This is a genomic window from Diaphorobacter oryzae DSM 22780, assembly GCF_059568935.1.
Genome location: NZ_JCANUL010000009.1, coordinates 1 through 54,726 on the forward strand (window position 1 = coordinate 1; position 54,726 = coordinate 54,726).

57 protein-coding genes and 1 tRNA gene (1 of these 58 only partly in view) are annotated in these 54,726 nt (G+C 70.0%); 23 read left to right on the plus strand and 35 right to left on the minus strand.

The genetic code is table 11. The features are described from left to right. Positions 1–753: RIFT barrel domain-containing protein (locus BP68_RS13915; protein WP_496372759.1), on the minus strand; the 753-nt coding region annotated here is incomplete at its 3' end. A gap of 576 nt (positions 754–1,329) precedes the next feature. Here BP68_RS13915 and cutA point away from each other — a divergent pair. Next, entirely contained in the window at positions 1,330–1,665 is a 336-nt protein-coding gene (gene cutA / locus BP68_RS13920; RefSeq protein WP_496372761.1) for a divalent-cation tolerance protein CutA, read from the plus strand. Between the two features lie 7 nt (positions 1,666–1,672). Here the strand turns inward: cutA and ftsY are convergent, their stop codons facing one another. Further along, positions 1,673–2,827 (minus strand): signal recognition particle-docking protein FtsY, encoded by a 1,155-nt coding sequence (ftsY, locus tag BP68_RS13925; RefSeq protein ID WP_496372763.1) that lies wholly within the window; start codon positions 2,825–2,827, stop codon positions 1,673–1,675. 29 nt (positions 2,828–2,856) lie between these two features. Between ftsY and BP68_RS13930 the strand changes: the two genes are divergently transcribed. From BP68_RS13930 to coaD, 4 genes are all read left to right on the plus strand, one after another. Further along, the gene (locus BP68_RS13930; RefSeq protein ID WP_496372765.1) at positions 2,857–4,311 is read left to right on the plus strand and encodes a M16 family metallopeptidase; all 1,455 of its coding nucleotides are present in this window, start codon (positions 2,857–2,859) and stop codon (positions 4,309–4,311) included. Positions 4,312–4,336: 25 nt separating this feature from the next. Then, positions 4,337–5,719, plus strand: coding sequence for a M16 family metallopeptidase (locus tag BP68_RS13935; RefSeq protein ID WP_496372767.1), 1,383 nt, complete (start codon positions 4,337–4,339; stop codon positions 5,717–5,719). After that, complete coding sequence (gene rsmD / locus BP68_RS13940; RefSeq protein WP_496372769.1) at positions 5,716–6,336, plus strand: 16S rRNA (guanine(966)-N(2))-methyltransferase RsmD; 621 nt, start codon at positions 5,716–5,718, stop codon at positions 6,334–6,336. Before BP68_RS13935 ends, rsmD begins: the two co-directional genes overlap by 4 nt. A gap of 150 nt (positions 6,337–6,486) precedes the next feature. Further along, the gene (coaD, locus tag BP68_RS13945) at positions 6,487–6,978 is read left to right on the plus strand and encodes a pantetheine-phosphate adenylyltransferase (RefSeq protein WP_496372771.1); all 492 of its coding nucleotides are present in this window, start codon (positions 6,487–6,489) and stop codon (positions 6,976–6,978) included. 7 nt (positions 6,979–6,985) lie between these two features. Here the strand turns inward: coaD and BP68_RS13950 are convergent, their stop codons facing one another. The 4 genes from BP68_RS13950 to BP68_RS13965 all read right to left on the minus strand — a co-directional run bounded on the left by BP68_RS13950 (position 6,986) and on the right by BP68_RS13965 (position 10,583). Next, entirely contained in the window at positions 6,986–8,113 is a 1,128-nt protein-coding gene (locus BP68_RS13950; RefSeq protein ID WP_496372773.1) for a zinc-binding metallopeptidase family protein, read from the minus strand. 79 nt (positions 8,114–8,192) lie between these two features. Continuing rightward, a complete protein-coding gene (locus BP68_RS13955) occupies positions 8,193–8,507 on the minus strand; it encodes a BON domain-containing protein (RefSeq protein ID WP_496372775.1) in 315 nt (104 codons plus the stop codon). Positions 8,508–8,637: 130 nt separating this feature from the next. Continuing rightward, positions 8,638–9,030 carry a hypothetical protein gene (locus BP68_RS13960; protein WP_496372777.1) on the minus strand — a complete coding sequence of 131 codons (393 nt, stop codon included), beginning with the start codon at positions 9,028–9,030 and terminating at the stop codon, positions 8,638–8,640. A 209-nt stretch (positions 9,031–9,239) separates the two neighbouring features. Further along, positions 9,240–10,583: a sensor histidine kinase gene (locus tag BP68_RS13965; protein WP_496372779.1), complete on the minus strand. Its 1,344-nt coding sequence runs from the start codon at positions 10,581–10,583 to the stop codon at positions 9,240–9,242. A gap of 153 nt (positions 10,584–10,736) precedes the next feature. Between BP68_RS13965 and BP68_RS13970 the strand changes: the two genes are divergently transcribed. Beyond that, the gene (locus tag BP68_RS13970; protein ID WP_496372781.1) at positions 10,737–11,369 is read left to right on the plus strand and encodes a response regulator; all 633 of its coding nucleotides are present in this window, start codon (positions 10,737–10,739) and stop codon (positions 11,367–11,369) included. Between the two features lie 44 nt (positions 11,370–11,413). Here BP68_RS13970 and BP68_RS13975 read toward each other — a convergent pair whose 3' ends face one another. The 4 genes from BP68_RS13975 to gpmA all read right to left on the minus strand — a co-directional run bounded on the left by BP68_RS13975 (position 11,414) and on the right by gpmA (position 15,050). Then, positions 11,414–11,815, minus strand: coding sequence for a response regulator (locus BP68_RS13975; RefSeq protein ID WP_496372783.1), 402 nt, complete (start codon positions 11,813–11,815; stop codon positions 11,414–11,416). 110 nt (positions 11,816–11,925) lie between these two features. Beyond that, complete coding sequence (locus BP68_RS13980; protein WP_496372785.1) at positions 11,926–12,690, minus strand: HesA/MoeB/ThiF family protein; 765 nt, start codon at positions 12,688–12,690, stop codon at positions 11,926–11,928. 70 nt (positions 12,691–12,760) lie between these two features. Then, positions 12,761–14,197, minus strand: coding sequence for a S41 family peptidase (locus tag BP68_RS13985; RefSeq protein ID WP_496372787.1), 1,437 nt, complete (start codon positions 14,195–14,197; stop codon positions 12,761–12,763). A 109-nt stretch (positions 14,198–14,306) separates the two neighbouring features. Continuing rightward, positions 14,307–15,050 (minus strand): 2,3-diphosphoglycerate-dependent phosphoglycerate mutase, encoded by a 744-nt coding sequence (gene gpmA / locus BP68_RS13990; protein WP_496372789.1) that lies wholly within the window; start codon positions 15,048–15,050, stop codon positions 14,307–14,309. A 73-nt stretch (positions 15,051–15,123) separates the two neighbouring features. Between gpmA and BP68_RS13995 the strand changes: the two genes are divergently transcribed. The 5 genes from BP68_RS13995 to BP68_RS14015 all read left to right on the plus strand — a co-directional run bounded on the left by BP68_RS13995 (position 15,124) and on the right by BP68_RS14015 (position 18,302). Next, positions 15,124–15,531 carry a rhodanese-like domain-containing protein gene (locus BP68_RS13995; protein WP_496372791.1) on the plus strand — a complete coding sequence of 136 codons (408 nt, stop codon included), beginning with the start codon at positions 15,124–15,126 and terminating at the stop codon, positions 15,529–15,531. A 54-nt stretch (positions 15,532–15,585) separates the two neighbouring features. Continuing rightward, the gene (gene grxC, locus BP68_RS14000; RefSeq protein WP_496372793.1) at positions 15,586–15,843 is read left to right on the plus strand and encodes a glutaredoxin 3; all 258 of its coding nucleotides are present in this window, start codon (positions 15,586–15,588) and stop codon (positions 15,841–15,843) included. Between the two features lie 107 nt (positions 15,844–15,950). After that, on the plus strand, positions 15,951–16,406 hold the full coding sequence (gene secB, locus BP68_RS14005) for a protein-export chaperone SecB (RefSeq protein ID WP_496372795.1): 456 nt from the start codon (positions 15,951–15,953) through the stop codon (positions 16,404–16,406). 63 nt (positions 16,407–16,469) lie between these two features. After that, positions 16,470–17,462: an NAD(P)H-dependent glycerol-3-phosphate dehydrogenase gene (locus tag BP68_RS14010; RefSeq protein WP_496372797.1), complete on the plus strand. Its 993-nt coding sequence runs from the start codon at positions 16,470–16,472 to the stop codon at positions 17,460–17,462. Between the two features lie 123 nt (positions 17,463–17,585). Continuing rightward, positions 17,586–18,302: a hypothetical protein gene (locus BP68_RS14015; protein ID WP_496372799.1), complete on the plus strand. Its 717-nt coding sequence runs from the start codon at positions 17,586–17,588 to the stop codon at positions 18,300–18,302. A 13-nt stretch (positions 18,303–18,315) separates the two neighbouring features. Here the strand turns inward: BP68_RS14015 and panC are convergent, their stop codons facing one another. Together panC and panB are read right to left on the minus strand one after the other, a co-directional pair. Beyond that, complete coding sequence (gene panC, locus BP68_RS14020) at positions 18,316–19,164, minus strand: pantoate--beta-alanine ligase (RefSeq protein ID WP_496372801.1); 849 nt, start codon at positions 19,162–19,164, stop codon at positions 18,316–18,318. A 13-nt stretch (positions 19,165–19,177) separates the two neighbouring features. Further along, entirely contained in the window at positions 19,178–20,062 is an 885-nt protein-coding gene (gene panB / locus BP68_RS14025; RefSeq protein ID WP_496372803.1) for a 3-methyl-2-oxobutanoate hydroxymethyltransferase, read from the minus strand. Positions 20,063–20,126: 64 nt separating this feature from the next. Here panB and nadC point away from each other — a divergent pair, with 64 nt between their 5' ends. The 5 genes from nadC to BP68_RS14050 all read left to right on the plus strand — a co-directional run bounded on the left by nadC (position 20,127) and on the right by BP68_RS14050 (position 25,420). After that, positions 20,127–20,993, plus strand: coding sequence for a carboxylating nicotinate-nucleotide diphosphorylase (gene nadC, locus BP68_RS14030; protein WP_496372805.1), 867 nt, complete (start codon positions 20,127–20,129; stop codon positions 20,991–20,993). An 11-nt stretch (positions 20,994–21,004) separates the two neighbouring features. Further along, entirely contained in the window at positions 21,005–22,129 is a 1,125-nt protein-coding gene (gene nadA, locus BP68_RS14035; RefSeq protein WP_496372807.1) for a quinolinate synthase NadA, read from the plus strand. A gap of 73 nt (positions 22,130–22,202) precedes the next feature. Then, a complete protein-coding gene (locus tag BP68_RS14040) occupies positions 22,203–22,358 on the plus strand; it encodes a hypothetical protein (RefSeq protein WP_496372809.1) in 156 nt (51 codons plus the stop codon). Next, positions 22,355–24,166, plus strand: a complete 1,812-nt coding sequence (gene pabB, locus BP68_RS14045) for an aminodeoxychorismate synthase component I (protein ID WP_496372811.1) — start codon at positions 22,355–22,357, stop codon at positions 24,164–24,166. Before BP68_RS14040 ends, pabB begins: the two co-directional genes overlap by 4 nt. 201 nt (positions 24,167–24,367) lie before the next feature. Beyond that, a complete protein-coding gene (locus BP68_RS14050; RefSeq protein ID WP_496372813.1) occupies positions 24,368–25,420 on the plus strand; it encodes a porin in 1,053 nt (350 codons plus the stop codon). Between the two features lie 190 nt (positions 25,421–25,610). Here the strand turns inward: BP68_RS14050 and BP68_RS14055 are convergent, their stop codons facing one another. The 8 genes from BP68_RS14055 to BP68_RS14090 all read right to left on the minus strand — a co-directional run bounded on the left by BP68_RS14055 (position 25,611) and on the right by BP68_RS14090 (position 31,354). Next, positions 25,611–26,495 (minus strand): amino acid ABC transporter substrate-binding protein, encoded by an 885-nt coding sequence (locus BP68_RS14055; protein WP_496372815.1) that lies wholly within the window; start codon positions 26,493–26,495, stop codon positions 25,611–25,613. 174 nt (positions 26,496–26,669) lie between these two features. Further along, positions 26,670–27,029, minus strand: a complete 360-nt coding sequence (locus tag BP68_RS14060; protein ID WP_496372817.1) for a 5-carboxymethyl-2-hydroxymuconate Delta-isomerase — start codon at positions 27,027–27,029, stop codon at positions 26,670–26,672. A 29-nt stretch (positions 27,030–27,058) separates the two neighbouring features. Continuing rightward, positions 27,059–27,445 (minus strand): 6-pyruvoyl trahydropterin synthase family protein, encoded by a 387-nt coding sequence (locus BP68_RS14065; protein WP_496372819.1) that lies wholly within the window; start codon positions 27,443–27,445, stop codon positions 27,059–27,061. Between the two features lie 2 nt (positions 27,446–27,447). Then, entirely contained in the window at positions 27,448–28,086 is a 639-nt protein-coding gene (gene queE, locus BP68_RS14070; RefSeq protein WP_496372821.1) for a 7-carboxy-7-deazaguanine synthase, read from the minus strand. 52 nt (positions 28,087–28,138) lie between these two features. Then, positions 28,139–28,519 carry an aspartate 1-decarboxylase gene (gene panD / locus BP68_RS14075; RefSeq protein ID WP_496372823.1) on the minus strand — a complete coding sequence of 127 codons (381 nt, stop codon included), beginning with the start codon at positions 28,517–28,519 and terminating at the stop codon, positions 28,139–28,141. Between the two features lie 46 nt (positions 28,520–28,565). Further along, the gene (gene nadB, locus BP68_RS14080) at positions 28,566–30,155 is read right to left on the minus strand and encodes an L-aspartate oxidase (RefSeq protein WP_496372825.1); all 1,590 of its coding nucleotides are present in this window, start codon (positions 30,153–30,155) and stop codon (positions 28,566–28,568) included. 54 nt (positions 30,156–30,209) lie between these two features. After that, positions 30,210–31,070 carry a segregation and condensation protein A gene (locus tag BP68_RS14085; RefSeq protein ID WP_496372827.1) on the minus strand — a complete coding sequence of 287 codons (861 nt, stop codon included), beginning with the start codon at positions 31,068–31,070 and terminating at the stop codon, positions 30,210–30,212. A gap of 80 nt (positions 31,071–31,150) precedes the next feature. Continuing rightward, the gene (locus BP68_RS14090; protein ID WP_496372829.1) at positions 31,151–31,354 is read right to left on the minus strand and encodes a DUF3460 family protein; all 204 of its coding nucleotides are present in this window, start codon (positions 31,352–31,354) and stop codon (positions 31,151–31,153) included. Positions 31,355–31,473: 119 nt separating this feature from the next. Here BP68_RS14090 and bamE point away from each other — a divergent pair, with 119 nt between their 5' ends. Beyond that, positions 31,474–31,974, plus strand: a complete 501-nt coding sequence (bamE, locus tag BP68_RS14095) for an outer membrane protein assembly factor BamE domain-containing protein (RefSeq protein ID WP_496372831.1) — start codon at positions 31,474–31,476, stop codon at positions 31,972–31,974. Between the two features lie 104 nt (positions 31,975–32,078). Next, positions 32,079–32,768 (plus strand): YitT family protein, encoded by a 690-nt coding sequence (locus BP68_RS14100; RefSeq protein ID WP_496372833.1) that lies wholly within the window; start codon positions 32,079–32,081, stop codon positions 32,766–32,768. 107 nt (positions 32,769–32,875) lie between these two features. Here BP68_RS14100 and soxZ read toward each other — a convergent pair whose 3' ends face one another. The 10 genes from soxZ to mnmH form a co-directional block, all read right to left on the minus strand. Then, the gene (gene soxZ, locus BP68_RS14105; RefSeq protein ID WP_496372835.1) at positions 32,876–33,205 is read right to left on the minus strand and encodes a thiosulfate oxidation carrier complex protein SoxZ; all 330 of its coding nucleotides are present in this window, start codon (positions 33,203–33,205) and stop codon (positions 32,876–32,878) included. 19 nt (positions 33,206–33,224) lie between these two features. Then, a complete protein-coding gene (locus tag BP68_RS14110) occupies positions 33,225–33,731 on the minus strand; it encodes a thiosulfate oxidation carrier protein SoxY (RefSeq protein ID WP_496372836.1) in 507 nt (168 codons plus the stop codon). Positions 33,732–33,734: 3 nt separating this feature from the next. Beyond that, on the minus strand, positions 33,735–35,075 hold the full coding sequence (locus BP68_RS14115; RefSeq protein ID WP_496373010.1) for an FAD-dependent oxidoreductase: 1,341 nt from the start codon (positions 35,073–35,075) through the stop codon (positions 33,735–33,737). 442 nt (positions 35,076–35,517) lie between these two features. After that, entirely contained in the window at positions 35,518–36,564 is a 1,047-nt protein-coding gene (locus tag BP68_RS14120; RefSeq protein ID WP_496372837.1) for a YeeE/YedE family protein, read from the minus strand. Between the two features lie 3 nt (positions 36,565–36,567). After that, on the minus strand, positions 36,568–37,845 hold the full coding sequence (locus tag BP68_RS14125; protein WP_496372838.1) for an FCSD flavin-binding domain-containing protein: 1,278 nt from the start codon (positions 37,843–37,845) through the stop codon (positions 36,568–36,570). Beyond that, the gene (locus tag BP68_RS14130; protein WP_496372840.1) at positions 37,845–38,186 is read right to left on the minus strand and encodes a c-type cytochrome; all 342 of its coding nucleotides are present in this window, start codon (positions 38,184–38,186) and stop codon (positions 37,845–37,847) included. Before BP68_RS14130 ends, BP68_RS14125 begins: the two co-directional genes overlap by 1 nt. 444 nt (positions 38,187–38,630) lie before the next feature. Beyond that, positions 38,631–40,706: a methionine--tRNA ligase gene (gene metG, locus BP68_RS14135; protein WP_496372842.1), complete on the minus strand. Its 2,076-nt coding sequence runs from the start codon at positions 40,704–40,706 to the stop codon at positions 38,631–38,633. Between the two features lie 59 nt (positions 40,707–40,765). Beyond that, entirely contained in the window at positions 40,766–42,004 is a 1,239-nt protein-coding gene (locus BP68_RS14140) for a patatin-like phospholipase family protein (RefSeq protein ID WP_496372844.1), read from the minus strand. A 42-nt stretch (positions 42,005–42,046) separates the two neighbouring features. Then, positions 42,047–42,622, minus strand: a complete 576-nt coding sequence (locus BP68_RS14145) for a restriction endonuclease (protein WP_496373012.1) — start codon at positions 42,620–42,622, stop codon at positions 42,047–42,049. Positions 42,623–42,801: 179 nt separating this feature from the next. After that, positions 42,802–43,851: a tRNA 2-selenouridine(34) synthase MnmH gene (gene mnmH / locus BP68_RS14150; protein WP_496372846.1), complete on the minus strand. Its 1,050-nt coding sequence runs from the start codon at positions 43,849–43,851 to the stop codon at positions 42,802–42,804. Between the two features lie 115 nt (positions 43,852–43,966). Here mnmH and selD point away from each other — a divergent pair, with 115 nt between their 5' ends. From selD to BP68_RS14175, 5 genes are all read left to right on the plus strand, one after another. Further along, the gene (gene selD, locus BP68_RS14155; protein WP_496372848.1) at positions 43,967–45,040 is read left to right on the plus strand and encodes a selenide, water dikinase SelD; all 1,074 of its coding nucleotides are present in this window, start codon (positions 43,967–43,969) and stop codon (positions 45,038–45,040) included. Between the two features lie 133 nt (positions 45,041–45,173). Continuing rightward, entirely contained in the window at positions 45,174–46,265 is a 1,092-nt protein-coding gene (gene apbC / locus BP68_RS14160; protein WP_496372850.1) for an iron-sulfur cluster carrier protein ApbC, read from the plus strand. Positions 46,266–46,287: 22 nt separating this feature from the next. Further along, on the plus strand, positions 46,288–48,579 hold the full coding sequence (locus BP68_RS14165; RefSeq protein WP_496372852.1) for an FdhF/YdeP family oxidoreductase: 2,292 nt from the start codon (positions 46,288–46,290) through the stop codon (positions 48,577–48,579). Continuing rightward, positions 48,576–48,875, plus strand: a complete 300-nt coding sequence (locus BP68_RS14170; protein WP_496372854.1) for a hypothetical protein — start codon at positions 48,576–48,578, stop codon at positions 48,873–48,875. Before BP68_RS14165 ends, BP68_RS14170 begins: the two co-directional genes overlap by 4 nt. A 41-nt stretch (positions 48,876–48,916) precedes the next feature. Continuing rightward, positions 48,917–49,870 carry a DMT family transporter gene (locus BP68_RS14175; protein ID WP_496372856.1) on the plus strand — a complete coding sequence of 318 codons (954 nt, stop codon included), beginning with the start codon at positions 48,917–48,919 and terminating at the stop codon, positions 49,868–49,870. A 23-nt stretch (positions 49,871–49,893) separates the two neighbouring features. Here the strand turns inward: BP68_RS14175 and BP68_RS14180 are convergent. From BP68_RS14180 to BP68_RS14200, 5 genes are all read right to left on the minus strand, one after another. Further along, positions 49,894–49,985 (minus strand) — tRNA-Sec (locus BP68_RS14180). A gap of 7 nt (positions 49,986–49,992) precedes the next feature. Then, complete coding sequence (selB, locus tag BP68_RS14185; RefSeq protein WP_496372858.1) at positions 49,993–51,915, minus strand: selenocysteine-specific translation elongation factor; 1,923 nt, start codon at positions 51,913–51,915, stop codon at positions 49,993–49,995. A 67-nt stretch (positions 51,916–51,982) separates the two neighbouring features. Next, positions 51,983–53,413 (minus strand): L-seryl-tRNA(Sec) selenium transferase, encoded by a 1,431-nt coding sequence (gene selA, locus BP68_RS14190; RefSeq protein WP_496372860.1) that lies wholly within the window; start codon positions 53,411–53,413, stop codon positions 51,983–51,985. Continuing rightward, positions 53,410–54,372 (minus strand): formate dehydrogenase accessory protein FdhE, encoded by a 963-nt coding sequence (gene fdhE / locus BP68_RS14195; protein ID WP_496372862.1) that lies wholly within the window; start codon positions 54,370–54,372, stop codon positions 53,410–53,412. Before fdhE ends, selA begins: the two co-directional genes overlap by 4 nt. Before the next feature lie 74 nt (positions 54,373–54,446). After that, positions 54,447–54,726, minus strand: the end of a protein-coding gene (locus tag BP68_RS14200; protein WP_496372864.1) for a formate dehydrogenase subunit gamma. It continues 347 nt past the right edge of the window; 280 of the gene's 627 nt are visible here — the last part of the coding sequence; the start codon falls outside the window, past its right edge; it ends in the stop codon at positions 54,447–54,449.

Below are 54,726 nucleotides of genomic sequence, written 5' to 3' on the forward strand. Positions count from 1 at the left end.
GCTGGAAGACTTGGAGCCGGGGTAGAGATTGATGATGCGCGTCTCGCCGGGCTGGACATTGCTCAGCTGGGCGCTGAGCACGGCAAAGCGGGCGGAGCCGTCGCGGTGGGAGGAGACCTCATCGGTCTGCAGCGGGATGGAAGAGCCGGCGACCTTGGCCACGAGGCCCTGGGTGGAGGGCTGCCAGTCGCCGGACTTGAAGGGCTGGCCGAAGGTGACGGGCAGGCTGGCCTGGGTCTGGGAGCTGGTGGAGACGACCTCGACGCAGGTGAGGGCGTCGCTGGCGCAGCTGAAGGGCGAAGGTGCGGGTGCGGGTGCGGGTGCGGGTGCGGGTGCAGGTGCAGGTGCAGGTGCAGGTGCAGGTGCAGGTGCAGGTGCAGGTGCAGGTGCAGGTGCAGGTGCAGGTGCGGGTGCAGGTGCGGGTGCGGGTGCAGGTGCGGGTGCAGGTGCAGGTGCAGGTGCGGGTGCAGGTGCGGGTGCAGGTGCAGGTGCGGGTGCGGGTGCGGGTGCAGGTGCGGGGCGGTTCCACCCCGGCCGCCAGGGCCTGCGCTGCAGCTCTATCGTGGACTGTTCCGTGGAGCCCGTTCCGCTGGCCGTGGCGTCTGTGGACGAGTTGTCCAAGGCCGCGCTATCGAGAGAGGCGCTGTCGCTGCCGCCGCCGCAAGCCGACAGGGTGGCCAGGAGTAGCAGGGCCGAAATTCGATTGCGGCAGTCTTTTCCTGACAGCTGTTTTTTCATCAATGTAGTGCTCATGCAGATCTATCTTTTTTCAACGAGATTGAAAGAGTCAGATGGGATTGGCATAGGTCATATGCCGTTGCGGGGCGTGCCCCGGAATCAGGCCAGCAGCGTGGAGGGGGAGTGACAAGAACTGCGCAGCAAGCGGGCGCTTGGTGGCATTGGCACCGGATCGAGAAGGCAGTGCCGACCTCAGACCGAGAAATTATCTTGGGGGGAAAAACCCTATGCGCAACCGCTTGTTAGTGCTGACTTACGTCGAATGGGCTGCGTGGCAAGACACCCATGTGCGCCTTGTGGGCATCCGGCGAAGTTCCTTTGGCAAGCGGTGCAAAGGGCAAAGCGTGTAGCACGACATTCAATGGTGAACACGCTTGGCGAGAGGGGCCGCCATGCCAAGGGGCATCGCAAGGGGGCTGGCAGCAGGCATGCGTTGAGGCGCCCATTCGGATGGATTAGTGCCTGCGCGGGGGGGCGTTTCCTTGAAACACCTGCGAACATTTTTGGTGGGGCATGTGCCATGTGAGTGCACTGCCGTCGGGTGCCAGCGGCCTGCCTTGTGTGCCCATGCAGGTGTGCCAGACTTCGTACATGACCAAGCTTGCTGTGGCCCCGTCCATGATCGCCGTCGTGACCACTACCGTAGCCGATCCCGCAGACGCGCGCCGCCTGGCCACGGGTGCCGTGCAGGCGCGGCTGGCGGCCTGCGTGCAGGTGGAGGCCATCACTTCGCACTATGTGTGGCAGGGCGCACGGCATGAAGACGCCGAATGGCGACTGGTGTGCAAGACGCTGCCGCAGGCTGCGCCCGCGCTGCGCGAATGGCTGCGCGCGCAGCATCCCTATGCCGTGCCGCAACTGCTCACCCAGGCGGCAGAGGCCGAGGCCGACTACGCGCGCTGGGTGGCGCAGCAGGTGGATGCGTGAGCCGCCCTCAGGCCAGCAGGGCCTGCGCGAATTCGCGGGCGCTGAAGGTCTCCAGGTCTTCCACCTTTTCGCCCACGCCGATGAAGTAGACGGGAATCGGCCGCTCCTGCGCGATGGCGGCCAGCACGCCGCCCTTGGCCGTGCCGTCGAGCTTGGTGACGATCAGGCCGGTGAGCTGCAGTGCGTCGTCGAACGCGCGCACCTGGGCCAGCGCGTTCTGGCCGGTGTTGCCGTCGATCACCAGCAGCACCTCGTGCGGGGCGCTGGCGTCGGCCTTGGTGACCACGCGCCTGATCTTCTTGAGCTCTTCCATCAGGTGCAGCTGCGTGGGCAGGCGCCCGGCCGTGTCCACCAGCACCACATCCTTGCCGCGTGCGCGGCCGGCGCTCACAGCGTCGAAGCTCACGGCGGCCGGGTCGCCGCCTTCCTGGCTGACGATCTCCACCGTGTTGCGCGTCGCCCAGACGCCGAGCTGCTCGCGCGCGGCGGCGCGGAAGGTGTCGGCCGCGGCCAGCAGCACGCTCTCGCCGTGGTCGGCCAGGTGCTTGGTGAGCTTGCCGATGGAGGTGGTCTTGCCCGCGCCGTTCACGCCGGCCACCATGATCACGGTGGGCTGGTGCTCGCCGATCACCAGGGGCTTTTCCAGCGGCGCCAGCAGGTCGGCCAGCGCGTCGGCCAGCAGCGCCTTGACGGCGGCGGGCTCGGTGGTCTTGGTTTCCTTGACGCGGCGCTTGAGATCCTGAAGCAGGTGCTGCGTGGCCTTCACGCCGGTGTCGGCCATGAGCAGGGCCTCCTCCAGCTCTTCGTACAGCGCGTCGTTGATCTGCGTGCCGGTGAAGACGGTGGCGATGCTGCTGCCGGTCTTGCGCAGGCCCAGTTTCAGCCGGTCCATCCAGCCCTGGCGCGCGCCTTCGGGCTTGGGCGTGGGCTCGGGCACCGCGGGTGGCGCCGTCAGGGGGGCGGGGGCTTGGGCGGCAGGCGGTGCGGCGGGCTCGTCTGCACCGTCACCGGCAGAGGGGCCGAAGGACTTGCGCAGCCAGCCGAATGCGCCGCCGCTGGCGGGAGTGTCGGCAGAAGGAGCGGGGGCCGGGCCGGCGTCCTGCGCGGGTGGTGCGGGCGGCTCGGCGGGGGTAGGGGACTTTTTCTTGAAAAAACTGAACATTGGCGGGTTCTTAGAATCGCAGCCATTCTATGAAACGCGCTATCACCCTCCTGGGCCTGCTGGCCTGTCTGCATGCCGGGGCGCAGACCCCGCCGCATGATGTTCCACCCGCTCATGCGCCGGCGGCGGCGCCAGCCCAGGCCGCCACGGCCACGGGAGCGCAGCAGTTCACCTTGAAGAACGGCATGCAGCTCATCGTGCAGCCCGACCGGCGCGCGCCCACGGCCGTGCACATGGTGTGGCTGCGCGTGGGCGCCATGGACGAGGTCGACGGCACCTCGGGCGTGGCCCATGTGCTGGAGCACATGATGTTCAAGGGCTCCAAGACGCTGCCGCCGGGCGAGTTCTCGCGCCGCGTGGCGGCGCTGGGCGGGCAGGAAAACGCCTTCACCAGCCGCGACTACACGGGCTACTACCAGCAGATCCCGGCCAGCCGGCTGGAGGACGTGATGAAGCTCGAATCCGACCGCTTCGCCCACAACCAGTGGCCCGATGCGGAGTTCACGAAGGAGATCGAGGTGGTCAAGGAGGAGCGCCGCATGCGCACCGAGGACCAGCCGCGCGCGGCCCTCATCGAGCAGCTGTTCGCCTCCACCTTCATCGCCTCGCCTTATCGCCGCCCCGTGGTGGGCTGGATGAGCGACCTGGACTCCATGACGCCCGACGACGTGCGCCGCTTCCACCACCGGTGGTATGTGCCGCACAACGCGGCCGTGGTGGTGGCGGGCGACGTGGACCCGGCCCAGGTGCTGGCGCTGGCCGAAAAGACCTACGGCGCCATTCCCGCACGCGCCGTGCCGGAGCGCAAGCCCCGCATCGAGCCGGAGCAGCAGGGCCTGCGCCGCATCGCCTTCAAGGCCCCTGCCGAGCAGGCTTACGTGGCGCTGGCCTTCCGCGTGCCGGGCATTGCGCGGCTGGACGACCTGACCGACGCTGACCGCGACGGCCTGGCGCTGCTGGTGCTGTCGGCCGTGCTCAGCGGCTACGACGGCGCGCGCCTGGAGCGTGCGCTGACGCAGGGCGCCGACCGCGTGGCCGACGGCGCCGACAGCCATGCCTCCATCCTGGGGCGGGGCCCGGCGCTGTTCCTCATGACCGGCGTGCCCGCCGCGGGCAAGACGGCCAGCCAGGTCGAGGACGCGCTGCGTGCCGAGATCGCCCGCGTGGCACGCGAGGGCGTGAGCGAGGCCGAGCTGTCGCGCGTGAAGACGCAGTGGGCGGCCTCCACCATCTACGCGCGCGATTCGCTGCAGAGTCAGGCCAGTGACCTGGGCAGCAACTGGGTGCAGGGCCTGCCGCTGGATGCGGACGAGCGCCTGCTCAAGCTGCTGCGCGCCGTGACGCCGGCGCAGGTGCAGGCCGTGGCCGCGCGCTACTTCGGTGACGACCAGCTCACCGTGGCCACGCTGCTGCCCCAGCCCGTGGCGCCGGGCGCCAAGCGCGCGGCCCCTGCGGCCGACGCCGCCGGCGGGCGCATGCATTGAGCGGCTACAGGAACGATCGACCGGTATGACGAATATGATGAAAAAGATAGCTGCTCGCGCTTTACTGGTAAGCGCTGGAGCCGTTTTTTATGCTCAAAGTGCCTGGGCCCTGCTGCCCATCCAGCACTGGACGGAGCCCAGCGGCGCGCGCGTCTGGCTGGTAGAGAGCCCGGCCATTCCCATGGTGGACGTGCAGGTGGACTTCGATGCCGGATCGCGCCGCGACCCGGCCGATCAGGCGGGCCTGGCCAGCGCGGTGGCGCTGATGAGTTCCAAGGGTGTGACGGCGGGTGGCGCCAACGAGCCCGCGCTGGACGAGAACGACCTGGGCGAGGCCTGGGCCGACCTGGGCGCGAGCTTCGAGGCCGGCGCCGAGCGCGACGGGCTGGTGTTCTCGCTGCGCTCGCTGACCGAGCCCGACCTGCTGGAGCGCGCCGCGGGACTGGCGGCGCGCCAGCTGGGCCAGTCCAGCTTTCCGCAGCCCGTGTGGCAGCGCGAGCGGGCGCGCTGGGAGGCCTCGATCAAGGAAGCGGACACGCGCCCCGGCACCGTGGCGGGCAAGGCCTTCAACGCCGCCGTGTTCGGCACGCACCCCTATGGCCAGCGCGCCACGGCGCAGACGCTGGCGCGGATCGAGGCGGCGGATCTGCAGGCCTTTCACGCGCGCCATGTGCAGGGCTGCCGTGCGCGCGTGAGCATCGTGGGCGCGCTCACCCGGGCCCAGGCGCAGACATTGGTGCGCACGCTGCTGTCGCGCCTGCCGGCCCCGCAAGCGGCGGCATGCCAGCCGCTGCCCGCCGTGCCCGAGGTGCAGGCGCTGGCCCAGGCGCAGGAGGTGGACATTCCGTTCGCCTCCGCCCAGGCCCATGTGCTGATCGGCCAGCCGGGCTTCGTGCGGCGCGACCCGGACTTCCTGGCGCTGCTGGTGGGCAACCACATCCTGGGCGGCGGGGGCTTCACCTCGCGCCTGACCCACGAGGTGCGCGAAAAGCGCGGCCTGTCCTACAGCGTGGGCAGCGGCTTCTCGCCGGGCCTGAACGCCGGCGCCTTCGTCGTGGGCCTGCAGACCCGCCCCGACCAGGCCGCGCAGGCCGTGCAGGTCACGCGCGAGGTGCTGGAGCGCTTCGTGGCCGAGGGCCCCACCGAGGCCGAGCTGCGCGCCGCCAAGGACAACCTCATCGGCGGCTTCGCGCTGCGCATCGACAGCAACCGCAAGCTGCTGGGCAACGTGGCCAACATCGCCTGCAACGACCTGCCGCTGGACTACCTGGAGCACTGGACGGACCGCGTGGAGGCGCTCACCGTGGCCGACATCCGCGCCGCCATGCAGCGCAAGCTGCAGCCGCAGCGCATGGTGACCGTGGTGGTGGGCGGCCAGCCGGCCGCCGCAGCCGGGGCCAAGCCATGAACCGGCGCGCCGCCGCACCCGCAGCGCGCAGCGCGCCGGCCCGGGCGCCATCCAAGGGCGCGGGCGGCGCCGGCGAGGTGCGCATCATCGGCGGCCAGTGGAAGCGCACCCGCCTGCCCGTGTTGGACAAGCCCGGCCTGCGCCCCACGCCCGACCGCGTGCGCGAGACGCTGTTCAACTGGCTGGGCCAGGACCTGACGGGCTGGCGCTGCCTGGACGCCTTTGCCGGCACGGGCGCGCTGGGCTTCGAGGCCGCATCGCGCGGTGCGGCCAGCGTGCAGCTGGTGGAGGGCGACGCGGGCCTGGCCGCCCAGTTGGAGGCCCTGCGCCAGCGCCTGCAGGCCGACGCCGTGCGCGTGCAGCGCGGCGACGGCGTGGCCGCGCTGCGCCAGTGCGCGCCGGCCAGCATGCACCTGCTGCTCATCGACCCGCCGTTCGGCGGCGAGCTGTTCGCCCCCGCCCTGCAGGCCGCGGCCCAGGCCGTGGCGCCGGACGGCTTCATCTACCTGGAGGCGCCGGCCGCGTGGACGCCGGAGCAGCTGGCGCCCCTGGGCCTGGCGCTGCACCGGCACCTGAAGGCCGGCGCCGTGCATGCGCACCTGCTGCGCAGGCAGTAGTTTGCTATGAATATGTGAGCTTGTGGCGCTTGCTGTGTAAGCGCTGGAGGCCTATTTTGTCTAAAAGCACCGCACCCGGTGCCGCACTGCAATAATCCGCCCCATGGGGGCCCGCGCCGGGCGCCACCCGCTACAAGGAGACTCCACGCCATGGCGCATGTGCTCGCCGTCTATCCCGGAACCTTCGACCCCATCACGCTGGGCCATGAGGACGTGGTGCGCCGCGCCGCACAGCTGTTCGACGAGGTCATCGTGGCCGTGGCCGCGGGCCACCACAAGAAGACGCTGTTCAGCCTGGAGGAGCGCATCGCCATGGTGACCGAGGCCATGCAGCCCTATCCGCAGGTGCGGGTGGAGAGCTTCTCGGGCCTGATGCGCGACTTCATCGTCTCGCGCGGCGCCAAGGCCATGGTGCGCGGCCTGCGCGCCGTGACCGACTTCGACTACGAGTTCCAGCTCGCCGGCATGAACCGCCACCTGATGCCCGAGGTGGAGACCGTGTTCCTCACGCCGGGCGACAAGTACCAGTTCATCAGCAGCACCTTCGTGCGCGAGATCGCCTCGCTGGGCGGCGAGGTGGACAAGTTCGTCTCGCCCGCCGTGCAGCGGCGGCTGCTGGCCAAGCTGGGCCACGCCTCCTGAGCAGCGCCTAGGCGGGCGGCGGCAGTTGCCCGCGCACCAGGTCGTGCACGAAGCGCAGCTTGCGCTGCGCGCCCGAGCTGGGCGCGAACGGGTAGGCGTCGCTCTGGCCCAGGCTGCGGTTCAGGCTGTTGAGCAACAGCGTGAGCGGCATCCAGGCGGCCAGCATGTCGTCGAAGCTGGGTGCGGGCCAGGCAAACGGGTTGACCATGACGTACTGCGGCGCCTCAAGTGGGCCGGGCACGCTCATGCGGGTGCGAAAGGCCTCGGCCGTCTCCAGCATGTCCACCAGGTGCAGGTAATGCGCCCAGGTCTCGGCCCAGTCCTCCCAGGGGTGGGCCGCGGCGTAGGCGCTCACGTGCTGGTTTTGCCAGTCCTGCGCGTGCAGCGGTGCACGCGCGTAGTGCTCGCGCAGCGCCTCGGCATAGTCGCGGCGCTCGTCGCCGAACAGTGCGCGAAAGGCCTCCACATGGCCGCCGTGCAGCACCAGAGCGTCCCAGAAATAGTGGCCCGATTCGTGGCGCAGGTGGCCCAGCAGCGTGCGGTAGGGCTCGTGCAGCGCCAGGCGCCGGCGGGTGCGCTCGTCGTCGTCGGCCTCGGCCACGTTGAGCGTGATCACGCCCTGCGCATGCCCCGTCACCACGGGAGGGGCGCCGGGCAGGTCGGCCAGGAACTCGTACACCGGGCCGGCCGGGCCGTTCAGGCCCAGGCGGGCCAGCGTGTAGAACAGGTGCCGCTTGGCTGCCTCGATCTGCGACCAGCGCCGCAGGTTGTCGGGCGCGGACAGGTCGGGTAGCAGCCGGGTCTGGCGGCACGCCGCGCACAGTGGCGTGGGGCCGGTGGCCTCGTCGTCGGGCAGGGAGAAATTGCAGGCGCCATGGGGTGTGCGGTGGCTGCACAGCCGGTAGCGTCGCGGCGGGGCGTCAGCCCCGCCTTGCGCCGCAGCCAGGGCGGGCGAGCGCGCCGGCCTGCGCTGCCAGCTCGGCGCCGCACCGGCGGCTGGGGGAGCATCGGCGGGCATGAGTGCCACCATCGCCATGTCTTCGGGAGAGAAAGCCAGGGTGCTGCCGCAATGCACGCACTCAAAGCTCTCGAAGAACACGACAAAGCCGCAATGGCTGCAGTGAAAGAGTTGCATGCCTACCGATTCTGCCGCAGCGGTTGGTGGCGCCTGCGGCCCCCGGCACGCGGTGCCGGGGGAAGGAGGGGTGTGACCCTCAGGGGCGCACGACGATGCTGTTGCGCACCTCGCGCACATGCTTGGTGGTGCGGGCGATGGACTCGGCCCGGTCCTTTTCCGCCTGCGACTTGGCAAAGCCCGACAGCTGGACGGTGCCGTTGAGCGTCTCCACGCTGATGGAGGTGGCCGATACGGTCTGGTCCTCGGCCATCTTGGCCTTGACGGCCGTGGTGATGCCGGCGTCGTCCACATAGGAGCCCACGGTCTGCTGGTTGCGGGCCACGGAGCAGCCGGTGGAGACGATGGTGACGCCCGCCAGCATGGCGAAGGCGATGGCACGTGCGTATTTCATGGTGATGTCCTTGGGTTTATGGGATGAAAACGGGCGTTGCAAAACTCCGCCGCGGCCTGTTGCCCTTCCTCAGGCCGCTCGGGGTGGGGCGCGAAACGAACGATGCATTGGCAGGGCTGGCTGCCCGGGGTCAGTAGCGATCGCCACGGCGGCGCGCCAGCATCACCAGGGTGGCGAAGGCCGCCCCCGCCGCGGCGGCGATCAGGAGGGACTTGGCTGGCTGCTCGGCGACGTAGCGGTTCGTGGCATCCGCAGCCTGGTGGAACTGGCGCCGCGCGCGTTCACTGGTCTCCGCGCAATAGGCGATGCTGCGGCTGGCGAGGTCCTGCGCCTTGGTGGCCAGGTCATCGATCAGCGGGTCCACACCCTCGTGCAGGCGCTGAACACCGCTTTCGGCGCGGTCCAGCGAATGATTGGCCATCCTGCGCGTGGACTGAACGGCATCGCTGGCGGTGCCGAGCATGCTGTCGGCCACCTGGTGTGCGGTGTCTGCCGCCTTCTGGGCTGCGGTTTGAATGGTCATGAAGTGCATCCTTTCACGAAGGGGTGGTAGGCATTGCCCGCGGCCCATGCGGGCCGTGCGGTCTGGTTCGTGGTGCGCGGCGCCGGTGCCATCGGGATGGCGGGTGGGCCTGAGCGCAAGATTCCACTGTAGGGCGGGCGCGCCGCCGTGGGGTGCCGGCCGCCGGCGCACAGCCGTGTAGGACGCTGCCGACCGGGCGTTGCGCAGTGCTAGGCGAGCGAGTGGGGCAGCACGGCGCTGACCAGGGTGCCCTCGCCGGGCGTGGAACTCACGGTGAGCCGCCCGCCCGCGGCCTCCACCCGGTGGCGCATGCCGAACAGCCCGTGCGCATCGGAGGACACGCGCGTGACGTCGAAGCCGTCGCCGTCGTCGCGCACCTGCACGGAGACATGCTTGGGATAGCGGTGTACGGTGACCAGCACCTTGCGGGCATTGGCGTATTTGCCGATGTTGGTGAGCGACTCCTGCACCAGCCGGTAGACGGTGAGCTGCGCCGCATCGGACAGGTGTACCTGTTCCAGGCTGGTGTCCACCGGGATGCCGCTGCGCTCGGCGAAGTCGCGCGTGAGGATCTCCAGCGAGGCCGTCAGCCCCAGATTGGCCAGCGAGGACGGGCGCAGGTCTTCGATGATGCGGCGCTTGAGAGCTATGCCGCTGTTGAGCGTTTCAATGAGGTGCTGGATGCGCTCCGCGTTGTCGGGCGCCTGCATGTCGATCCGGGACTTGAGCCGTGCCACGTCCAGCTTGGCGGCCGTGAGCAGGGCGCCCAGCTCGTCGTGCAGCTCGCGCGCCAGGTGCGCGCGCTCGTCCTCGCGCACCTGCTGCAGGTGGTTGGCCAGCTCCGACAGCGCGGTCGTGCGCTCCCGCACCAGCTGTTCCAGGCGGTCGCGCTCGCGCGCCAGCACTTCCTGCTCGCGCGTGTTGGCCGCCTGCAGGGCGCTGGTCTGGCGCAGATACATGTAGAACGCCAGCAGGCCGATCACGGCGACGGTGGCGATGCCGATGCGCGAAAGCATCAGCGAATGCAGGATTTCCTGCGTGCTGCGCTGCGTCTGCTGCGCGCTGCGGTCGACCAGCCGGGCCGCGATGGCGCGGATCGCATCCATGTTCTCCTTGCCCACGTCGGTGGAGAGCACGAACTTCCAGGCGTCGTCGTTGTTCTGGCGCCGCAGGCTCAGGCTCAGGTCCAGTTCGGACATCTTGCGTGAAATCTGCTGCGACAACTGCGCGAAGTCCCCCAGGTCCTCGGGAAACTGTTGGTAGGTGAGGCGCAGTTCGTCAAGGTTGGAGTTGATCGTGGAGACCGCCTGCTCGTAGGGTTGCAGGTAGCGTTCGTCACCGGTGAGCAGGTAGCCGCGCAGGCCCGTTTCCGCATTCAGCGTGTTTTGCAACAGGCGATCAAGGGAGGCCCGCGTGGCGTGGGAGCGTGCCAGCTCACCGACCGCGTCGTGCGAACGCATGTAGCCGACCTCGTTGATGCCGACCAGCAGGCCAACCGCTAGCAACGCCAGCGGCAGGCTCAGTGCAATCTTGCGCAATCGGGTCCAACTCATGCTCGGGTCTCTCCAGGGGCCGGCCGGGCGCGGGCCGGAAAATGCATATCATCAAGCGGTCATGCCATGCTAGCGGCAAGGCCGGCCGAATGAACGGGTCGAAAACCATATCTCACATGGGCGCCGGGTGCGACCCTCCTGAAAGAAGGCTCAATGATCAAGATTGGCATTGTGGATGACCATGCGATAGTGCGCTCCGGGCTGAGGCAGTTCCTCTCCGAGCATGTGGACCTGCGGGTGGTCGGCGAAGCCGCGAACGGCAGGGAGGCCATCGACCTGGTGCGTGTGAACGAGATCGACGTGCTGGTGATGGACCTGTCCATGCCTGGGCAGAGCGGCCTGGATGCACTGGCCATGCTGAGGGCCAAGGCGCCGGACATGGGCATCCTGATCCTGAGCGGCTACCCCGAGGAGCATTACGCGATCAACCTCATCCGCCAAGGCGCGAGCGGCTACCTGAACAAGGAGTGCGAGCCCAAGGAGATCGTCGAGGCCATTCGCACCATCTCGCTGGGGCGCCGCTACCTCACGCCGACCGTGGCGGACTTGCTGGCGCAGCAGCTCAATCGCAAGGACGGCGCGCCGCCGCACGAGCAGCTGTCGGAACGTGAGTTCCAGGTGTTCCTCAAACTTGCCAAGGGGGAGACGGCCGGCGATATCGCCAAGGCCCTTTCATTGAGCGTGAAGACCGTGAGTACCTACCGCACGCGCCTCATGGAGAAGATGGGGCTGTCCTCCAACAGCGACCTCACCTACTACGCCCTCAAGAACAGGCTCATCGACTGAGTGCGGGCCCATCGTCAGGCCCTTGGCTTGACTGGAGGCCGGGCTTAGTTGGCGGTGGGGCTGGATGCGGCGCGCTGGGCGCTGTGCTCGATGCAGTAGTCCACCAGCGCATCGATTTCATTGGACTTGTCGAACACGGCGTCCACGCCTAGTTGCGCGCAGCGCATGCGCACGTCGGGCGTGGCGTAGTTGCTCAACACCACCATCTTCTGCTTGGTCAGGCGGTCGCGGCATGCGGCCAGCACGCCCAGGCCGCTGCCCTGGCGCAGGAACAGATCCACGATGGCCAGGTCCCATTGCGAGGCATGGGCGGTCAGCCACTCCGTGCCCTCTTCTTCGGTCTCCGCGATGCCGACGGCCTCCACCTCGGCCAGTTCTTCCAGCGTGCCGATCAGGTTCTCGCGGATGGTGGCGTTGTCCTCAACAATGTATGTGCGCAGTTTCACGGAGCGTTCCTGTTCGTGCCGTCATCGAAAAGGGTGACCACGGCACTACTGTAGGGGCCAGGGCGGGGCGATTCTGCCAGCAGCTGCGCGCTGCAGCCGTAGGCGCATTCCTACCCTTGCGCATCGTGCGGTGCGCCGCAGACCGGGCATGCGGGGTCGCGCTGTGTGCGCACCTCGGTCCATTGCATGTCGCGGCCATCGAGCATGAGCAGGCGCCCGGCCAGCGACGTGCCCACGCCCGCGATGAGCTTGAGTGCCTCGGCCGCCTGCATGGTGCCGATGATGCCCACCATGGGGGCGAATACGCCCATGGTGGCGCACTGCACTTCCTCGAACTGGACCGTGGGTGAGAACAGGCACGCGTAGCAGGGCATGCCGTCGCTGCGCGGGTCGTAGACCGAGACCTGGCCATCGAAGCGTATGGCAGCGCCCGACACGAGCGGCTTGGCGCTGCGCACGCAGGCCGCGTTGATGGCCTGGCGTGTCTGGTAGTTGTCCGTGCAGTCGAGCACCACGTCGGCCGCCGCCACGAGCGCGTCGAGCGCGGCCGCGTCCACGCGCTGGCGCACGGTGTGCAGCCTCACCAGCGGGTTGATGGCTCGCACGGCCTGCGCGGCCGATTCGACCTTGGGCTGGCCAACACGCTCGGTGGTGTGGGCGATCTGGCGCTGCAGGTTGGTGAGGTCCACCATGTCGTCATCCACCAGCGTCAGCGTGCCCACGCCGGCCGAGCCGAGGAACAGCGCCGCCGGCGAGCCCAGGCCTCCGGCGCCCACGATCAGCACATGGGCGGCCAGAATGCGCTCCTGTCCCTCGATGCCGATCTCGTCGAGCATGATGTGGCGCGAGTAGCGCAGCAGTTGGTCGTCATTCATGGGGTGGGGCGTGAAAAAGGCCGGACTCCACGAGGGACCCGGCCTTGGGTTGAGAGCGGGGAAACCTGCCTCAGTTGTCCTTCTTTTCTTCCTTGCGCTCGGTCAGCGTCTTGCTCGCCAGGACCGTGCGGCCCTTGAGCTGGTTCAGCGCCTGCGCCAGCTGGAAGTCCTTGTCGGAGCCGAATTCCGGCAGCTTGCGCTCGGGGTTGGGCTTCTTGGCCTCTTCCTCCAGGCGCTTGCGGGCCTCTTCGCGGGCCTTTTCGCGCGCCTCGTCCTTGATCTCTTCGCCCTGGCCGCTGGCCAGGTGCTTTTCCAGGTCGGCCTCGCGCATGCGCAGCGAGGCGTAGAGGTCGCCCTCGGCTGTTTCGTCCAGCATGACGTCGGGCACGATGCCCTTGGCCTGGATCGACTTGCCGCTGGGCGTGTAGTAGCGCGCCGTAGTCAGCTTGATGCCGGTGTCGGGACCGAGCGGGCGCACGGTCTGTACCGAGCCCTTGCCGAAGGTCTGGCTGCCCATGACGGTGGCGCGCTTGTGGTCTTGCAGCGCGCCGGCGACGATCTCGCTGGCGGAGGCCGAGCCTTCGTTGACCAGCACCACCAGGGGCACGGTCTTGATGGCGGCCGGCAGGCGCTTGAGCGGGTCGCCGCTGCCTCGGCGCTGGTAGAACTCGGGCGAGGCCTTAAACGTGGCCTTGCTCTCGGCCAGCTGGCCGTTGGTGGAAACCACCGTCACGTTCTCCGGCAGGAAGGCGGCCGACACCGCCACGGCCGCATCCAGCAGGCCGCCCGGGTCATTGCGCAGGTCCAGCACCAGGCCCTTCAGGCGGGGATCCTGCTTGTAGACCTCTTCCACCTTGCGCACGAAGTCGTCCACCGTGCGCTCCTGGAACTGCGACAGGCGGATCCAGGCATAGCCCGGCTCGATCACCTTGCCCTTGACCGACTGGGTCTTGATCTCTTCGCGCGTGATGGTCACCGGGAAGCTGCGGCTCTCGTCGCGGCGCAGGATGGTCAGGGTGACCTGCGTGTTCGGCTCGCCGCGCATGCGCTTGACGGCGTCGTTGAGCGACAGGCCCTTGACGGCGGTGTCGTCTATCTTGGTGATGAGGTCGTTGGTCTTCAGCCCTGCGCGGTCCGCGGGCGAGCCCTCGATGGGCGAGACGATCTTGATCAGGCCGTCTTCCTGCGTGATCTCGATGCCCACGCCCACGAAGCGGCCCGTCGTGCCCTCGCGGAATTCCTTGAAGGACTTCTTGTCGAAGTACTGCGAATGCGGATCCAGGCTGGACACCATGCCGGAAATGGCATCGGTGATGAGCTTGCGGTCATCGACCTGCTCCACGTAATCCGTCTTGATCAGACCGAACACGGCAGACAGCTGCTGGATCTCTTCCAGCGGCAGTGGCGTCATCGCGCCGCGCGCCACGGTCTGCAGCGACACCGTGGTGAGTGCTCCCGCCACGACGCCGACCGATACCCATCCCGCAATTTTGAGTTTGTGGCCCATAGAACACCTCTACCGTTTCAATATACACCTTGGAAGGGCCTTGCCCCGGGGCAGTTCCCGCGCCTGTGCCTATTTTTTGGGCGCTGGCGCGGTCGCTCCCCCGTGAAATTCAGGCCTTGCCTTGCGAGGCCACGGCCGCTGCGGCCTTGGCGGCGGCTTCGGCGTCGCCCAGGTAATAGTGGCGCAGGGGCTTGAGGTTGGCGTCCAGCTCGTACACCAGGGGAATGCCGTTGGGGATGTTCAGGCCCACGATGTCCTGGTCGGAGATGCCGTCCAGGTACTTGATCAGCGCGCGGATGGAGTTGCCGTGGGCGGCGATCAGCACGCGCTTGCCCGAACGGATCGCGGGTGCGACGGCGTCGTTCCAGTAGGGCAGAACGCGCGCCACCGTGTCCTTGAGGCACTCGGTCAGCGGAACCTGATCGGGCGCGAGGCCGGCGTAGCGCAGGTCGCCGCGCTCGCTGCGCGGGTCGGTGGGCTCCAGGGCCGGCGGCGGCGTGTCGTAGCTGCGGCGCCAGACCAGCACCTGCTCGTCGCCATACTGCTTGGCGGTTTCGGCCTTGTTCAGGCCCTGCAGGGCGCCGTAGTGGCGCTCGTTCAGGCGCCAGCTGTGCTCCACGGGCAGCCAGGTGCGGTCCATCTCGTCCAGGCAGTGCCACAGGGTGCGCGTGGCGCGCTTCAGGACGCTGGTGTAGGCCAGGTCGAACTCGTAGCCCTCGGCCTTGAGCAGGCTGCCCGCCTTCTTGGCCTGTTCGACGCCGGTCGGGGTCAGATCCACGTCGGTCCAGCCGGTGAAGCGGTTTTCGAGATTCCACGTGGATTCGCCGTGGCGGATCAGAACGAGTTTGTGCATGGTGTCCCTAGGGCGTTCAGGTCAAAAACCTATCATTCTAGAATTGCGCGGTTTGCACACCCCAAGGAACCACGTGAATTTCATCCTCGACAACTGGTATTTGTTCTTCATCGCGCTGGCCTCGGGCGTCATGCTGCTGTTGCCCGTGCTCAAGGGCGCGGGTGCCGGAGCCCTGAGCACCGCGCAGGCCGTGCAGCTCATCAATCGCGAGAAGGCCGTGGTCATCGACGTGTGCGAGCCCGAGGAATTCGCCGCGGGCCATGTGGGCGGCGCCAAGAACGTGCCCCTGGGCCAGCTGCAGGAGCGCCTGCCCCAGGTGGCGAAGAACAAGGCCGTGCCGCTCATCATGGTGTGCGCCAAGGGCGCACGCGCCTCGCGCGCCGTGGGCATCGCCAAGGGGCTGGGCTACGACAAGGCGCAGGCCCTGGCCGGCGGCCTGTCGGCCTGGAAAGAGGCCAACATGCCGGTTGAAAAGGCCTGAGCCGGCCCCCAGCTGGATGTTTGTTGTCTGTATTCGCTGAAAGGTCGATTCGCCATGCAAGCCGTGAAGATGTACACCACCGCCGTCTGCCCCTACTGCGTTCGCGCCAAGCAGCTGCTCAAGTCCAAGGGGGTGGAGCAGATCGAGGAGGTCCGCGTGGACACGGACCCGGCGGCCCGCCAGCACATGATGGAGATCACCGGCCGCCGCACGGTGCCGCAGATCTTCATCGGCGACACCCACGTGGGCGGGCATGACGACCTCGTGGCGCTGGACGGCCGCGGCGGCCTCATGCCATTGCTGGGCGCCTGAGTTCCCCGCGCCAGACACGTCACCCGGCCATTGCATAATGTGCCTCCAGTCGCCCGCTGCGGGAGCCTCTCCCGGGCGGGCTTTGTTTTGACCGAAAGACCGAGACCATGGCTACCGAAGAAACCCCCGTGTTCCAGATTCAGCGCGTGTACCTGAAGGACCTGTCCCTGGAGCAGCCCAATTCGCCCGCCATCCTGCTGGAGCAGGAGCAGCCGAGCGTGGACATCCAGCTGGGCGTCGAGGCCACGCCCGTTGCCGAAGGCATCTTCGAAGTGGCCGTGACGGCCACCGTGCAGACCAAGATCAAGGACAAGACCGTGTTCCTGGTCGAGGCCAAGCAGGCCGGCATCTTCGAGATCCGCAACGTGCCCGAAGACCAGATGGGTGCCGTCATCGGCATCGCCTGCCCGCAGATCGTCTACCCCTACCTGCGCGGCAACGTGGCCGACACCGTGACCCGCGCCGGCTTCCCGCCCGTGCACCTGGCGGAAATCAACTTCCAGGCCATGTACGAGCAGCAGCAGGCCGCGGCCGCCGAGGCTGCCATCACCACGGCACAGTAAGTCCACCGGCGGGTTTTGGAGCGATTTAGGCCTCTAGCGCCCGCCAAATAAGCGCTAACAGCTATGAAAATAGTAGTTCTTGGCGCGGGAGCCTGGGGCACGGCCATGGCCATGTGCGGCGCCGCACAGCCCGCGGGCCACGCCGTGACGCTCTGGGCGCGTGACGCCGCCCAGGCCGCCGCCATGCAGGCGGAGCGCCAGAACCGTCGCTATCTCCCCGACCTGGTATTTCCGTCCGGCCTGCAGGTGGCATCGGGCGATGCACTCGCGCTCGCGCGGGGCGCAGACCTGGTGATCGTCGCCACGCCCATGGCGGGGCTGCGCGAGATGCTGGTCCGGCTCCAGGACTGCGCCGTGCCCGTGGCCTGGCTGTGCAAGGGGTTCGAGGCCGGCACCGGCCGCATGGCCCACGAGATCTGCTCCGAGGCCGCGCCCCGGCTCGCCAGCGGCGTGCTCAGCGGCCCGAGCTTCGCGCAGGAAGTGGCGCAGGGCCTGCCCGGGGCGCTGGTGGCGGCCAGCGTGCATGCATCCGTGCGCGAGACCCTGGTGGCCGCCTTCCACGGCGCGTCGCTGCGCGTGTATGCCAGCGACGACATCGTGGGCGTGGAGGTGGGCGGTGCGGTGAAGAACGTGCTGGCCATTGCCACCGGCCTGTGCGACGGCCTGCAGCTGGGCCTGAACGCCCGCGCCGCGCTGATCACGCGCGGCCTGGCCGAGATGACGCGCCTGGGTCTGGCCCTGGGCGCGCGGGCTGACACCTTCATGGGCCTGTCCGGCCTGGGCGACCTGGTGCTGACGGCCACCGGCGACCTCTCGCGCAACCGGCGCGTGGGCCTGCTGCTGGCCGAGGGCAAGACGCTGCAGCAGGCCGTGGACTCCCTGGGCCATGTGGCCGAGGGTGTGTACAGCGCCCGTACCGTGGTGCAGCGTGCCCGTGCGCTGGGCGTGGAGATGCCGATCGCCGAATGCGTGGTGGCGCTGCTGGACGGTCAACTGCGCGCGGCCGACGCCGTGGCGCGGCTGATGGACCGCGAGCCCACGGTCGAGCGGCACTGACCGGCGCCGTTCCCCGCCTGGCCTTCCCCGCTGCGGGAGGGCCGGCACCGCTTGAAGCCATGGCCTTCCTGGCGTAGCCTGTGCCCTTCGCAACGCCCGCCCCGGGCACCGAGGAGACATGCCATGCCGTATCGCCTATCGCTGCCGATCATGCTCTCTGCCGCCGCCGCATTGGCGGGCTGTGCGCCCATGTCCGCGCAGGCGCCGGACGATGCCGCTTCCCGCACCATGGGTTTTTTTGTGACCAGTGGCAACCCCGGCCGCGGGGGTGACCTGAGCGGCCTGGAGGGCGCCGACCGTTACTGCCAGGCGCTGGCGACCGGAGCGGGGGCCGGCGCGCGCACCTGGCGTGCCTACCTGAGTACCGTGGCCACGGCCACCGGCCCGGCGGTGCATGCGCGCGAGCGCATCGGCAGCGGCCCCTGGTACAACGCCCGGGGCGTGCTGATCGCCCGCAATGTGGAAGAGCTGCACGGCGCCAACCAGATCGGCAAGCAGACCGCGCTGACCGAAAAGGGCGAGCCGCTCAGCGGGCGGGGCGATGCGGTCAACATGCACGACATCCTGACCGGCTCCCTGCCCGACGGCCGCGCCTCCGGCGCTGCCAGCGACACCACCTGCGGCAACTGGACACATGACGGCGCGGGCGCGGCCCTGGTGGGGCACCATGACCGCATGGGGCTGGACGACAGCGCGGCGGCCCAGTCCTGGAACTCCTCCCACGCCTCGCGCGGCTGCGGCATGGAGGCCCTCAAGGCCACGGGTGGGGCCGGCCGGCTGTACTGTTTCGCGGCCGATGCGCCGGCACGGGCGCGCGGGATGGGCGGCTCGGGCTACTGAGCCGCCGCCCGGCTCAGAACTCCAGGTTGTCGATCAGCCGCGTCGTGCCCAGGCGCGCGGCGCCCAGTGCCACCAGCGTGCCGGCCGCAGCGCCGGGCTGCGGCGGCTGCAGGTCGTGGCGCTGGCGCACCGTGAGGTAGTCGGGTGCCCAACCCTGCTGCGCCAGCGATTCCATGGCCTGCCGCTCCAATGCGGCCAGCGGCGGTGCCGAGGGCGCCGCAGCGGCCTGGGCCAGCGCGCGCAGCGCCTGGGCTAGCTGCACTGCCTCGGCGCGCTGCGGCGCGCTCAGGTAGCCGTTGCGCGAGCTCAGCGCCAAGCCGTCGGCGGCGCGCTCGGTCTCGCCGGCCACCACGTCCACGGGCAGGGCGAACTGCTGCACCATGCGGCGGATCACCAGCAGCTGCTGGTAATCCTTCTTGCCGAAGACGGCCGCGCCGCCGCCGCTGGCGAAGAACACGGCCGAAAACAGCTTCATGACCACGGTGCACACGCCCGTGAAGAAACCGGGGCGGAAGTGGCCCTCGAGGATGTTGGCCAACTGCGGGTCGGGCTGCAGCCGGAAGGTCTGCGGCTCGGGGTACAGGTCGGTCTCGCGCGGGGCGAACACGATGTCGCAGCCCGCGGCCTCCAGCCGGGCGCAGTCTGCCTCCCAGGTGCGCGGGTAGCTGTCGAAGTCCTCGTGCGGCAGGAATTGCAGGCGGTTCACGAAGATGCTGGCGACCAGCGCGTCGCCCAGCGGACGGGCCTGGCGCACCAGGGCGATGTGGCCGTCGTGCAGGTTGCCCATGGTGGGCACGAAGGCGGGGCGGCCGCGGCCCGCGAGGGCGGAGCGCAGTTCGGGAAGGGTGCGGACGGTGATCATGGGGGCTCCGGTGTCAGTTCCAGGCGTGCAGCGCGTCGTCGGGGAAGCGCCCTTGCTTGACGGCCTGCACGTAGGCCGCGATGGCGCCGCGCACGCTGCCGGCCTCCTGCATGAAGTCGTGCACGAACTTCGGGTTCTTGCCCAGGTTGACGCCCAGCATGTCGTGCATCACCAGCACCTGGCCGGCCGTGCCGCAGCCCGCGCCGATGCCGATGGTGTGGCAGCGCGGCAGGACTGCCGTGAGGTCGCGCGCCAGCGGCGCGGGCACCATCTCCAGCACCAGCATGGCGGCGCCCGCGTCCTGCAGCTCCAGGGCCTGGCGGCGCAGCAGCTGCGCGGCCTGGTCGCCCTTGCCCTGCACGCGGTAGCCGCCCAGGGCGTGGACGGTCTGCGGCGTCAGGCCCAGGTGGGCGCACACGGGCACGCCGCGCTCGACGAGGAAATGCACCGTGGGCGCGGTCCAGCCGCCGCCCTCCAGCTTGACCATGTGCGCGCCGGCCTGCATCAGCTGGCAGGCGCTGCGCAGGGCCTGCTCGCGGCTTTCGGCATAGCTGCCGTAGGGCAGGTCGGCAATCAGCCAGGCCGTGCCCTGCACGCGGTGCAGGCCGCGCGCCACGCTGGCCGTGTGGTAGGCCATGTCCTCCAGCGTCACGCCCACGGTGCTGGGCAGGCCCTGGCAGACCATGCCCAGTGAGTCGCCCACCAGGATGCACTCTACGCCCGCGGCGTCGGCCACGGCGGCGAAGGTGGCGTCGTAGGCGGTGAGCATGGCGATCTTCTCGCCGGCCTCGCGCATCTGGGCCAGGCGCGGCAGGCTGACGGGGCGCCGCTGGGGCAGCGGCGAGGCGGGGGGCAGGGTGCCGTAGGGCGTGCCGGTGGGGGCGGTGGGGCTCGTCATGGGCAGTCTGGGGGCATGGGGGAGAAGTCCGGCGAGTCTATGCGATGCCGCTATGCTTGCCCCCATGACGACGAGAGACCTTTTTGGCGCCGATGCACTCGCGGCGCTGGCGCGGGCCGACGTGGATCGCGCCCTGATGGAAGATGTGGGCAGCGGCGACCTGACGGCCGGCCTGGTGCCGCCGGAGCGCCGCGCCCGCGCGCGCATCCTGGCGCGCGAAGCCGCCGTGATCTGCGGCGCACCGTGGGCGGAGGCGGCGCTGCGCGCGCTCGACCCCGGGGTGCGGCTGACCTGGCATGTGGCCGAGGGCCAGCGCTGCGCGCCGGACCAGGTGGTGCTGGAGATCGAGGGCAACGCGCGCGCGCTGCTCAGCGCCGAGCGCACGGCGCTCAACTTCCTGCAGCTGCTGTCGGCGGTGGCGACCAAGACCCGCACCTACGTGGACGCCGTGGCCGGCACGCGCGCGCGCATCGTGGACACGCGCAAGACCCTGCCGGGCCTGCGGCTGGCGCAGAAATACGCCGTGCGCACGGGTGGCGGCACCAACCACCGCATCGGCCTGCACGACGCCGTGCTGATCAAGGAAAACCACATCGCCGCCGCGGGCGGCGTGACGGCCGTGCTGCAGGCCGCGCGCGCAGTGGCGGCGCGGGCCGCGTTCATCGAGATCGAGGTGGAGACGCTGGAACAGCTGCGCGAGGCGCTGGCGGCCGGTGCCACCATGGTGCTGCTGGACAACATGCCCCTGCCGGTGCTGCGCGAGGCGGTTGCAATCAACGCCGAGCGCGCCATCTTGGAAATATCGGGCGGCGTCACGCTCGACGGCCTGCGGGCGCTGGCCGAGACCGGCGTGGACCGCATCTCCATCGGCACGCTGACCAAGGACGTGAAGGCCACGGACTTTTCCATGCGCCTGCAGGACATCGCCTGAGGAGGCCCGCCATGACGACCATCGCCATCAAGGACGTGGAGTACGAGCAGCCCCTGGCCGCGGCCGACGGCGCCACCTGCTCCACCAAGCATGCCTGGGCCCGCGTGCCCGCCGAGCCTACGCCCGCCGAGCGCACCGCGCTCAAGGACAAGATCCGCCGCCTGCTCCAGGAAAAGAACGCGGTCATGGTGTCGCACTACTACGTGCACCCCGACCTGCAGGACCTGGCCGAGGAAACCGGCGGCATCGTCAGCGACTCGCTGGAGATGGCGCGCTTCGGCCACGACCATGCGGCGCAAACGCTGGTGGTGAGCGGCGTGCGCTTCATGGGCGAGACGGCCAAGATCCTCAGCCCCGAGAAGACCGTGCTCATGCCCGACCTGGACGCGACCTGCTCGCTGGACCTGGGCTGCCCCATCGACGAGTTCTCGGCCTTCTGCGACGCCCACCCCGACCGCACCGTGGTCGTCTACGCCAACACCAGCGCCGCCGTGAAGGCGCGCGCCGACTGGCTGGTCACGTCGAGCTGCGCGCTCGACATCGTGCGGGCGCTCAAGGACGCCGGCCACAAGATCCTGTGGGCGCCCGACCGGCACCTTGGCGCCTACATCGAGCGCGAGACCGGGGCCGACATGGTGTTCTGGAACGGCGCCTGCATCGTGCACGACGAGTTCAAGGCGCTGGAGCTGGAACTGCTGAAGAAGGAACACCCGCAGGCCAAGGTGCTGGTGCACCCCGAAAGCCCGGCCGATGTCGTGGCCCTAGCCGACGCCGTGGGCTCCACCAGCGCCATCCTCCAGGCCGCGCGGACCCTGGACGCGCAGGAGTTCATCGTCGCCACCGACAGCGGCATGATGCACAAGCTGCGCACGCTCAACCCCGGCAAGACCTTCTACGAAGCCCCCACGGCCGGCAACAGCGCCACCTGCAAGAGCTGCGCCCACTGCCCCTGGATGGCCATGAACGGCCTGGCCGACGTGGCCCGCGTGCTGGAGACCGGCGCCAATGCCATCGAGGTCGATGCCGCGCTGATCCCGCGCGCGCGCCGGCCCATCGACCGCATGCTGGCCTTCACCGCGGCGCTCAAGAGTGGCCAGGCGCCGGGCGCGCTGGTGCCGCATTTCGGCGCGGTATGAGGTTAATGCTATTGTTTTGATAGCTATTTGCGCTTGCTGCATAAGCGCTGAAGGCATTTTTGAGCGTTACTTCATGGCATTCCCCGGCGTATTCAACGGGCGGCTGACGCGGCTGTGCGAAGCCGCATGCCGGCGCATAGGCGCCGCCGCCGTGCCGCACGCGGCCAGTCCGCAGGCCCGCCGCACCACCGGCACGCCCCCGCGCAACTTCATCGCGGGTCTGCCATGAACGAGGCTCAGATCGACTTCAGCGACCCGCGCGATGCGGGCGCGCCGCGCCTGCGCCATGCCTTTGCCCGGCCGCTGCAGGTGCTGCAAGCCACCCGCCTGCAGGACGTGCGCGGTGTGCTCCACGCCGTCGAGGCCGCCGCGCGCGCCGGCCGCTGGTGCGTGGGCTGGCTGCGCTACGAGGCCGCGCCCGCCTTCGACGCGGCGCTGGCGGTGCACGCCGAGCCGCCCGGGCCCCAGGCGCCCCTGGCCTGGTTCGCCGTGTACGAGGCGCCGCTGCCCTGGCCCGACGAAGCCGCAAGTGGTGATGAAGAGAGCGCCTGCATCGACTGGAGCGGCCTGCCCGCGCGGTCCGACTTCGAGGCCGCCTTCACCCAGATCCAGCAGGGCATTGCGGCGGGCCGGTACTACCAGGTCAACCTGACCGCGCCGCTGCGCGGGCGGCTCAGCGGTTCGCCCCGGGCGCTGTTCGCCGCGCTGCAGCGCGCGCAGCCGGGCGGGTATGCGGCCTGCATCGACGCGGGCGGGCACCAGGTGCTGTCCGTCTCGCCCGAGCTGTTCTTCGACTGGCGCTGTGGCGCGGATGGCGCCGGCACTATCCTCACGCGGCCCATGAAGGGCACGGCCGCGCGCGGCGCCACGCCTGAGGAGGACGCTGCGCGCGCGGCCGCGCTGCGCGCATCGCCCAAGGAGCGGGCCGAGAACGTGATGATCGTGGACCTGCTGCGCAACGACCTCTCGCGCATCGCCGAGCCGCACAGCGTGCGCGTGCCGCGCCTGTTCCACACCGAGCAGCTGCCCACCGTCTGGCAGATGACTTCCGATGTGACGGCGCGCACGCCCGCGGGCACCGGGCTGCACAACCTGTTCGCCGCGCTGTTTCCCTGCGGCTCGGTCACGGGCGCCCCCAAGGTCGAGGCCATGCGCGCCATCCGCCGGCTGGAGGGCGGCGCGCGCGGCGTGTACTGCGGCGCCGTGGGCGTGGTGCGGCCCGATCCGGCGGGGGGCGAGGGCGCCATTGCCGCCACCTTCAACGTGCCCATACGCACGGTCCAGCTGCAGGGCGAGCAGGCCCGCTGCGGCATCGGCAGCGGCATCGTCTGGGGCGCTGACGCCGCGGCCGAATGGCAGGAATGGGCGGCCAAGCGCGCCTTCGTGGAACGCGCCAGCGCGCCGTTCGAGCTGCTGGAGACCCTGGCGCTGGAGGGCGGCGTTCTGCGCCACCGCGCCGAGCACCTGGCGCGCATGCAGGCCGGCGCCGCGCATTTCGGCCACCCCTGGAACGGGCCGCGCGTGGCCGCCTGCCTGGACGCGCTGGCCGCCGCCCACGCGCAGGGCGCCTGGCGCGTGCGCCTGCTGCTGGATGCGCGGGGCCGGCCCCGCGCCGAGGCCTTCGCGCTGCAGCCCACGCCCACGCCCGTGCGCCTGGCGCTGGCCGACCGTCCCTTGGCCGAGGCGCAGGGCGAGTTCGTGCGCCACAAGACCACGCGCCGCGCGCACTATGCCGCGTTCGCGCCGGCGGCCGGCAGCGGCGTGTTCGACACCGTGCTATACAACGAGGCGGGCGAGATCACCGAGTCGACCTTCGGCAGCATCGCCATGCTGCTCGACGGCGAATGGGTCACGCCGCCGCTGGCCTGCGGCCTGCTGCCCGGCGTGGGCCGGGCCGTGGCGCTGCGCGAGGGGCGCATGCGCGAGACGGTGGTGCGCCTGCAGGACCTGCCGCGCGTGCAGGGCTGGGCCTTCGTCAACAGCCTGCGCGGCTGGCTGGACGCGACGCTGGAGCCAGGGGCCGAACCGGGCCGGTGACTGGGACGGGCGTGCGTCCGCGCGCGTATAGGCGCAAAGCCAAAGCGCCCAATCCGCAGTGGGTATTGGGGTTTACCCGTAACTGTCACATTTTGTTTGTTCAATAGGACGGGTCCCTCACAGGGGCGGGCCGGACTCTGACGGTGCCGCTGCTTGCGCACCCCTACCGGCTGTTCTCCCTCAATCCAATCCATGAACAGCATGAAACACACTCTCCTCGCCCTCGCGGCACTGACAGCGGCCGCGGGCGCCTCGGCCCAGAATTCCAGCGTGACACTCTTCGGCGTGCTGGACGCTTCGGTGGCCCACCTGTCCAGCAGCACGAACAGCGTGACCGGCCTGTCCAACGGCGGCAACTCCAGCAGCCGCCTGGGCTTTCGCGGCGTGGAAGACCTGGGTGGCGGCCTGAAGGCCGGTTTCTGGCTGGAGGCCGGCGTGACGGTGGACAACGGCTCGGCCAGCGGCCTGAAGTTCGACCGCCGTTCCACCCTGAGCCTGATGGGCGACTTCGGTGAACTGCGCCTGGGCCGCGACAAGTCGCCCGCCTACATGAACATCGAGACCTTCGACCCGTTCGGCGACGCGGGCGTGGGCGGCAACGGCGGCTCCAACCTGATCGGCAGCGCCAGCTCCGCCGCCGGCACGGCCGAGGGCAGCGCCCCCAAGCGCCTGAGCAATGGCGTGAACTATCTACTGCCCAAGATGGGCGGCTTCTACGGCCAGGTCCAGTACGCCTTCGGCGAGAAGGTCGAGAACAGCCGCCTGGGCAGCGGCATGGCCATCCGCGTCGGCTACGGCGCCGGCCCGCTCAACGTGGCCCTGGGCCACGGCCGCATGCGCGGCGGCACGGCGAACGCCGGCGTGGACTACAAGTCCACCAACATCGGCGCGTCGTATGACCTGGGCATGGTCAAGCCGATGGCGCTGTTCGCCACCGAGCGCGGCAACGGCAAGCGCATGGACCTGTTCGGCCTGGGCGCCACCATGCCGGTAGGCGCGGCGGGCGAGCTGCGCGTGGCCTACACGCAGATCAAGAACAAGAACGTGAGCGACGCCGACACGCAGAAGTTCGCCATCGGCTATAGCCACAAGATGTCCAAGCGCACCCGCTTGTACGGCACGGTGGCCCGCGTCAGCAACGACGACAACGCCAAGCGCGGCTTTGCCGTGTCCTCGTCCTCGCTGGCCGGCCCCACGATCGCCAACGGCGACAACGCCACCGGCTACGAAATCGGCATCCGCCACAACTTCTGAGGCATGGTCGGCGCGGGCGCCGCCGCGTGAGCGGCCTGCCCAAGCCGACCGCAGTGCCGCGGCCTGATCCACCTGGTGGGGAAGCGAGCAGGCCGGGAACGCACACCAAACCGCTTCGGCTCCGCTCGGCCGCAGCGGTTTTTTTTTGGCCCCCTTGGCCTGAGCCTTGATGGTGCGTCGGCCGCAGGCCTCACATGGCCGGCTGGTCGCTGCGGGCCTTGAGGTTGGCCTTGAGCTGCGGCCCCATGGGCATGTTCAGCACCACGCCCTTGGGCGGAATGGGCGACTCGAACCATTTCGCGTACAGCCGCGCAAATTCCCCCGTGCGCATCAGCCGGGCGATGGTGCCGTCGACCAGCTTCTTGAACTCCGGGTCGTCCTTGCGCACCATGCAGGCATATGGTTCGACCTGCAGCGTCTCGCCCACGACCTCAAGCGCCTCGGGGTTGGCGGAGTTGGCCCGCAGGCCGAACAGCAGCACGTCGTCCATCGCAAAGGCAGCGGCCTGGTCGCTTTCCACCAGGCCCAGCGCATCGCCGTAGTCCTTGCCGAGCACGATCTCCAGGTTCAGGCCATGGTCGGCGCCGTACTGGCGGATGAGCTTTTCATTGGTGCTGCCGGCGGTGCTGGCCACCTTCTTGCCGGCCAGGTCGGCGTAGCCCTGGATGCCGGAGGCCTTCTTCACCAGCACGCGGGTGCCCGCATAGAAATGGTTGATGGTGAAGGCGACCTGTTTGCCGCGCGCGGCGGTGTTGGTGGTGGAGCCGCACTCCAGGTCGTAGGTGCCGTCCATCAGCAGCGGAATGCGGTTTTGCCCCGTCACGGGCAGGTATGCCACCTGCAGAAACGGCTTGTGCAGCCGTTGGCGCACGTCGTCGACGATGGCTTCGGTCAGATCCACCGCGAAGCCGACCGCCTTGTGCGTTCCGATCACGTAGCTGAAGGGAACGGCCGCTTCGCGGTAGGACACGGTGATCTTGTCGCTGGCGGCAATCTTCTGGAGCGTTTGCGACTGGGCCGTGGGCAGGGCAGCCGACAGGGCCGCAGCAAACAAGGCAATGCTGAGGTTTTTCATGGCAGGCTTTCGGCAAGTTCGGTGGATGAAAGAGCGGCCCTGCGGCAAACCCCGCAGCGGGCTCGCCGATTCAGTATGAACCTGCGCATGCCGGTCGCATTGATCCTAGTCAAATGCCTAAATGGCGCGGCCGCCCCCGCCATGGTGGGGGCGATCGACACGTGCGGCCCGGGCCTAGAGCCGTTCCTTGACGTAGGACGGCCGGTCCATGTCCACGATCTCCACGCTGAGCTGCACCATCAGGCCCGCGGGGCGGGGCGTGAGGCGGCGCAGCACCTCGGCCACGCGGCCGGCCAGGTCCTTCTTGGCCCCGGGGCTGCGGCCCGACAGCAGGCGCAGCTGCGCGTGCACGAAGGCGCGATTCGCTGGCGCGGTGCCGATCTCGAACTGCTGCACGGGGGCGATGCGGCTCTTGAGGTCGGCCTCGTCGGCCAGCTCGGGGCTGGCGCAGACGGCGGCATTGAGTTCGGCGAGCGCCTGGGCCTCGGGGAAGCCGGCGAGGTTGCGGGAGTATTCGACGATCAGATGGGGCATGGCAGGCCTCGGTGGTGCAGGGAAAGGGTTCAGGACAGGTCGAGCGTACAGCCGTCGCCCAGCGCTTCGCGCCACACGCGCACGCGGCTGGGCGGGGGCTGCATGTCGGACAGGGCCTCGGCGATGAAGCGGCAGAGGTTTTCGAGCGTGGGCGTGCCCAGGCCCGGCACCTCGTCGAGCAGGTGGTGGTCGAGCCGCTCGCGCAGCACGGCCAGGCGCTGGCGCAGATGGCCCAGGTCCTGGACCATGCCCGTGGCGGGGTCGAGCGGCCCCGTGAGCGCAATCTCGGCGTGGTAGGTGTGGCCGTGGATGCGGCGGCTGCCCTCGGCCTCGATCTCGCGGCGCAGGGTGTGGGCCGCGTCGAAGAAGATGCGCTGGTGGACGGTGTATTGCTGCGGCATGGCGGGGGCGGGCATCGTCAGCGGATGCCGGTGAGCTTGTGGGTCTGCAGGCTCAGGCGCCAGGCCGGGCGCTGCATGCAGAGATCGATGCACAGCGCGATGTGGGCCGCCTGGTCGGGGCCGTCCATGGGCTGCAGGAAACGGTGGGCGAAGCGGCCCGTGGTTTCGAGCGCGTCGAGGTCCAGGCCGCTCTGGGGCCAGACCAGCTTGAGCTCCTGGCCCTCGCGCTGCACCCATTCGGCGCCGGCCTTGGGGCTGATGCACAGCCAGTCGATGCCGGGCGGCGCCGCGATGGTGCCGTTGCTCTCCACGGCGATGCGAAAGCCCTCGGCGTGCAGCGCGTCGATCAGCGGCGCGTCCACCTGCAGCAGCGGCTCGCCGCCCGTGAGCACCACCAGGCGGTGGGCGCGGTCTTGCGCGGGCCATTGCGCGGCGATTCTTTGGGCCAGAGCGCCCGCGTCGGCGAACTTGCCTCCCAGCGTGCCGTCGGTGCCCAAGAAGTCGGTGTCGCAAAAGCGGCAGACGGCGCTGGCGCGGTCCTGCTCGCGGCCGCTCCAGAGGTTGCAGCCCGCGAAGCGGCAGAACACGGCGGGCATGCCGGCCTGGCCGCCCTCGCCCTGCAGGGTGTAGAAGATTTCCTTGACGCTGTAGCTCATGAGACAACCTCCGTGCGGCGCGCGGTGGGGCCTTCAGTCATGCCCGGCAGGCTCAGAGCGGCTGCGTGGGCACATGGTGGCGCAACTCCACCTGGCGGTTGCGCTCGTCCACGAACACCAGCTGCGGCTGGTGCGTGGCCACATGGTCTTCGTGCACCTGGGCAAAGGCCGCGATGATGAGCAGGTCGCCCACGGCGGCGCGGCGTGCCGCCGAGCCGTTCACCGAGATCATGCCGCTGCCGCGTTGACCCTTGATGGCGTAGGTGATGAAGCGCTCGCCGTTGTTGATGTTCCAGATGTGGACCTGTTCGTTCTCGGCGATGTTGGCGGCCTCCAGCAGGTCTTCGTCGATGGCGCAGGAGCCTTCGTAGTGCAGCTCGCAGTGCGTGGCGGCCACGCGGTGGATCTTGGACTTGAGCAGGGTGCGGAACATGGTGTCTCCTTGGAATGGTGGGGCGGGTGTGCCGGCGCCGCGCGCCTCAGCGCATGGGCGGCACCAGGATGGTGGGGGCGGCGGGGGCCGCCATGTCGGGCCAGTCGCGGCTGAAGTGCAGGCCGCGGCTTTCGTGGCGCATCTGCGCGCTTTGCACGATGAGGTCGGCCACCTGCACGAGGTTGCGCAGCTCCAGCAGGTCGCGCGTGACGTGGAAGTGGGAATAGAACTCCTGGATCTCGCCGCGCAGCAGCGCGATGCGGTGGGCCGCGCGCTCCAGCCGCTTGGTGGTGCGCACGATGCCCACGTAGTCCCACATGAAGCGGCGCAGCTCGTCCCAGTTGTGCGAGATGACCACGCATTCGTCGGCGTCGGTCACGCGGCTGTCGTCCCAGGCGGGCAGGGCGGGGCTGTCGGCATGCGGTGCGGCGGCGATGGCCTGGGCCGCGGCGCGCGCGAACACCATGCATTCGAGCAGCGAGTTGCTGGCCAGGCGGTTGGCGCCGTGCAGGCCGGTGCAGGCGGTTTCGCCGATGGCGTACAGGCCCTGCAGGTCAGTGCGGCCCGCCAGGTCGGTGAGCACGCCGCCGCAGGTGTAGTGCGCCGCGGGCACCACGGGGATGGGTTCGCGCGTGATGTCGATGCCCAGTTCCGCGCAGCGCGCCAGGATGTTGGGGAAATGCTCCTGCAGGAAGGCCGGGCTCTGGTGCGAGATGTCCAGGTGCACGCAGTCCAGGCCGTGCTTCTTCATCTCGAAGTCGATGGCGCGGGCCACGATGTCGCGCGGCGCCAGCTCGGCGCGCGCGTCGTGCTGGGGCATGAAGCGCGTGCCGCCCTTGCCGGGCGGCAGCTTCAGCAGGCCGCCCTCGCCGCGCACGGCCTCGGTGATGAGGAAGCTCTTGACGTGCGGGTGGTACAGGCAGGTGGGGTGGAACTGGATGAACTCCAGGTTGGCCACGCGGCAGCCCGCGCGCCAGGCGGCGGCGATGCCGTCGCCCGTGGCGGTGTCGGGGTTGGTGGTGTACAGGTAGACCTTGCCCGCGCCGCCCGTGGCCAGGATGGTCTGCGGCGCGCGGAAGGTGAGCACCTCGTCGGTGGCCTCGTCCAGCGCGTACAGGCCCAGGCAGCGGCCCGCGCCGGGCAGGCCCAGCTTGCGCGAGGTGATCAGGTCCACCAGCGTGTGGTGCTCGAACAGCGTGATGCCGGGCGTGGCGCGCACCCTGTCGATCAGCGTGCGCTGCACGGCGGCGCCGGTGGCGTCGGTGGCGTGCACGATGCGCCGCGCGCTGTGGCCGCCCTCGCGCGTGAGGTGCAGCGCGTCGCCCTCCTGCGAGAACGGCACGCCCAGGCCCTGCAGCCAGTGGATGGCGGCGGGCGCGTTCTCCACCACGAACTGCGTGGCGGCCAGGTCGCACAGGCCGGCGCCGGCCACCAGCGTGTCCTGCACATGGGCGTCGAAGCTGTCGCCGGGCGCCAGCACGGCGGCAATGCCGCCCTGGGCCCAGGCGCTGGCGCCGTCGCTGAGCTGGCGCTTGGTGAGCACCGCCACGCGGTGCGTGGGGGCGAGCTGCAGGGCCGCGGACAGGCCGGCGAGGCCGCTGCCCACGATGAGTACGTCGAAGTCGTGTGATGCCATGGCTGTGGGGTTGCGCGCCACGGCCGCCGGCCCTGGCGGGGGTGAAGAATGCGGTCAGGCGGGCGTGTAGGCCAGGCGCACGTAGATGGGGGCGAAGGCCTCGGCCTGGGTGATTTCGATCAATGTCTCCTTGGCCAGCTCCAGCAGGGCGATGAAGGTCACCACCAGCACGGTGCTGCCCTTCTCGGGCTGGAACAGCGCCTCGAACTCGACGAAGCGCCGTCCCTGCAGCGCCTTGAGCACATGGCTCATGTATTCGCGCACCGACAGCTCCTCGCGCGTGATGCGGTGGTGCTGCACCAGCTTGGCGCGGCGCAGGATGTCGCGCCAGGCCTCCTGCAGGTCGGCCGCGCTCACGTCGGGAAAGCGCGGCTGCAGGCTTTGCTCGATATAGACCTGCGCGCGCAGGAAGTCGCGCCCGTACTGCGGCAGCTGGCCCAGCTGCAGGGCGGCCAGCTTCATCTGCTCGTACTCCAGCAGGCGGCGCACCAGCTCGGCGCGCGGGTCCTCGGGTTCGGCGCTGCCTTCCTGCTTCTTGGGCGGCAGCAGCATGCGCGACTTGATCTCGATGAGCATGGCCGCCATCAGCAGGTACTCGGCCGCCAGCTCCAGGTTGCGGCTGCGCACTTCCTCCACGTAGCCCAGGTACTGGCGGGTGACATCCACCATGGGGATGTCGAGGATGTTGAAGTTCTGCTTGCGGATCAGGTACAGCAGCAGGTCCAGCGGGCCCTCGAAGGCCTCCAGGAACACCTCCAGCGCATCGGGCGGGATGTACAGGTCCTGCGGCAGCGCGAACAGCGGCTCGCCGTACAGGCGCGCCAGCGCCACCTGGTCCACCACCTCGGGCATGCCGCCCTCGGCGGCCGGCGGCACGTCGTCCTCGGTGGTCGGGGCGGTGCGGGCGGCGGCCATGGATGTTTTGTTGCTATTTAATTAATAGCATTCAGCGCTTGCTGTGCGGGCGCTGGAGCCTGATTTGGCTTGAATCGCGCTCAGGAGCGCGTCTGGTACACATAGGGCTGCTGGGCCACGCGTGCCGCGTCGTATTCCTTCCAGGCGTCGCGGTCCACCTGCTTGTCCCACAGCAGGAAGCGGCCGGCCTGCTGCTGGGCGTCCAGCTCGGGCTTCTGGGTCTTCAGCTGCTTGATGAACTGGGTGGTGTCGGATTCGTAGTCGGGGCGGCGAAAGAAGGACATGGTGCGCTCTGTAGGACTCTTGGCAACCGGGCATTCTAGCCGGGGACCCGCCCCGGGCCGGTATAGAGTGCGGGCTGTGCGCCGCCGGGTGGCGGCAGGAACGACAAGGATAGATAGCGATGCCACTCAACCATTGGCTCAAGGGCGCCGGCGCCTCCGTGCTGGCCGTGCTCACCATGCTCGCGGGCTGTGACGACCAGCGCATCAAGGAGCTGGAGGAGGGCGTCTCCACCGAGGTGGACGTGCGCCAGCGCTTCGGCGAGCCCGAGCAGGTCTGGCAGGAGGCCGACGGCTCGCGCACGCTGGAGTACAACCGCCAGCCGGCCGGGCGGCGCAACTACATGATCACCATCGGCACCGACGGCAAGATGAGCGCGCTGCGCCAGGTGCTGGCGCCGCACCATTTCGAGAAGGTGCAGCCCGGCATGACGCAGGAGCAGGTGCGCCGCCTGCTGGGCAAGCCGGCCAAGCAGGTGACCTACGAGCTGAAGCAGGAAACCGAGTGGGACTGGAACTGGACCGACGCGCCCGCCCGCGAGATGCTCTTCACCGTGGTGTTCGGTCCGGACGGCGTGGTGCGCAAGGCCGCCAGCACCGAAAAGCTGCACGACGGCCCCTGATTCGCCGCGCGGCCCGTGCGGGGCCTGCAGACCTAGGGTTTTCCATGAGATGATCGCGTCCCGGCGCCACCAGCGCCGTTCGCAGGATGCACAGGAACCACACCATGGCCAGCAGCACCGCACAGTATCAGCACGCCGATCCCGCTCTCTCCATCACTGCGCCGCCCGCCGCGGCGCCCGCCCTTCCATCCACCGCCAGCGGCCTGCGCCACGGCCCGTTCGAGGACGCGCAGGCGCTGTTCGCCGGCACGCTGTTCGTCGGCCTGGCCATGCTCATGTTCGGGCAGGCGGGGTTGCTGACGGGCAGCACGGCGGGCCTGGCCTTCGTGCTGCACTACGCCACCGGCTGGACCTTCGGGCTGATCTACTTCGCCATCAATGTGCCGTTCTACTGGTTCGCCTGGCGGGTCATCGGCAGGGAATTCACGATCAAGACCTTCCTGTCCGTGGCCCTGCTGTCCGTGGTGACCGCCGTGGGCCCGCGCCTGATCCACATCGACTACCTGCACCCGGCCTTCGCGGCGATCGTGGGCGGGCTGCTGATGGGCACGGGCGTGCTGTTCCTGGCGCGGCACCGCTCCAGCCTGGGCGGGGCGACCATCGTGTCGCTGTACGCGCAGGACAAGTGGGGCGTGCCGGCCGGCAAGGTGCAGATGGCGATCGACTGCGCGGTGGTGGCCCTGGCGCTGTGGGTCGTGCCTTTCGAGCGCGTGGCTTGGTCGGTGCTGGCGGCGGTGGTGATGGGCATCTTCCTGGCCGTGAGCCACCGCCCCGGACGCTACACCGGTCGATGAAAATGTATAGCTGCTCGCGCTTGCTGTATAAGCGCTAGAGCCTTATTTAACGCATAAAAAAGCCCCGCAGGCGCGCTGCCTGCGGGGCTTTGCTTTGTGGGTGCCGTTCAGCCGACCGTGATGGTCTTGCTGGCCGTCAGCGTGGCGCCCTGGTCGTCCTTCCAGAACATCGCCAGCTCGCCGCTGTGGCGGGCCTTGAAGGTGAACTCGATGTACGGGTTCTGGGCGACCGAGGTGCCGGGGGTCCAGGTGAAGATCGACTTGCCGCCGAGCTTGGCCTCGAAGTGGTTGAGGATGTGGCGCGGGCGGGGCTTGCCGGTGGCGGGGTCCACGCGCAGGCCGGTTTCCATCACATGCTCCATCTGCGCGCGCACGCGCAGGATGTCGCCGGCCTTGGGCTTGTCGTTGCTGACCCAGACGCGGGGGGGCTTGTTCATGCTCATTGCCGTTCCTTTCCTACATGCCGCAGCCGCTGGCCGCCACGGTGATGGCCTGCTTGGCCGCCAGCACCTTGCCGCTTTTCATGCGCGCCAGCACATGCACGGTCTGCGACTGGCTGAGGCGAATGCGCACCGCGGCCTCGGCCGTGCCGGTGTCGGCGGTGAACTGCATGCGGCAGGCCAGGGGGATGGGGTTGAGCTCGGCCACCACGATCAGGGCCTCGCACCAGTCCTGCTCGGTGATGGGCAGGGTCACTCGGGCCTTCACCGGCACGGCGCCGGGGTTGTCGGCCAGCACGGGCACGTCCAGCTGCAGGCCCTCGGCCTGCGGCGTGGCGCTGCCGATGAACTGCTCCATGGTCTTCTTGAATTCCACGGGATTGGGCGCCAGGGGGCCGACCAGCGGAACTTTGGCGGGCGCCTGGGCCAGCGCCGCGCCGGGCAGGGCCAGGGCGGCGCCTGCGGCGGCAACGCGGGTCACCATGTGGCGGCGGGTCAGGGTGGGAGGGCTTGCAGGTTTCATGTCTCAGATGCCGAGGAAGTCGCTGAATTTTTCGTTGATCCAGGCGAAGTCTTCCTTGACCAGATCGGACGTGCGCACGTCCATGTCGATCTGGGTCTGGATGACCTTGCCCGTGGGGTCCACCTCATATTCGAACTTCACCGAGATTTCCTCCTGCGGGTCGCCGTTGACCATCATGTAGCACAGGTTGTCCGGCAGCAGGGGCGTGACCTCCTTGCCCGCGGCGCGCTGGGCGATGTTCTTGGCCACGATCTTGCCGATGTAGTTGGCCACGTGGCCGCTCTTGGGGTAATGGCCGAACTGGTCCGAGATGGCGCCCATCAGGTCGCCCACGAAGTACACGCGGTCGTCGCTGTTGGCGGTGAAGTAGCGCACGTTCATGTCGGCCCAGCCCGTGGGCTTGCCGTCGGGGGTCTTGCCGATCAGGTCGGCGTGCCACACCATCTCGGCCGCTTGGTGGGGGGGCATGAGGATGGCGTCGTCGAACTGGAACTCGCCGGCCGCGGTCTTGATGCGCTTGTTGAAGGGGTCGACCTCCTGCACGCGCGCGTTGGGCACGTGGGTGATGATGTCCGGGTACAGCTCCTCGAAGGCCTGCTTGTAGCCCACGCCGATGGGCGCGATCTTGGGCTTGGGGTCCAGGATCAGGATCTTGCCGGGGATCTTGTTCTTCTTGATGTGCCAGGCGATCAGGCAGGCGCGCTCGTAGGGCGAGGGCGGGCAGCGGTGCGGCGGCGGCGGCAGGGTCATGACCAGGGTGCCGCCCTTGAAGTTCTTGACCTTGCTCTTGAGCGCCAGCATCTCCTGGTTGGGGATGTAGGCGTTGGGGAAATGCTTGCGCGTGTAGTCGATGGCCTTCTGGTCGTTGCCGAACCAGGCCTCGTAGTCGTTGCGGATGCCACCCGACAGGATCAGGAAGTCGTACTCGACCAGGCCGTGGGCGGTGCGCACCAGCTTCTTGTCGCGCTCGAAGCCGGTCACCTCGGTCTGCAGCAGCTTGTAGCCGTACTTGTTGGCGGGGTGCAGCATGTCGTGGTTCACGAAATCGGTGTTCACGATGTCGATCAGCCACTTGTTGCTCATGGGACCGGACCAGAACGTGGGGTTGCGCTCCAGCAGCACCACGTCGGAATTGGGGATCAGCTCGCGCAGGTAGCGCGCCGCCGTGAGGCCGCCCCAGCCGCCGCCGCAGATCACGATGCGCGGACCCTTGCCCTCGCGCGGCAGGATGCGCGACTGGGGCGTCATGATGGTGGGGGCCGCCAGGGCGTGGATGGGGGCCGCTGCTGCGGCGGCGCCCAGGGCCACGGCGGGCGGGGTCATCAGAAAGTGGCGGCGTTGCATGGTCATGGTTCCTCCTTGTGGTGGGTGAGCGGGGCGGCCGGCAGGGGCCGGGCCGGGGCCCGCGGGCGATCGGATCGACAGGCATGTGCATGCAGGGGGCGCCGCAGGGCTTGCGGCGGCCGGGAATGCAAAGGGAACGGGCAGACCATGCCGCCCGCGGGCGCAGCCGGGCCGCCGTGGTGGCACGGGCGGTACGGGGCGGGCGTCGCAGGGGGTGGCACATCGGGCTCCTGGCGTGGCAGGAGCCACATCCATTGCAATCAACGCAACTCATGGACGGGCTTGAGCGTTGATCGTGCGGTGCCCGGGAAAGGCCGGCCACGCACGGGCAAGGATGGGTAAATCCCTCTCAGCCGACACGCGGCACAAGCAGAGCTGTCTGGGGCGCGATTCTAGACCAACGGTTGCGCGGCGATACAGATGGCAACCGGCGGTTGCAGCATCAGGCCCGGCGGGCGCCCAGCCGCAGCGCGCCCCAGGTGCCCAGCGCGATGCCGGCCACGGCCGGCAGCGTGGCCCAGGCCAGGGTGGTGATGCCGGTCAGCCCCTGGCCGATGGAGCAGCCCGCGGCCAGCAGGCCGCCAAAGCCCATGAGCCAGCCGCCGGCGGCGCTGCGCGCCAGTTGCGCGGGGCTGTCAAAGCCCTGCCAGCGCGCGCTGCGGGTGGCCAGCGCCGTCAGGCCGGCACCGGCCAGCACGCCCAGCACCATGGCCGGGGCGGCGCTGAACTCGCGCCCGACCGCCACCTGCAGGTAGAGCAGGCCCTCGGCGATCGGCGAGATGAAGCTCAGCGAGGTCAGCCTGGCGGGCTCGAACGGGTCGACCTGCACCGACGCGCTGATCCACCACCCCACCGCCACCAGCAGGCCGATGGCCAGCGCCGACAGCCATTGGCGCGGGCTGTGGCGCAGCGCCGGGCGGTACAGCGCATAGGCCGCCAGCAGCAGCGCCGGCAGCACGGCGGTCAGGCCGTAGACGGCCGCCGCCGACCAGCCGCCGGCCTGCAGCTGCTGGGGCAGGGTGGCGTGCTCCAGCGCGCTCGGGGCCAGGCCCTGGAACCACTGGCGCAGCGGCACCAGCACGCCGGTGGAACTGGCCTGGGCGCCCAGCGCCAGGAACACCACGGTGACCAGCGAGCGCAGATTGCCCCCGGCCAGCAGCACCAGCGAACGGGCGCCGCAGGCATTTGCCAGCACCATGCCCAGGCCGAAGACGGCGCCGCCGATCAGCACCCCGGCGGCAGAGAAGCCGGGGCGCACGATCTGGGCCTGGCCCAGATCGACCCAGCCCGCCAGCTGCAGGCCCTGTGACGCCAGCAAGGCCACCGCCACGGCCAGGGCAAAGGCCTGCAGGGCCGGTGCGCTGCCTTGCGGCGCGCCGGCATCCAGCCCCATGCCCTGGCGCACGCCGCGCAGCAGGCAGAACTGCCCCAGTCGCGCCGCCACGCCAAACGCGGCGCCCCACAGAAAGCTGGCCCACACAAGCGTCATGGTTCAACGGTCCCAGATGTCGGTGCTGATGGCCTTGTACCAGGCGGCGCCGTAGTCCGCCTCGGCCTTGCGAAAGCCCGCATCGGCGTTCGCCGGGCTGACGCCGCCGGAGCCGGGCACCTCGATCAGCTTGCCGGCCTCGCTGCGGTACACGCCCGCCACCGAGATGCCGTAGTCCGTGCCGATCAGGCTGTAGCAGGTGTTGGCGAAGGCTGCCTGGGGCAGGGGCTGGCCGGTCAGCTCGGCGGCGATCGCGGCCGCGGCCACCTTGCCCTGGGTGTTGGCCGCAAAGCCGGACTTGGGCATGGGCGCGGCCTGGGTGGCGTCGCCCAGCACGTACACGTTCTTGACCAGGCTGGACTCGAAGGTCTGGGGCCGGACCGGCACCCAGCCGCTGGCGTCGGTGACACCGGCGCGGTCGGCGATGAAGCCGGCCTTCTGCGGCGGAATGACGTTCAGCACGCTGGCCTTGTGGCGGGCGCCGAAGGCGGTTTCCACCTCCAGGCGCTGGGCGTCCACGCGCACCACCTGGCCGTCGTCGGACTGCTTGACCCATTCGATCATGTCGCCGTACAGCGCCTTCCAGCCCTGGATGAACAGGCCCTGCTTGGAGAAGGCGTCCTTGTTGTCCAGCAGCAGGATCTTGCTCTTGGGCTTGTGTTGCTTGAAGTACTGGGCCACCATGGCCGCGCGCTCGTAGGGGCCGGGCGGGCAGCGGAAGGGGTTGGCGGGAATCACCATCACGAAGGTGCCGCCGTCGTCCATGGCCTCCATCTGCTGGCGCAGCAGCTGGGTCTGCGGGCCGGCCTTCCAGGCATGGGGCGCGCGCTGCGCCGCCGCCTCGTCATAGCCTTCGAGCGCGCCCCAGCGCATGTCCACGCCGGGGGACAGCACCAGCTTGTCGTAGCGCAGCGTCTGGCCGCTGGACAGCTTGACGGTGCGGGCGGCGGCATCCACATCGTCGGCGCGGGCGTGGACCACCTCGATGCCCGCCTTGCGCAGGCCGTCATAGCCGTGGCCGATGCTCTCGAACGAGCGCAGGCCGGCCAGGTAGAGGTTGGAGAACGGGCAGGTGTAGAAGCGCTCGGCGGGCTCGACCAGCGTCACGCGCACCTGGGGCGCGCGCTCCTTCAGGTAGCGGGCGGCGGTGGCGCCGCCGAAGCCGCCACCGACCACGACCACATGGGCCGAGGCCGCCTGGGCCTGGACGATGGACGGCAGGGACCAGGATGCAGCGCCCGCCAGGGCGCTGCCCAAAACCGTACGGCGATTGAAAGACATTACTTGGCCTCCTTGTTGAACCACGCGGCCAGGGCCTGCAGTTGTGCGTCGTCATAGCCCTTCATCAGGCGGGTCATGACGGTGGCGTCGGTGGCCGTGCCCGCCTTGAAGGCCTGCATGCGCAGCAGCAGGTGGCGTTCGCCCACGCCGCGCAGCGACGGGATGCCGCCGGTGGACTGCCCGTTGGGGCCGTGGCAGTTGGCGCAGGTGCCGGCGATCACCGAAATGTCCTGCACGCTGGGGCCGGCGGTCGGCGGCGTGGGAGAGGCCGCGACGGCGGCGAAGGGCGCGGTCAGCGCCAGTGCCAGCAGCGCTGGCCGCATGGGAAGTGACAGAGGCATGCAGTCTCCTGAGGGGCTAGAGCGAGTCTCCGCGCTGCATTCGTGGGGCGGGCGGGGAACGGCTATGTGTGTCAACGACGACCGCCGGGGCCCTGCACGCAGGAACGACGGTCAAGAGCGGCGGATTCTAGGAAGCACTTTGCAACAACCGGTTAGAAGGTTCTGCTTCCTGCCTATATGCTGCCCACCGGCGGCCCCAAGGCGCCGCGGTACGGGGTGCAGGGCGGTACGGGATATTCGAAAAAGTGAGCTGCTCACGATTGCTGCATAAGCGTTATGGGCTGTTTTTATTCAAATTTCTCGGCTATGTCGGGAGGGTAGGTGCATCGCCGGGCGCGATGTCTGGTATCTCAAATGCAGATGTCGGTCTGGCAGGCCCAGCCGCGGCCGGGCACAAAAAAGCCCCTGCGTCCGGCGGGCGCAGGGGCTGGGGCCGTGCGGGCGTCAGCCGATGCGCATGCCGGGCGTGGCGCCGGGGAAGGGCTCCAGCACGTAGATGCCGGGCTGCGCCTTCTCGTCGGCGTGGCTGGCGGCCAGCACCATGCCTTCGCTGATGCCGAACTTCATCTTGCGCGGCGCCAGGTTGGCCACCAGCACCGTGAGCTTGCCCTGCAGCTGCTCGGGCTGGTACATGCTGGCGATGCCGCTGAACACGTTGCGCATGCGGCCCTCGCCGGCGTCCAGCGTCAGCTGCAGCAGCTTGGTCGAGCCTTCGACGGGCTTGCACTCCACGATCTTGGCGATGCGCAGGTCGATCTTGGCGAAGTCGTCGATGGTGATGGTGGGCGCGATCTCCTCGCCGCCGGGCAGAACCTTCTCGGCCAGCTCCACCGGCGCGGCCGGGGGCTCGAACAGCGCGTCGAGCTGCTTTTCGTCCACGCGCTGCATCAGGTGCTTGTACTGGCCGATCTGGTGGCCGGCGCCCAGTGGGCGGGCCACGTCGGCGAATCGCTCGGGCGGCACGATGAGGAAGGCCGCCACCTCGCCGGCCAGCCGGGGCAGGATGGGCTGGAGGTAGATCGTCAGGATGCGGAAGGCCTCGATGCAGGTGCTGCACACGTCCTGCAGGCGCGCCTCCATGCCCTCCTGCTTGGCCAGTTCCCAGGGCTTGTGGGCGTCCACGTACTCGTTCACGCGGTCGCACAGCAGCATGATCTCGCGCGCGGCGCGGGCCGTGTCGCGCGCCTCGTAGGCGTGGACGATGGCGTCTTTTTGCTCGCGCAGATGGGCCAGCAGGGCCTGGCCGTCCTCGCTCACGGTGCCCAGCCGGCCCTCGAAGCGCTTGAAGATGAAGCCCGCGGCGCGCGAGGCGATGTTCACGTACTTGCCGATCAGGTCGGCATTCACGCGGGCCATGAAGTCTTCTGGGTTGAAGTCGATGTCTTCGTTGCGGCCGTTGAGCTTGGCGCCCAGGTAGTAGCGCAGCCACTCGGGGTTCATGCCCAGGCTCAGGTACTTGAGCGGGTCCAGGCCGGTGCCGCGGCTCTTGCTCATCTTTTCGCCGTTGTTCACGGTCATGAAGCCGTGCACGCAGATTTTGGTGGGCGTCTTGCGGCCGCTGAACTTCAGCATGGCCGGCCAGAACAGCGTGTGGAAGGTGATGATGTCCTTGCCGATGAAGTGGTACTGCTCCAGGGCAGGGTCGGCCATGTAGGCGTCGTAGCTCTCGCCGCGGCGGTTCAGCAGTTCCTTCAGCGACGCCAGGTAGCCCACGGGCGCGTCCAGCCACACGTAGAAGTACTTGCCCGGCGCGTCGGGAATCTCGATACCGAAGTAGGGCGCGTCGCGGCTGATGTCCCAGTCGTCCAGGCCTTCGCTGGTTGTGCCGTCGGGATTGGTGCGCACGCCGAACCATTCCTTGATCTTGGCGGCCACCTCGGGCTGCACATGCTGGCCGTTCTGCGTCCACTCGGTCAGGAACGCCACGGCGCGCGGGTCCGACAGCTTGAAGAAGAAATGCTCGGACGACTTCAGCACGGGCTTGGCGCCCGACAGGGCCGAGTAGGGGTTGATCAGCTCGGTGGGCGCGTAGACGGCGCTGCAGACCTCGCAGTTGTCGCCGTACTGGTCCTTGGCGTGGCAGCGCGGGCATTCGCCCTTGATGAAGCGGTCGGGCAGGAACATGCTCTTCTCGGGGTCGAAGAACTGCTCGATGGTGCGCGTCTCGATGAAGCCGGCGGCCTTCAGGTCGAGGTAGATCTGCTTGGACAGCTCGTGGTTCTCGGGGCTGTCGGTGTTGCTCCAGTTGTCGAAGGCGATGTGGAAGCCGTCGAGATACTGCTTGCGGCCGGCGGCGATGTCGGCCACGAACTGCTGGGGCGTCTTGCCGGCCTTTTCGGCGGCAATCATGATGGGCGCGCCGTGGGCGTCGTCCGCGCCCACGAAGTTGACCGCGTTGCCCTGCATGCGCTGCGCACGCACCCAGGTGTCGGCCTGGATGTATTCCATGATGTGGCCGATGTGGAAGTTGCCGTTGGCGTACGGCAGGGCGGTGGTGACAAAAATCTTGCGTGCGGTCATCGGGAGCGGCTCTCCAATCGCCTCGGGGTGCTGGGCGGAACCCGCAATTTTAGGCCGTGTCAGCGTCTGGGCGTGCGCACGGGGTTGCCGCTGTCGTGCCAGTCGAAGAAGTCGCAGATCTCGCTGCGCCGCGCCAGGGCGTCGCTGCGGCCCAGGTCCATGAGTTCGCGCGTGTAGGCGCGCTCGAACAGCAGGTAGCTGGCCAGCGCGCCGTTGCCGGCGTCCGGCTGGTCGGCCCGCACGCCCAGCGCGCCCAGCAGGGTGCGGATGGACGCGGGCAGGTCGCACACATGGCGCGCGGCCATCTCGTCCAGGCTGCGCGAGGGGGCGAACACCAGCAGCTCCAGCGGGCACAGCGGGCTGCGCTTGCGCGCCTCGGGCGGTACCAGGGCCAGGGTCTGGTTGATGCGCTCGGCGCGCTCGATGTCCACCGACAGCGCGTCCAGGAAGATGTTGGACAGCGCATGGCCGGCGATCTGCGCCAGCGGCGGATAGGGCTGCGCCGTGCCGGCGGCGCAGGGGCGCGGGGGCTCGTAGGTGCGGCTCGTGCCCACCACCAGCAGGCGCCGCGCGCCGAGGTGGATGGCGGGCGCCAGCGGCGCGGTTTGGCGCATGGAGCCGTCGCCGAAATATTCCAGGTGCCCATCGATGAGCAGCGATGCGGCCGGGAACACGAAGGGAATGGCCGACGAGGCCAGCAGGTGGGTGTGGGTGATGGGCCCGCGCGCGGACTTGCGCAGCGACCGCACCCAGGGCTCCTGGGCGTCGCCGGCGTCGAAGAAGGCGACGTGCTGGCCCGTGCTGTAACTGGACGCGGTGACGGCCAGCGCGCGCAGGTGGCCGGCGCGGATCAGCCGCGGCACGCGCGCCAGCGGCACGAACTCCTTGAGCAGCTGCATCAGTGGCGCGTTGTTCAGCAGCGAGTTGGGGCGCATGCGGCTCCAGCGGGTGAACGCCCAGCCCAGCGACAGCAGCGTAAGCCAGCGCGCGCCGCTGCGCATCACGCGCAGCGCGTCGGCGTGGTAGACATGGTGGGCGTGAAAGTTGGCCCACACGCGGGCGATGCGGCGCACCGTGCGGTCGAACTGGTCCGCCCCGCAGGCCAGGGCCGCGGCGTTGATGGCGCCGGCCGACGTGCCGCTGAGCACGGCGAACGGCGCCGGCCCGTGCCGCTGGCCGCAGGCGGTGCGCAGGTCGGCGATGGCCTCCAGCACGCCCACCTGGTAGGCCGCCCGCGCGCCGCCGCCCGTGAGCACCAGGCCGGTGCTGGGGTCATGGAGTGCGCAGGGGGCGGTCATGGCGGTTGCGGTGATTGCGGTGTGCCGGCCGGGCGCCTGGCGTCAGGCCTGGCGCGCCTCGGCCTTGAGCAGCAGGGTGGCCAGGGTGTCGCCCTCCAGCAGCACCAGGCCATTGTCGCGCGCGAAGCTGCGCGCGGTGTCGCTCACCGCGCCCGCCAGCGCCACATAGACGCCGGTGCGCGCGCCCTGGCGCTGCACCTCGGCCTGCAGTTCGCGCAGGGGCTCCACGCCATGGTTGGCGGCTTTCCAGCGGCGCGCGGCCACCAGGATGAACTGCCCGTCCTTGTCGATGCGCAGGTCGGCGTGCGGGCCGTTCATGCGCTGCACCTGGTGGCCTTCGGCGCGCCAGGCGCTCTCCAGGGCCTGGGCGAAGTCGCGCCAGGGCATGGCGGCGGCGGCGTCCAGCACGCCCTGCACGCGCGCGGCGCTGGGGGCGCGCCACTGGCGCCAGGCGGCGATGCAGCCCACGACGGCGAGCGGCACGGCGCCCATGGCGGCGAAGGGGGCGATGTCGGCCGGCAGCAGCGCGCCGCAGACCAGCACGATGGCGGCAGCGATGGCGAAGCTGACCCACCAGGGCGAGCGCAGCAGGATTGCGAACCCCGAGTTCGGGGCCATCTTGAGTTTCACGGCAACATCCTTGGAAGCAATGGGAGCACTTGGCCCCGAGCCTACCCGACCGCGGGGCGGGCCCGGGCTGCAGCGGGGTACGCTGCGAGCATGTTTGCTATTAATTTAATAGCTATTTGCGCTTTCTGTATCTGCGTCAGAGGCGTATTTGGTTCAAAACCGGTGCCTCAGCCCAGCGCCAGCACGGCCTGGGCCACGCGGGCAATGCCGGCCTGCGACAGGTCGGGCGCGGCCACGCGCTGGCGGGTGTCCCAGCGGGCGAAGTTGCGCGCCTGCGAGCGGCCGTAGTGCGGGTCGTAGTGCAGCCGCATGAGTTCGGCGAACAGCGGCGCCAGGTCGCGCGCCTGCGCCCAGGCCTGCCAGCGCTGCACCGTCTCCTTGCCATGCAGCTCGGTGAGCGCGCCCAGGCGCTTGGCCAGCGTGCCGGGGTCGTCGCCCAGGTAGGCGTAGTCGCGCAGCAGGTAGGCCAGGCGCTCGTCGGGCGTGGCCTCGATCTCGATGCAGGCGGCGGCGCGCAGGCGCTCCACCAGCGGCACGGGCACCGACAGGCGGCCGATGCGCGCGCTCTCGCCCTCCACGTAGACGGGGCGGGACAGGTCCATCGCCTCCAGCGCGGTGGCGATCTGCGTCTCGAAGTTCTTCTGCGACGGCTGGGGCACGCCGGGCAGGGCGCCCAGCAGCGAGCCCTTGTGGCGCGCGCAGTGCTCCAGGTCCAGCACCTGCGCGCCGTCGTCGGCGAGCTGCTGCAGCACGCGCGTCTTGGCGCTGCCCGTGGCGCCCACCAGCACGCGCAGGTCCAGCTGCGGCACCAGCGCCTCGGTCGTGGCCATCACGTGGCGGCGAAAGGCCTTGTAGCCGCCCGCGAGCTGCTGCGCGTCCCAGCCCACCAGGCGCAGCCACTGCACCATGGAGCCGCTGCGCATGCCGCCGCGCCAGCAATAGACCATCGGCCGCCAGTCCTGGGGCTTGTCGGCCAGCTGTTCGCGCAGGTGGCGCGCCAGGTTGGCGGCGACCATGGCGCCGCCCACGCGCCGCGCCTCGAACGCGCCTTGCTGCACGTAGATGGTGCCGACGATGGCGCGCTCCTCGTTGTCGAGCACGGGGCAGTTGATGGCGCCGGGGATATGGTCCTCGGCGAATTCGGCGGGCGAGCGCGCATCGATGATGGCGTCGAACGCGTGGCGGTCGGTGGGGCGGGTGGGGCGGTGGTGGGACACTGAGATGGCGGTGAAGAACGGGCCGGAGCGTGCGAATCTGGGATGATGCGCGCAGCGCACCCGCAGCCCGTGGGTAACCGCCATTGTCCGTCACCGCGTCTTTTCCCTGCTCGCCATGAATGCTTCTGCCTCCCCCGCCGTCCCGTCCACCCCGCGCCTCACCTCGCTCTCGCACGGCGGCGGCTGCGGCTGCAAGATCGCGCCCGGCGTGCTGTCGCAGATCCTGCAGCAAAGCGGCGCGGGCGCCGTCATCCCGCCCGAGCTGATGGTGGGCATCGAGACGGCGGACGACGCCGCCGTGTACCGGCTCAACGACAGCCAGGCGCTGGTGGCGACCACCGACTTCTTCATGCCCATCGTGGACGACCCGTACGAGTTCGGCCGCATCGCCGCCACCAACGCGCTCAGCGACGTGTACGCCATGGGCGGCAAGCCCATCATGGCGCTGGCGCTGGTGGCCATGCCGGTGAACCAGCTGCCGCTGGAGGTGATCGGCGCCATCGCGCGCGGCGGGCAGGACGTGTGCCGCGCGGCGGGCATCCCGATCGCGGGTGGCCACACCATCGACTCGGTCGAGCCCATCTACGGCCTCGTCGCCATGGGCCTGGTGCACCCCGACCGCGTGCGCCGCAACGCGGGCGCGCGCCCCGGCGACGTGCTGGTGCTGGGCAAGCCGCTGGGCGTGGGCGTGTACTCGGCCGCGCTCAAGAAGGAGCAGCTGGGCGACGCGCACTACCGCGAAATGATCGCCACCACCACGCGCCTGAACACGCCCGGCCCGCTGCTGGCCGAGCTGCCCGCCGTGCACGCCATCACCGACGTGACCGGCTTCGGCCTGGCCGGCCATGCGCTGGAGATGGCGCGCGGCGCGGGCGTCACGGTGCAGATCGACTGGGCCCGCGTGCCGCTGCTGCCGGGCGTGGCCGAGCTGGCGGCCGCCGGCTTCGTCACCGGCGCCAGCGGCCGCAACTGGGCGGGCTACGGCGAGGGCGTTGTGCTGGCCGATGGCCTGCCCGCCACCGCACAGGCACTGGTGACCGACCCGCAGACCTCGGGCGGCCTGCTGGTGGCCTGCGCGCCCGACGGCGTGCAGGACGTGCTGGCCGTGTTCCAGCGCGAGGGCTTTGCGCAGGCGGCGGTCATCGGCGGCGTGCAGGCAGGCCCGGCGCGGCTGGAAGTGCGGGGGTGAGGATGCTCCTGTAATGAGAGCTGCATGCGCCTGATGGATGGGCGCTGCAGGCTGATTTGGCTTGTAATCTCCCCACGCGGCGAATGTTGCATAGACTAGCCGCTTCCCACCAGTGAAAGTGAACACAACAGCCATGGCACTCACAGAACAGGGCCTGCTGGCGGCGCTCGCCAGCGTCCAGGACCCGCACACGGGCAAGGATTTCGTCGCCGCGCGTGCGGTGCGCAATGTGCAGATCAGCGGCAGCGACGTCGCCTTCGACGTGGAGCTGGGCTACCCGGCCCAGAGCCTCGTGCCCGAGCTGCGCCGCCAGTTCATCGCCGCGGCCAAGGCGGCGCCCGGCGTGGAGAACGTCTCGGTCAACATCACCACCAAGATCGTCGCGCACGCGGTGCAGCGCGGCGTGCAGCTGATGCCGGGCGTGAAGAACATCATCGCCGTGGCCTCGGGCAAGGGCGGCGTGGGCAAGAGCACCACGGCCGTGAACCTGGCGCTGGCCCTGGCGGCCGAGGGCGCGCAGGTGGGCCTGCTGGACGCCGACATCTACGGCCCCAGCCAGCCCATGATGACGGGCACGTCGGGCGACATCGAGAGCCTGGACGGCAAGCTGATGGAGCCCAAGCGCGCCATGGGCCTGCAGATCAACTCCATCGGCTTCCTGGTCAAGGACGAGCAGGCCATGATCTGGCGCGGCCCCATGGCCAGCCAGGCGCTGGAGCAGCTCATCACCCAGACGCGCTGGGACAACCTGGACTACCTGGTGGTGGACATGCCGCCGGGCACGGGCGACATCCAGCTCACCATGTCGCAGAAGGTGCCGCTCACGGGGGCGGTGATCGTGACCACGCCGCAGGACATCGCGCTGCTCGACGCCAAGAAGGGCATCACCATGTTCCAGAAGGTGAACGTGCCCATCCTCGGCCTGGTGGAGAACATGGCCATGCACGTGTGCAGCCAGTGCGGCCATGTGGAGCACATCTTCGGCCACGAGGGCGGCAAGCGGATGGCCGAGGGCTACGGCATGGACTACCTCGGCGCGCTGCCGCTGGCCCTGTCCATCCGGGAGCAGGCCGACAGCGGCCGCCCCACGGTGGTGGCCGACCCCGACGGCGACGTGGCCCGCATCTACAAGTCGATCGCCCGCGCGGTGGCCGTGAAGATCGCGCAGCAGTCCAAGGACTTCTCGGCCAAGTTCCCCACCATCACGGTGAGCAAGAGCACCTGAGCGTGCGGCGGCGGGGCAGGCCATGAAGGAACAGAAGATCGCCTTCTACAAGGGCCCCGCCGGCGGCTGGGGCGCGCTCAACAGCGTCAAGAACACGCTGCTGCACCAGGACATCCCGGTCAAGGGCGCGAAGACGCTGCTGTCGGCCAACCAACCCGACGGCTTCGACTGCCCCGGCTGCGCCTGGCCCGACCGCAACCACCATTCGGCCTTCGAGTTCTGCGAGAACGGCGTGAAGGCCGTCGCGGCCGAGGCCACGGCGCGCCGCGCGGGCCCCGAGCTGTTCGCGCGCCACACCGTCGCCGAGCTGGCCGCGCAGAGCGACTTCTGGCTCGAGGACCAGGGCCGGCTCACGCACCCGCTGCGCTACGACGCGGCCAGCGACCGCTACCGGCCCATCGCCTGGGACGATGCCTTCGCCCTCATCGCGCGGCACCTGAACGCGCTGCCCGACCCGGACCAGGCCATCTTCTACACCTCGGGCCGCACGAGCAACGAGGCGGCGTTCCTCTACCAGCTGTTCGTGCGCCAGTTCGGCACCAACAACTTCCCCGACTGCTCCAACATGTGCCACGAGCCCAGCGGCAGCGCCATGCGCCCGCAGATCGGCGTGGGCAAGGGCACGGTGACGCTGCAGGACTTCGAGCGCGCGGACGCCATCTTCATCTTCGGCCAGAACCCCGGCACCAACCACCCGCGCATGCTGGGCGAGCTGCGCGCGGCCCACAAGCGCGGCGCGCGCATCGTGAGCTTCAACCCGCTGCGCGAGCGCGGGCTGGAGCGCTTCGCCGACCCGCAGGACAAGCTGGAGATGGCGACCTTCGGCGCCACGCCGATCAGCACGCATTACTTCCAGCTGCGCGTGGGCGGCGACCTGGCGGCGGTTACCGGCATGATCAAGCATGTGCTGGAGGTGGAGGCGCGGCAGGGCGGCGTGCTCGACCACGGCTTCATCGCCGCGCACACCACCGGCTTCGAGGCCCTGGCCGCGCGGCTGCAGGCCGAGCCCTGGGCGCTGCTGGAGCAGGAGTCGGGCCTGACCGAGGCGCAGATGCGCAGCGCGGCCGACGTCTACATCGGCGCCGAACGCGTGATCGCCTGCTGGGGCATGGGCATCACCCAGCACCCGCATTCCGTGGCCACCATCCAGACCATCGTGAACCTGCTGCTGCTGCGCGGCAACCTGGGCCGCGAGGGCGCGGGCGCCTGCCCCGTGCGCGGCCACAGCAACGTGCAGGGCGACCGCACCATGGGCATCTGGGAAAAGCCCCCGGCCGCGCTGCTGGACCGGCTGCGCGACGTGTACGGCTTCGAGCCGCCGCGCGCGCATGGCGTGGACACGGTGGAGGCGATCCGGCAGATGCGGGATGGGCAGGGCCGGGTTTTCTTCGCCCTGGGCGGCAACTTCGCCGCCGCCACGCCCGACACCTACGAGACCTGGAAGGCCCTGCGCCGCTGCGACCTGACGGTGCACGTGGCCACCAAGCTCAACCGCAGCCATGTGGTGCACGGGCGCGAGGCGCTGATCCTGCCCTGCCTGGGCCGCACCGAGATCGACCTGCAGGCCGCCGGCCCGCAGGGCGTGACGGTGGAGGACTCGATGAGCATGGTGCACGTGAGCACGGGCATCAACCCTCCGGCATCGGAGCAGCTGCTGTCCGAGCCCGCCATCGTCGCGCGCCTGGCCGCCGCGACCCTGGGCGCGCGCAGCCGCGTGCCCTGGCTGTGGCTGGTCGAGGACTACGCCCGCATCCGTGACGAGATCGAGAAGGTGTTCCCCGACTTCCACGACTTCAACGCCCGCGTGGCCGTGCCCGGCGGCTTTCGCCTGCGCAACACGGCCAGTGAGCGGCTGTGGGCCACCGAAAGCGGCAAGGCCGCCTTCATCGCCAGCGCCGTGCCGCGCGACACGCCCTCGCACCGCGCCCGCGCGCGCCATGCGGACCGCATCGTCTTCACGCTGCTCACCACGCGCTCGCACGATCAGTACAACACCACCATCTACGGCATGGACGACCGCTACCGCGGCGTGTACGGCCAGCGCCGCGTGGTGTTCATCCACGCCGAGGACATCCGCGCCCTGGGGCTGAAGGACGGCGACCGGGTGGACATCCACACCGTCTGGGACGACGGGCAGGAGCGCCGTGCCGACGGCTTTCGGCTCGTCGCCTACGACATTCCGCGCGGCAACCTCGCGGCCTATTACCCGGAGACGAATCCGCTGGTGCCGCTCTCGGCCGTGGCCGAGGCGGCGGGCACGCCCACGTCCAAGTCCATCCCGGTGGTGCTGGCGCCGGCCGGCGCGGCGCCATGACCGGGCTGCGGCCGCTGGCCCCGGCGATCCTGCAGGCGCTGGCGCAGGAAGGGCCGGGCGCCGGCCTGTCGCTGCCACGCCTGTCCAAGCACCTGGGCCACAGCGCCAGCACCGTGCTGCGCGAGCTGAGCTTTCTGAGCGACGCGGCCCTGGGCGGCCAGCGGGGGCCAGGGTGGGTGCGGGTGTGGCAGGAAGAGGGGCGGTGGATGGCGGTGCTGACCGATGCGGGCCGGGCCCACGGCGCACCAGAGGCGCCTGGCACGGAGGCGGCTGCGGATCAGTTTGCTCCTGAATAAGGAGCTGTTGGCGCTTTTTGGATAAGCGCTGGAGCCAAAAAATGTTATCAAGATTTCTATGGGGCCCGCACGCACGGCTGGTGGGCATGGCCGTGCTGTGGGGTGCGTCGTGGCCCGCGGGCCGGGTGATTGCGCAGGCCATGCCGCCACTGGCGGCGGCGGCCCTGCGCTTCTTGCTGGCGGTGCTGGTGCTACTGCCCTGGATGTACCGCAGCGGCGCGTTCGCGGGCCTCAAGCACTGGCCGCGCCAGCGCTGGCTGGGCATGGTGGCGGCGGGCTCGGTGGGGGTGTTCGGCTATGCGGCCTTCTTTCTGATCGGGCTGCAGCACATCCCCTCGGGCAAGGCCGCGCTGGTGATCACGCTCAACCCGGTGGTCACGCTGCTGATGGCGGTCTGGCTGTTCCAGGAGCGTATCAACCGCGTGATCGGCGCCGGCATGCTGCTGGCGGCGGCCGGGGCGGTCACCGTCATCACGCAGGGACGGCCCCTGGCGCTGCTGGACGGCGGCGTGGGCGTGGGCGAGCTGCTGATCCTGGGCTGCGTGGCCTGCTGGGTGGGCTACACGCTGATCGCCCGCTGGCTGCTCACGGGCGTGGATGCGCTCTCCGCCACCACCATCAGCAGCTGCATCGGGGCGGTGATGCTGCTCGTCGCCAGCCTGGCGGTGGAGGGCACCGCGGGCCTGCAGGGCGCCTTCCGCAGCGGGGCGTGGGCCTGGGGCGCGATGGTGTTCCTGGTGCTGGGCGCCACGGTGCTGGCCTATGCCTGGTATTTCGACGGCGTCAAGGCGCTGGGCGCGGGGGCGGCGTCGGGCTACATCACGCTGGTTCCCGTGTTCGGCGTGGTCTTCTCGGCCCTGCTGCTGGGCGAGACGATCGACCGCTTCATGCTGCTGGGCGGCACCATGGCCGTGGCGGGCACGGCCGTGATGAACTGGGGCCGGCGGCCCGCGCCTGCCGCGCCCCCGGCGCTGGCCAAGCAGGCAGCGGGCTGAAGGGGCGCGGAGGAAAAAGGGGGCGGAAAGGAGAAGGAGTCGAACCTTCCGACCACGCGTGGCGCGGTCCACCGGGTTTGAAGCCCGGGCGCCCCACCAGGGACGCTTCCCTTCCAAAAAACTCAATCGCGCTCGGCGAACAGCGGCGTGCCGGGGCGCAGCAGGTGCGTGTCCTTCACGCGCCGCGTGAAGCCCACGCGGTCGAAGAATTCCAGCAGCTGGATGGCCCGCTTGCGGCCCAGACCCGTGGCGTCGCGGAAGGCCGCCGCCTGCACCGCGTCGCCCTGGCTCATGCACTCGCGTGCGAGCGCGGCCAAGCGTTCGATTGTAGGCAGCGGATAGTACAGGTCTTTGACCACCTGAAAGACTTCGCCGCGCCGCGCCAGGCTGGCGAGCGTCTGGCGCACCAGCGCCTCGGCGGCGCCGAGGTCCTGGGCCAGGGTGCGCACCCAGGGCGGGTCGAAGGCGCCGTCCAGCAGCGCGGGCATGAGCTGCTGCGCGAGCTTTTCCTCGGTGGCGTTCATGCGCGCGGCATGCTCGGGCAGGTGCAGCCAGTGGCCGCTGCGCGCGAGGGCCTGGCTCGTCGCCAAGCCCTCTATCGCGTGCTGCCACAGCGCATCGCCCGCGCGCGGCGCGGCCAGGCGGCGCAGGCGGCGCGTGTCGGGTCCGATCTCTTCGGGGCTGCCGGCGTGGAAGGCGCGCAGGCGCTCCAGCACCTGCGCCTGCAGCGCCTGCAAGGCGGCGGGCGCGATGGCGATGGCATCGCCCGCGATGCGGATGGCATCCGCTGGCAGCGGCAGATCCTGCGGGCCGGGCAGGGCCTCGGCGCGGGCGGTCTGCACCAGGTCGAGGCCCAGCGGCGCGTGGTCGAGCAGGGCGGCGATGCGCGCGGCGCGCCCGGGCAGGGCCTGGGCGGCGAGCTGGGCCAGGCGCTCGGGCGCCCGGCGGTAGCGCTGCGGCGCGAACGGGTCGAGCACGCGCACGCCGGCCACGGTGCGGGTGGCCGCGGCGTCGCGCAGCACGCCCCGGTCGCCATGCCATGCGGCCACGGTGCCGTGCAGCACGAGCTGGGCCAGCGCGGTCTCCCCCGGCGCGAGGGTGTCGCGGTCGAGCAGCACGATGCTGCCCGTCACGTCGCTGGTGCCCAGGTGCACGTGCATGGGCGTGCCGGAGCGCAGGGCCTTGGGCTCCTCGGGCCACAGGGTGCATTCCACGTCGATGCGCGTGCTGCCGAGGGCGATGGACGGTGCGCAGGCCCAGTCGCCGCGGTGGATCTCGTCCTTGGGCGCGCCCGCGAGCGCCAGCGCGCAGCGCTGGCCGGTGCGGGCCTCTTCGGCGGGCTGGTTCTGGGCGTGGATACCGCGCACGCGCACGCTGCGGCCCTGCGGGGCCAGGTGCAGCTCGTCGCCCACGCGCGCCGTGCCGCTGGTGACGGTGCCGGTGACCACGGTGCCCACGCCGGCCAGCGTGAAGGCGCGGTCGACGGCCAGGCGGAAGGCCCGCGCGCTGCCCTCCAGGCTGGCGGCGCCGGGCGGCTGGGCGCTGGCCAGCAGGTGCAGGCGCAGCGCCTCCACGCCCTCGCCCGTGACGGCGGAGACGGGGAAGACGGGCGCCCCCGCGAGCGCCGTGGGCGCCAGCAGGGCCTGCACCTCGGCCTGCACCTCGGCCAGGCGCGCGGCGCGCGTGGCGGGTTCGAGCCGGTCGATCTTGGTGATGGCCACCGTGCCCCGGGTGACGCCCAGCAGCGCCACCACGGCCAGGTGCTCGCGCGTCTGCGGCATCACGCCGTCGTCGGCGGCCACGATGAGCAGCGCGTGGGCGATGCCGGTGGCGCCGGCCAGCATGGTGTGCAGCAGGCGCTCGTGGCCCGGCACGTCCACGAAGCCGAGCGACGGGCCGCCCGGCGCGTGCAGGTAGGCGTAGCCGAGTTCGATCGAGATGCCGCGGCGCTTTTCCTCGGGCAGGCGGTCGGTTTCCACCCCGGTGAGCACGCGCACCAGCGAGGTCTTGCCGTGGTCGATGTGGCCTGCGGTGCCGATGATCATGGTTTGCTATGTATTTTGTAGCTTTTAGCGCTTGTGTATAAAGCGCAAAGTGCCAATTTCGTTCCCATCAAGCCTGCGTGAGCGCATCGGCCAGTGCCGGCAACTGCGCGGTGAAGGCGGGCGCATCGGCCGCCTCCAGGCAGCGCAGGTCCAGCCACAGGGTGTCGCTGGCGATATGGCCGATCACCGGGCGGGGCAGGCTGCGCAGCGCGGCCTCCAGCCGGGCCAGGGCGCGGCCGGCGCGCTTGGCCTGGGCCGGGGCGATGGCCAGGCCGTAGCTGGGAAGCTGGTCCACGGGCAGCGCGCCGCTGCCGATCTGGCTGAACAGCGGCGCGGTGCGCACGGTGTACTGCGGGCCTACGGCGGCCTGCACGGGCGCGCACAGGGCTTCGGCCTGGGCGCGGATGTCGGCCTGCGGGCGGGTGAACAGGCGCAGCGTGGTCAGGCGCGCGGGCAGGTGCTCGGGCGCCAGGTAAAGGCGCAGCACGGGCTCCAGCGCCGCCAGCGTGAGCTTTCCCACGCGCAGCGCGCGCTTGAGCGGGTTTTTCTTGATCTTGGTGATCAGGTCCTTGCGGCCCACGATCAGCCCGGCCTGCGGCCCGCCCAGCAGCTTGTCGCCGCTGAAGGTGACGATGTCGGCACCGGCGGCCACCACGTCGCGCACCGTGGGCTCGTGCGGCAGGCCCCACTGCGACAGGTCCACCAGCGTGCCGGAACCCAGGTCGGTCACCAGCGGCAGGCCGCGCGCGTGGGCGATCTGGGCCACCTCGGCCTCGGGCACGCTCTTGGTGAAGCCGGTGACGGCGTAGTTGCTGCAGTGCACCTTCATCAGCAGCGCGGTGCGGTCGGTGATGGCATCCAAGTAGTCCTTGGCGTGGGTGCGGTTGGTGGTGCCCACCTCGACCAGCTTGGCGCCGGCGCGGCCCATGATGTCGGGGATGCGGAAGGCGCCGCCGATCTCCACCAGTTCGCCGCGCGAGACGATGACCTCCTTGCGGGGCGCCAGCGCGTTGAGCGTGAGCAGCACGGCGGCGGCGTTGTTGTTGACCACCGTGGCGGCCTCGGCGCCGGTGAGGTCGCGCAGCAGGTCGGTGATGAGGTCGTCGCGGTCGCCGCGCCCGCCCGTGGCAAGGTCGAATTCGAGGTTGGCCGGCGTGGTCAGCGCCTGCACCACGGCCTGCACGGCGGCGTCGGGCAGCAGAGCGCGGCCCAGGTTGGTGTGCAGCACCGTGCCGGTGAGGTTGAACACGGCCTTCAGGCGCGGCGCGAAGCGCTCGACCAGGCGCTGCTGCGCCTGCGCGGCCACGGCCTCGGGGGCGAGCCGCTGGGCCGCCTGGTCCTGCGGGATCTCGCCCGCGAGCGCGGCGGCGCGCAGTGCGTCGAGCGTGGCGCGCACGGCGGCCGTGGCGGCCGTGGCGCCGTGCTCCGCGGCCAGCGCGCGCAGCACGGGCGTGGAGAGCACGCGGTCCACGCCGGGCAGTTGGGCGGCCGCGCTCACCGGGCCGCGTCCTCGTCGGTGTCGGCCTCCGACATGGGCAGCAGCGGGTTCATGCTGGCGCGCGCGAACGGTGTTTCGCCCATGAGCAGGTCCAGCATGAGCGTGGCCAGGTCGTCGGCCAGGGGCTCGGCCATGGGGTCCTTTTCCTGGTTCACGACCTTGCGGTAGGTGTGGCAGGCGTCGCAGGTCTCGGCCAGCACCACCTCGTCCCGCACGGCGCCTTCCTGGTTCTGCTCCAGGCCCTGGTAGCGCACGCCCTTGGTCGATTCGCAGTGCGAGCACTTGATGCGCACCATGTGCCACTCGGTGCAGCAGGTGCCGCAGTGCAGGTAGCGCAGGCCGGCCTCGCGCCCGCCGATGCGCAGCACGCTGGCCGTGGGGGCCGTGCCGCACACGGGGCAGACGGTGGCCGGGTCGGTGTAGGGCACGTCGCCTTCCTGCAGGCGGCTGGCCCGGTCGGTGAAGGTGACCTGCAGCGCGGCCATCACGATGGGGGCGGCGGCCAGGTCCTGCGGCTCTGTCAGCAGGCCGACCAGCACGCGGCGGGCCAGGGTGTCGCGCTCTTCCCGGGGCATGGCGCGCAGGGCCTGCAGGGTGGGCTGCAGCGCCTGGGGCACTTCGGCGGCGCCGTCCAGCGCGGCGAGCAACTGGTCGAGCACGCCGTGCCAGGCCGGGTCGACGTGGCTGGCGGCAGGCAGCAGGGGCATGGAATGCTCCTGGGCCTGGGCGATCAGCGCGGCGTCGGGTGCGGCCGTCTGCACCGTGGCGGCGGCCTGCTGCTGGGCCCGCACGAGGCGGGACAGAAAGCGCAGGTAGTCGCCGATGGGGTTGCCCTCGGCCTTCTGCGCCAGGCGCGCGGAGCGGTCGGCGAACAGGCTGGCCGGCTGGGGCAGGCGGATGCGGGGCTGGCTGGTGCGGTCGAGGGCTTCGATCTCGCCGGGTTGAAGAATGCGTTGCACGGGATCAGAACTCCAGAAATAGAAATGCCGCCGGCTGCAGGTGCGGCCGGCGGCAGGAGCGGCGAGCGCAGCGGTCAGCTATTGTCGCCCGTTACCTTGCGGTACCAGCCGCGGTGGTGCTGCTTGGCCCAGGCGCGCGTCACGGTGCCGTAGAGCATGGCGCGGATGGTGCCGCGCGTCCAGATGGCGGCGTACACGTGCAGGATGATGAGGCCAATCATCCACACGGCGGCGACGGCGTGCAGCACCGAGGCCATGCGCACCACATCCACCGGCAGATTGATCCAGGAGCGCCACATCATGACGCCGCTGACGACGAGCAGCAGCATGCCCACCACCAGCCCCCAGAACAGC

Coding starts and splice junctions, on each gene's coding strand:
- BP68_RS14130 (WP_496372840.1), bottom strand. CDS start 38,186: ATGCCTCTGTCACTTCCCATGCGGCCAGCGCTGCTGGCACTGGCGCTG.
- BP68_RS13935 (WP_496372767.1), top strand. CDS start 4,337: ATGACGAATATGATGAAAAAGATAGCTGCTCGCGCTTTACTGGTAAGC.
- selD (WP_496372848.1), top strand. CDS start 43,967: ATGAATGCTTCTGCCTCCCCCGCCGTCCCGTCCACCCCGCGCCTCACC.
- BP68_RS13980 (WP_496372785.1), bottom strand. CDS start 12,690: ATGAATGACGACCAACTGCTGCGCTACTCGCGCCACATCATGCTCGAC.
- BP68_RS14170 (WP_496372854.1), top strand. CDS start 48,576: ATGACCGGGCTGCGGCCGCTGGCCCCGGCGATCCTGCAGGCGCTGGCG.
- queE (WP_496372821.1), bottom strand. CDS start 28,086: ATGAGCTACAGCGTCAAGGAAATCTTCTACACCCTGCAGGGCGAGGGC.
- soxZ (WP_496372835.1), bottom strand. CDS start 33,205: ATGAACAAGCCCCCCCGCGTCTGGGTCAGCAACGACAAGCCCAAGGCC.
- metG (WP_496372842.1), bottom strand. CDS start 40,706: ATGACCGCACGCAAGATTTTTGTCACCACCGCCCTGCCGTACGCCAAC.
- nadC (WP_496372805.1), top strand. CDS start 20,127: ATGACGACGAGAGACCTTTTTGGCGCCGATGCACTCGCGGCGCTGGCG.
- BP68_RS14140 (WP_496372844.1), bottom strand. CDS start 42,004: ATGACCGCCCCCTGCGCACTCCATGACCCCAGCACCGGCCTGGTGCTC.
- panC (WP_496372801.1), bottom strand. CDS start 19,164: ATGATCACCGTCCGCACCCTTCCCGAACTGCGCTCCGCCCTCGCGGGC.
- apbC (WP_496372850.1), top strand. CDS start 45,174: ATGGCACTCACAGAACAGGGCCTGCTGGCGGCGCTCGCCAGCGTCCAG.
- bamE (WP_496372831.1), top strand. CDS start 31,474: ATGCCACTCAACCATTGGCTCAAGGGCGCCGGCGCCTCCGTGCTGGCC.
- BP68_RS14050 (WP_496372813.1), top strand. CDS start 24,368: ATGAAACACACTCTCCTCGCCCTCGCGGCACTGACAGCGGCCGCGGGC.
- gpmA (WP_496372789.1), bottom strand. CDS start 15,050: ATGCACAAACTCGTTCTGATCCGCCACGGCGAATCCACGTGGAATCTC.
- ftsY (WP_496372763.1), bottom strand. CDS start 2,827: ATGTTCAGTTTTTTCAAGAAAAAGTCCCCTACCCCCGCCGAGCCGCCC.
- grxC (WP_496372793.1), top strand. CDS start 15,586: ATGCAAGCCGTGAAGATGTACACCACCGCCGTCTGCCCCTACTGCGTT.
- BP68_RS14055 (WP_496372815.1), bottom strand. CDS start 26,495: ATGAAAAACCTCAGCATTGCCTTGTTTGCTGCGGCCCTGTCGGCTGCC.
- BP68_RS14060 (WP_496372817.1), bottom strand. CDS start 27,029: ATGCCCCATCTGATCGTCGAATACTCCCGCAACCTCGCCGGCTTCCCC.
- BP68_RS14115 (WP_496373010.1), bottom strand. CDS start 35,075: ATGCAACGCCGCCACTTTCTGATGACCCCGCCCGCCGTGGCCCTGGGC.
- pabB (WP_496372811.1), top strand. CDS start 22,355: ATGAACGAGGCTCAGATCGACTTCAGCGACCCGCGCGATGCGGGCGCG.
- BP68_RS14085 (WP_496372827.1), bottom strand. CDS start 31,070: ATGGCCGCCGCCCGCACCGCCCCGACCACCGAGGACGACGTGCCGCCG.
- selB (WP_496372858.1), bottom strand. CDS start 51,915: ATGATCATCGGCACCGCAGGCCACATCGACCACGGCAAGACCTCGCTG.
- BP68_RS14165 (WP_496372852.1), top strand. CDS start 46,288: ATGAAGGAACAGAAGATCGCCTTCTACAAGGGCCCCGCCGGCGGCTGG.
- BP68_RS13950 (WP_496372773.1), bottom strand. CDS start 8,113: ATGCAACTCTTTCACTGCAGCCATTGCGGCTTTGTCGTGTTCTTCGAG.
- BP68_RS13985 (WP_496372787.1), bottom strand. CDS start 14,197: ATGGGCCACAAACTCAAAATTGCGGGATGGGTATCGGTCGGCGTCGTG.
- cutA (WP_496372761.1), top strand. CDS start 1,330: ATGACCAAGCTTGCTGTGGCCCCGTCCATGATCGCCGTCGTGACCACT.
- BP68_RS14175 (WP_496372856.1), top strand. CDS start 48,917: ATGTTATCAAGATTTCTATGGGGCCCGCACGCACGGCTGGTGGGCATG.
- panD (WP_496372823.1), bottom strand. CDS start 28,519: ATGTTCCGCACCCTGCTCAAGTCCAAGATCCACCGCGTGGCCGCCACG.
- nadA (WP_496372807.1), top strand. CDS start 21,005: ATGACGACCATCGCCATCAAGGACGTGGAGTACGAGCAGCCCCTGGCC.
- BP68_RS14040 (WP_496372809.1), top strand. CDS start 22,203: ATGGCATTCCCCGGCGTATTCAACGGGCGGCTGACGCGGCTGTGCGAA.
- rsmD (WP_496372769.1), top strand. CDS start 5,716: ATGAACCGGCGCGCCGCCGCACCCGCAGCGCGCAGCGCGCCGGCCCGG.
- BP68_RS13970 (WP_496372781.1), top strand. CDS start 10,737: ATGATCAAGATTGGCATTGTGGATGACCATGCGATAGTGCGCTCCGGG.
- BP68_RS13930 (WP_496372765.1), top strand. CDS start 2,857: ATGAAACGCGCTATCACCCTCCTGGGCCTGCTGGCCTGTCTGCATGCC.
- BP68_RS13965 (WP_496372779.1), bottom strand. CDS start 10,583: ATGAGTTGGACCCGATTGCGCAAGATTGCACTGAGCCTGCCGCTGGCG.
- panB (WP_496372803.1), bottom strand. CDS start 20,062: ATGACGAGCCCCACCGCCCCCACCGGCACGCCCTACGGCACCCTGCCC.
- BP68_RS13960 (WP_496372777.1), bottom strand. CDS start 9,030: ATGACCATTCAAACCGCAGCCCAGAAGGCGGCAGACACCGCACACCAG.
- BP68_RS14120 (WP_496372837.1), bottom strand. CDS start 36,564: ATGACGCTTGTGTGGGCCAGCTTTCTGTGGGGCGCCGCGTTTGGCGTG.
- coaD (WP_496372771.1), top strand. CDS start 6,487: ATGGCGCATGTGCTCGCCGTCTATCCCGGAACCTTCGACCCCATCACG.
- nadB (WP_496372825.1), bottom strand. CDS start 30,155: ATGGCATCACACGACTTCGACGTACTCATCGTGGGCAGCGGCCTCGCC.
- secB (WP_496372795.1), top strand. CDS start 15,951: ATGGCTACCGAAGAAACCCCCGTGTTCCAGATTCAGCGCGTGTACCTG.
- BP68_RS14065 (WP_496372819.1), bottom strand. CDS start 27,445: ATGCCCGCCCCCGCCATGCCGCAGCAATACACCGTCCACCAGCGCATC.
- BP68_RS14100 (WP_496372833.1), top strand. CDS start 32,079: ATGGCCAGCAGCACCGCACAGTATCAGCACGCCGATCCCGCTCTCTCC.
- BP68_RS14010 (WP_496372797.1), top strand. CDS start 16,470: ATGAAAATAGTAGTTCTTGGCGCGGGAGCCTGGGGCACGGCCATGGCC.
- BP68_RS14125 (WP_496372838.1), bottom strand. CDS start 37,845: ATGTCTTTCAATCGCCGTACGGTTTTGGGCAGCGCCCTGGCGGGCGCT.
- BP68_RS14145 (WP_496373012.1), bottom strand. CDS start 42,622: ATGGCCCCGAACTCGGGGTTCGCAATCCTGCTGCGCTCGCCCTGGTGG.
- BP68_RS14110 (WP_496372836.1), bottom strand. CDS start 33,731: ATGAAACCTGCAAGCCCTCCCACCCTGACCCGCCGCCACATGGTGACC.
- BP68_RS13955 (WP_496372775.1), bottom strand. CDS start 8,507: ATGAAATACGCACGTGCCATCGCCTTCGCCATGCTGGCGGGCGTCACC.
- BP68_RS14015 (WP_496372799.1), top strand. CDS start 17,586: ATGCCGTATCGCCTATCGCTGCCGATCATGCTCTCTGCCGCCGCCGCA.
- BP68_RS14090 (WP_496372829.1), bottom strand. CDS start 31,354: ATGTCCTTCTTTCGCCGCCCCGACTACGAATCCGACACCACCCAGTTC.